We start from the raw sequence: 57,671 nt of genomic DNA, 5'->3' as shown, positions 1-57,671 counted from the left end.
CAAGAACGGCATCGGTCAGATGGTGGTGGTGCTTGCCATCATTGGTACCGCCGGCAGCGTGGCCAAGGAACATAGCCTTGGAACCATCAAGCTGCTGCTGATTCGTTCACAGACCCGTAGTAGCATTCTGGCCTCGAAGTACATCACGGTGCTGTTGTACACGCTGACGCTTTGCCTGTTTACTTTGGTATGCGGCTGGATTGGCGGCGGAATGGTGTTTGGTTTTGACCTTCAAGGCCACGCTTTTGGCGGATTTTTGGAGTTGATGCTCTATCTGTGGATTTATGCAGTGGTGTTCGCTACGCTCAGCTTCCTTGTTGGTATTCTTACCCGCTCGACCGGGGCTACCATCGGAATTGGCATGTTCCTGTTGATGATGGAATCGCTGGTAGTCACTTTGCTATCCAGATACGATATCGTCAAATATCTGATCTTCACGAATGCGGATTTATCGGTATACACAAGTGGCAATCCGCCATTTGAAGGCATGAACTTGGCCTTTTCGTCCACGGTGCTTGCTGCTTATCTGATCTTGTTTCTTGCAGCCGGATTTATTGTATTCCAGAAGAGGGATGTTGCGTAATGAAAAATGAAGCTGCTCTTAACTGCGGGTATATACCCGCTCGCAGTTCTGCGGCATACGGCGGAAAGGAGCACAAGGAATCATGAGCATTGAATTTGATAATAACTTGCCGATTTATTTGCAAATCATGAATTATTTAAAACGCGAAATCGTAACAGGCAAACTGAAGGCCGGAGATAAGATCCCTTCGGTACGTGAGCTTGCAGCAGATTTGCAAATTAATCCGAATACCGTGCAACGGACTTTTCAGGAATTGGAGCGTGAAGCTGTTGTGGAAACAAAACGTGGACTTGGCCGATATGTGACGAATGAGGAAGGAAAAATCATGAGTATCAAAAAGGAAATGGCGGGTGAACTGCTGGACCGTTTTATCGGTGGCATGCAGGAGCTTGGTTTTTCCAGTCAGGATATCGCTACGATTGTTAGTGAAGCCGTGAAAACGGAAGAACCGCAATAGAGAGGAGAACCCAAGCATGAATTCATTATTGGAAGTAGATAAAGTATCAAAGACATACGGAGGCAAAATAGCCCTCCATCAGGTTTCTTTCAACCTGAACCCAGGCAAGATTATTGGACTGCTCGGCACGAACGGTAGCGGGAAAAGCACACTGATGAAGGCGGTAGCTGGGCTGATTCATCCTACACAGGGACAAATTAAGGTTAATGGGACGCCAGTGGGCCTGGAGACGAAATCGCTGGTATCCTTTATGCCGGACCGCCCGTTGACGGAATCCTGGATGAAGGTGCGTGATGCTATCGGCTTCTATCGGGACTTCTACTCTGATTTTGACCAGCAGAAGGCTCGTACAATGCTCGACTTCATGGGACTTCGCGAAAGTGATCGAATCAGTGCCTTGTCCAAAGGAATGAATGAACGGTTGCAATTGACCCTGACGTTGTCGAGAAATGCCAGACTATATCTGCTCGATGAGCCGATTGGCGGCGTAGACCCTGTAGCCAGAGGGAAAATCCTTGATGCGATTGTGGAGTTCTATAATGAAGACGCAAGTCTTGTTGTCTCTACACATCTGGTACGCGACATTGAGCGGATCTTTGACGAGGTGATCTTTATCCGTGATGGAGAGATCGTGATGCAGGAGGAAGTGGAGAACCTGCGGATTAAATATGGCAAGAGCGTTGACGACATGTTCAAAGAGGTGTTTGCAGAATGATGAAGCTATTGAAATACGAATGGAAACGGAATGCCAATACCCTGCTTAGTGTATTCTTCGTACTCATTGTTGCCCAGATTGCAGTTGCGACTGTCGGTCATTATCGGAACTGGGTGGATGCTGCGATTGTAACGTTGACCATCCTGCTATATGTCGCGGCAGCGATGATTATGATTGTCACGGTCTCCAAGACATTTAGCTACAATATCAGGGCTTATCATCGGCGCTTGCTGCCGGTTCACTCGGTATGGACGATACTTTCACCCCTTTTGTTAAGCTGGATCGTACTTATCGTGCTCCTGGGAATCATCGCCATACATGGTGGACTGTACATTCAGTTCTTAGGATATCCTTTTGAGATACAAGAACTATTTCGCTCCATTCATCTTAGTGACTGGTTGTTGAATATCGGCCTCATTGTATGGGCCTATACGCTGTTAATTGTGATGATCTTTGTCTCCATGCTGATCGGAGCCAGCGTAAGCATTCGGGGCAAAGCGGGAACCTGGATGGGCATTCTTGCATTCATTATTATACAGTATGTCCTATTCTGGTTAGAGGACCTCTTTTTCAAAGACGCTGACACCTCAAACTTTATGTTCGGTGTGTTTGAATCAGAATCCGGATCAGTGACCGTTCAAGCTGGAGGCTTCAACTTTATGGCCTGGGGGCCCTTCCTCTTTGAACTCGTTGTCGCCGGTTTGTTGGTCTGGTTGATGAGCTATCTGCTGAAAAGACGAGCGGAAATTTAAATAGAGACGACAAAGCCCCGCAGGAGATGTGCTAGTAGGCGCATAAATCTCCTGCGGGGCTTTGTGATTAATTCTCGCTTAGATATGACGAGGCCGGAGGAGAATGAAGAAGATTTGTCCGACCAGGCCGATAGCAAAGATGATAAGACTGTCCCATGGCGATACGGTAAACGATGGCGTCACCCGGTTAAGTAGTGCCCCGATGAATATAACGGCAACGGCAATCCCGATGTAGAGGCCAAAGGAGCGGAGGTTAAAGCTGCGAGCAGAGGGATAGCGGGGCGTGCTGGCTGTAGCCGTAGTTCCCGCAACATCGGAGCCCCCTGACTGCTCTGTCCTGCCGGGATTAGCCAGGAACCGCGTAACCAATTCAATAAGCACGATGGACAGGCCAGCCATAATGAGGAGCGAAGAGCTGCTGATTACGGTGTATTCCATGCTGCCATCAAACCATTTGCTGAAGAAGCCGGTAATCATGTAGATAAAGAAGACCCAGGTCAAAGCGATCCAAGGAATCATCGTATAGTATCTAATCTTGGCTCCCAGCGTACGGGGCCTCCCCCTTTGCATATCATCGGTTAGTTGTTCACAGTAGACGCTCGGATCATCTCCAAACAGGTCTGCTGCGGAGACTCCTTTACCTTGGCTATAACCATCCGCCGAGCAAGATCAAGCAGTAACTTCTCACCTTTGACGGGGCTCAAGGGATTGGATTCGGAGTGGAAAAATTCGAGCATGCGGTTAAAATAGACCTGATTATCCGGATTCATTTGCCGATAGAGCGGCTTCAATTCACCGGTTAACTTCTGCGCATTCATGAATAAGGGGTCTCCTTCCGGTCTGATTATCCCTCGTAGTATACTGCAAGTTTTGCCTTGTCTGCAAGGAGCCGATTGACACCTGGCGGGCGGCAGTGATAAGATAAATCCATAAATCATATTAAACTTATCGGAATTAAGAGTATAAAGTTCCTGCCAAGGAACGGGACAGGGGGAAGCACCGGTATGGAAAGACAAATTATTATCAAGCACGGAAGCGAGGAAATTGCGGCCAGTATCCATTATCCTGCTCAGAGCAAGCAGGAGGGACGCTGCCATCGTGCTCCACTTACCATTATCTGCCACGGATTTGTAGGCAACCGTATTGGTGTAGATCGGTTATTTCTCAAGACGGCCCGGGAATTGGCTGCGGAGGGATACCTTGTACTGCGCTTTGATTATTTGGGCTGCGGAGAGAGTAGTGGTAACTATGGAGAGCATGGTGTAGAATCGCTGATTGCCCAGACCAGGGCTGTACTCGATTATGGCTTGGGGGCGTTTGATATTGATCCTACCCGGGTGTCCCTGATTGGGCATAGCCTGGGAGGAGCCATTGCCTTGCTGACGGGAATTCGTGATCGTCGGGTTAAGAATCTCGTTCTGTGGGCATCTGTGGGGTATCCGTACAGTGATATTGTGAAGATTACGGGTCGAGAGGTCTATGACCAGGCCGTAAAGCAAGGCCGTGCTGATTATTTAGGCTATGGGCTGACCAAAGCTTATTTTAATTCACTGGGAGAATTCCAGCCGTTCCAGGAGGCCTCTAAATTTACAGGAGATGTACTTGTCGTTCATGGCACCTCGGATGATGATATCCCGGCAGATTATGCTTTCTTGTATCAGAAGGTATTCTGGTTGCGCCCAGAAGGCCGCTGCGACAAGGAGATCATCTTCCAGGCAAATCATACATTCTCCACGGGAGAGCACCAGCAGCAATTAATCCGCAAGACCAAGGAGTGGTTGGGTGGTCTGGAGGCGGCCCAAGCCGAATGGCAGAACTGGATGATTTAGAAGAATCCCCTACCTACATCATATGAAAGTGGTAAAAAACTTTCTGAAAGGATACAATGGAGGTGTAACCATACTGGTGTAGGGAGGTTTGAGAGTGATGTCTCAGCCTGCATTGTTTATCGCACATGGATCACCTACTTTAGCTATTGAACAAAATGCTTATACGGAATTTCTCCGGCAATTGGGGCAGGAGACGCTGAAGCCACCCAGAGCCATCGTGGTGTTCACGGCTCATTGGGACTCACCGGTCCAATGGCTAACGTCGGATGCGCAGCATACGACGATGCATGATTATTACGGATTTCCGGATGAAATGTATACGATTGATTATCCCGCACCGGGCAGCCCGGAGCTGAGCGAAGAAGTGGGAGCCATATTTCAGGCCCACAATTTGCCTTACAAACGTTCAGAGGGAAGAGGACTTGATCACGGAGCCTGGGTTGTCTTGCGGCTGATGTTCCCGGAAGCGGGCATTCCAGTCATCGCCTTGTCCGTAGATGCCAAGCGGACGCCAGAGGAACAATATGCTATCGGTAAAATGCTATCCGAATTAAGGCACCGTAACATTCTGGTGATTGCCAGCGGCGGGCTGGTACACAATTTACGCATGCTCGACAGCACGGCAGAGGAGCCAGTCGATTGGGCAGTGGAATTCGACGATTGGGTTGGAGACCAACTGCAAAGCTGGAATTTGCATCAATTATTCGACTATGACCGGAAGGCCCCGCATGTGCGGATGGCGGTTCCCTCTTATGGGAAGGAGCATTTTGTACCCTTACTCTACGCCATGGGCGCAGCGGATGATGAACGCCGGGCAGTCAAGCTGTTCCAGGATTATCAATTTGGCAGCTTAAGTTTGAATTGCTGGCGGTTTGGTGGCGAATAATCGCTCCCTACAAGCTTGCTAAATAAGCGCAGAACCTGCATTAGCGGGCTCTGCGCTTTTGTGTTTTTATATGGAGGTCTGGTGAACCTCTGGGTCTTTGTCTTCCCTGATTTAGGTTATTCAACGTATACTATAGGTAGTTCAAAAAGTCATCTTTTGATTACGAAGCGGTTCACGAAGTGAATTCGACATCGAATCTTGAATTCAGCCGGGCTAAGCATAGGCTTCCGTAGTATGTTTCTTACAGAAACATTTCAGTTGCTCACGTACCCACTACGTACGCTCCGCTACTCAGCCCCTAGCTTCATCCAACCTTCTTGGTACTAAAAACCTAACTTTTTGAACACGCACTATAAACACTAATATTAGAAAATCCAGGGATAACGGAGGAATTGTATTTTGAAATTTTCGAAGGTTATTTCCATATTACTGATGTCCAGCTTGATCTTGTTATCTGCCTGTGGAGACGCAGGTCAAGCGGCTTCCCCTGCAGAGGGAATTACGCCCCCTCCGGTGATTGAAGCGGATGAATCTGAAGAAATTGTGGAGCCCCCGGCTCCTGCCTATATTGCCCCACTGACAGGCATGCCCTCAGAGGAACCGATCACCCGGAGACCGCTGGCCATTATGATCAACAATGCTCCGGCGGCCCGTCCACAATCAGGCTTAATCGACGCGGATGTAGTGTACGAGGTACTGGCTGAGGGAGGGGTGACCCGCCTGGTGTCCTTGTACCAAAGCAAAACCGACAACGCCAAGATCGGCCCCATTCGTAGCATTCGTCCTTATATGATCGACTTGGGCGAGAGCTATCATGCGGTGACGGTGCATGCGGGTGCAAGCAATGATGCCTATGCTATCCTGCAGGCCAAACGCAAGGATGATTTGGACGAAATTTCGAACGCGGGCTCTTACTTCTGGCGGGACAAGTCCCGGAAGGCTCCGCATAACCTGTACTCTAATGTGGAAACCTTGCTGGAAGGGACATCAAAACGTGGCTACGAGACCGAAGCGGAACGTACGTTAGGTTATGTTTTTTATCCGGAAAACGAAGGTCCCAGCACGCTAGAGAAAGCGAGCACGGTAGAAATTAAGTTCCAATTGGACAGCTACCGGGTCGGCTATGAATTTGACGCGGCTACCGGCGTGTATAAACGGTCAATTAACGAGAAGCCACATAATGATCTGGAAAGTGGAGAGCAGCTCACTGCCGCGAACGTAGTTGTGATGGGGGCGGATCATCGGGTGCTTGACGATATCGGACGTTTACAGGTGGGGCTGACCTTGGGAGGCGAGGCGGTACTGTTCCAGCAAGGACATGTGGTTCGCGCCCGGTGGATTCGGGAGGACAATGACATCATAAGGTTCGTTAAGGACAATCAGGAAGTGCCGATGGTTCCCGGACAAACCTATATCCATATCGTGCCGAATGCGCCGGATTTCGACAGTCATGTAAAGGCAGAGTAAACGAAAAAACAAGGAAAATGAGATTTTATGGATATAAAAGGATAACTATGGAATCCTGAAAGGGCTTTCCCTCGAATTTCGGTGAAATGTTTGCGACATTATTAACCATGTGTTAAAAGGTTGTGATAAGATAATCAGGGCTATGTAAAATTTCTTTCAGAAAATAGCCTATACCGAGAAAAGGGGGGATCCTGATGCGAGTAAGAAAGAAAGATATTTTCTTCCAAACGTTAGAGAACATGGCGGATGCCATCGTGCATTCGGCTGATTATTTTGCGCAGCAGGTAGCGGAATTCAAGGATGTTGAAGCCTTCGCCAAGCGAATGAAGGAATTCGAATCCCAGTGCGATGAGTATACCCATACGATCATCGTAGAATTGAACAAAACTTTCATCACACCGATTGAGCGCGATGACATCATGCATTTGATTACGGCGCTGGATGATGTGATTGACGGGCTTGAGGCCACGACGTCGCGGTTCTTCATGTATCATTTGACGGAACCGGATGAATATATTGCCCGTTTTGCTGAAATTTTGCGTACATCGGCTTATGAAATTCAGAAGGCCGTTCATTTGCTGTCCCAGAAGAAGCTGCTGGCGATCCGCGAGTATACGATTCGTTTGAACGACTTGGAGAATCAGGGCGATGAATTGTTGCGTATTTGCATCAAGGAATTGTTTATGAAGGTTACCGATCCGATTGAGCTGATCAAGAAGAAAGAAATCTATGAGCGGCTTGAAACGACGACGGACGCATGCGAGAAAGTGGCTAACATGCTGGAATCCATCATCATGCGTAATTCTTAAGAACTTTCATTACATTCGATTCCCGGGAGGTTGGAATTGCGCGGATTCACATAGAGAGATAGCCATCTGTGCAAAAAAGCTATGGATACGAGTTTACTGATTATTTTAATCGTTATCTTTTTGGCGCTGGCGTTTGACTTCATCAACGGCTTTCATGATACGGCAAATGCCATAGCGACCTCAGTGTCGACGCGTGCATTGAAGCCGCGAACAGCAATTATGATGGCGGCTGTCATGAACTTCTTGGGCGCGATTATGTTCACCGGCGTTGCCAAGACGATTGGTGGAAGCGTGGCTGACCCCGCGAAGCTGGATAACGGCCTGGAGATACTTGTCGCTACGTTGCTGTCGGCGATTATATGGAATCTGATTACCTGGTGGTTCGGGATTCCTTCATCTTCGTCACATGCCTTGATTGGCTCCCTGGCAGGTGCGGTGTATGTCGGTGCCGGATCTGAGAAGTTGAACTGGAGCGGATTCAAAACGATTATTGAAGGATTGATCTTCTCCCCACTGCTGGCCTTTGGACTTGGCTTCATCGTGATGATGATCCTGAAATGGATCTTCGCACGTCGTAGTCCCCATACGGTCAACAAGGGCTTCCGTTCGATGCAAATCCTGACGGCTGCCTTGCAGAGCTTCACGCATGGTACGAATGATGCGCAGAAGGCGATGGGAATTATCACGTTTGCTTTGGTTACGGCCGGATTCCAGGATCATATGGAAGTCCCGCTGTGGGTTAAGCTTTCGGCAGCTACGGCGATGGCGCTAGGAACGTCGATCGGCGGCTGGAAAATTATCAAGACAATGGGTACCAAGATATTCAAGATTGAACCGATTAACGGTTTTGCTTCGGATATCTCAGCGGCATCTGTTATCTTTGGAGCTACGCTGTTTCACTTGCCGGTCAGCACTACGCATGCGATTACATCGGCAATTCTGGGCGTCGGCTCTGCCAAACGCTTCTCCGCTGTACGTTGGTCAATGGCGGGGCGAATTGTCATTGCTTGGGTCATTACGATTCCAATTGTGTTCCTGATGGCCGGAGGAATTTATAAATTGTTGTTCTAGGGTAATGCAGCGTAGAAAGCCAATCTTTGGAGATTGGCTTTTTTGAATTGTCGGCAGACTTGTCTAAGGCCAAGCAGCAACGCCGCCGAATTAACGGCGGCGCTTGCCTGTTTTACTGGACTTGCCTGAGCCTGAGGACCCCTTCTTGCCGGATGTACTGCGCTTGCGGCTACCAGAGCCAGATCCGGAATTGCTCTTCTTACGCTTGCCGGACTTGCGGCGCCGGGGTCTGTACTCTTCCAGACTACCGGCCGAGCCGCTCTTGCCGCCAGGCAGGAAGGCGGTGAACAGCTTCGCCATGGGAGCGAATTGCTGCACGGTTTGCATGACCTTCTGAACCTGACCTACCTTGTCTAGAATCCCGTCGATTCCCCCCAGGCGGTCCACCATTCCTTTCAAATCGCTCATGCTTGGGATGGATAGGCCGCCACCGGATGACGCCGGCTTGGGCGTGACGGGACTTACGGGTGTAGGTCCCTGTGACGGGGGAGAGAAGGGCATGAGCGATGAAGATTGGGCCTTGATCTCATAAGGGCCTAGCCCCGGGTAGTAATCGCTGTATGGATAAGACGGGGGCAGTTGGCTTTGCCGTGGATCGTAATGTTGTGGCATAATATCACTTTCCTTTTTTATAATTGGGCGATTCTATCACTATACTGTATGTGCCGGGCGGACTTGGCGTATGGACGAATGTCCCGGTTGTGGTGGGCGTTTGCGGATTTTGGGCGTTCTTTCTGTGATGCGTGAAACCGTTAATGCTTGAAAAGGTGTATGCCCCTCAGGTACAATGAGGATGGGGTTACAGTAATTGTAGGGGATGATTATGGAGTGCAACTGAAAAAATTAAACGACAAGTCGATCGATCAATTATTTGAGGCCATCTTAACGTTGAAGGACATCGAGGAATGCTATATCTTTTTTGACGATCTCTGCACGGTGAACGAAATTCAGTCTCTGTCCCAGCGTCTGGAGGTAGCGCGGATGCTTGGCAAGGGCAATACTTACAACCAGATTGAAGCGGAGACGGGAGCTAGTACGGCCACGATTTCGCGGGTGAAACGTTGCCTCAATTATGGCAACGATGGATACAAAATGGCACTGGACCGTCTGGGCCGTTAAGCGCGGTGACAGATATGGTGCCTGACAAGCCACATCTCAGGCCGGAAGAGGGAGATGTCTCTTCCGGCCTGGGTGTTCTTCGTAAGCCGGGCGTGTTGGTGATTAGCCACGGCTCAGCGGACGAGCATTGGGTGGCCCTTGTGGATGAAGCAGTAGAGGCTGCCATGGGTTATTTGCCTGCGAACCTTCCGACTTACAGTTCCTATCTGGAATTGGTTCCGGGGCGGCTTATTCAGGATGGAATCAACTGGCTGGAGGCGCAAGGGGTGACGGACATGATCGTCATACCTTTCTTTGTGTCCTCAGGCAGTACACATATTGATGAAATCGCCTATGCCCTTGGGTTGAAGGCGGCGCCGGAGAAGGACACCGAAATGAAGCGGCTTCGGGTTTCGGCTCGGGTGCTTTTTGGTGATCCTATAGATGATCATCCTCTGGTTGCAGAGATGGTGTGGGATAAGATCAAGGCATTATCGGTCAAGGCTGAACGGGAAGTGCTGCTCCTGGTGGGCCATGGCAGCCGTTATACCGAATTTTTGCGGCGCTGGGAGCTGGGAATGACCTCTCTGGCTGCACGGACCGGACAGCTTAGCGGCCTCGCGGCTACCGATGTAGCATTTCTGTCTCCCGACACGCTTGGCGAGAAGGTTCGTTACTGGACGGAGGAGCGGGACATGGAAGTGCTGGTGGCACCGCTGTTCCTGAGCACGGGTTATTTTACGAAGAGAACGATTCCGGGCAGGCTGGAAGGGCTTAAGGGATACCGCTATGTCGGGGAGTCCTTGTTGCCCCATCCATTGCTTGCTCGCTGGATGTCACAGCAAATATTGAATATAATGAAGTTGTTCACATTATGATAATCAGGTGGCGTTGACCTTATGAAGAGAGCTAGGCTGATCTATAATCCAACCTCGGGAAGAGAGGAAATTCGGCGTTTGCTGCCGGATGTGCTGGAGCGGCTGGACCGTCACGGCATCGAGACTTCGTGCCATGCAACGACCGGAGAGGGCGATGCGACGCGGGAAGCGGCCTGGGCCGTGGAGCGCGGCTACGACATCATCATCGCTGCCGGCGGAGACGGCACACTGAATGAGGTCGTCAACGGCATGGCGGGGCTTAATACCTTGCCTCCATTGGGCGTATTTCCTATGGGGACGACCAACGATTTTGCCCGCGCCATGGGGATATCCCGGCGTTGGGAGGATTATTGCGACCTGGTCATCGAGAATAAAACGAGACCCATTGACATCGGTAGGGTTAATGGCCGCCATTTCATTAATATTGCGGGTGGCGGTACGCTGACTGAATTGACGTACGAGGTGCCAAGCAAGCTGAAGACGTTGATTGGACAGTTGGCTTATTATGTGAAGGGCGTCGAGAAGATGGTGAGCCTGTCGCCAACGCAATTGATCATCGATGCGGAGGGCTACGATATCGTCGAGGGTGAGTTCATGCTGTTCCTGATCGCTAACAGCAATTCGGTGGGCGGCTTCGAGAAGCTGGCACCTGACGCGCGTATCGATGATGGGCTGCTCGATGTCATTGCCGTGAAGAAATGCAATCTGGCGGAGTTTATCCGCCTGGTGTCACTAGCCCTGCGCGGCGATCATCTGGATGATCCGCATGTGGCCTATTTCAAGACACCGCGGATGGCGGTGACCTCCCCTGGGCAAGTACAACTCAACCTGGACGGCGAGCTCGGCGGCGAGCTTCCCGGCGTGTTCGAGGTGCTGCCGCAGCATTTGCATATTTTTGCTTAGATGGTACGAGAAGTATCTACGCGTGAAGAGCCTTCCCATTGCTGTGCTTGCACGGGCCACGGGAAGGCTCTAAATGCGTGAGTGACCACTTAATTTAGATAAGTTGAACTAAAGAAAAGGCATAACAAGCAAGCGAGAAAAATGATTCTGAAGAAGCGGAGCGTTCGCCTTTGTGAATGAATTTCTACCTTTATAAGAATGTACTAAATAAAAGAAATTTGTGAGCAACAGCGATCGTAAGAACATTTTCTCGTCTGCTTCTTTGCGTTAAACATAAGTTCAACTTATATAGATAATAATGATTAACTAGAAGTTAAACTCGTTCTCCCAATTAAAGCTGGCAGACTGTTCAAGGCTTGTTGGCCAATGACTACACCACTTCGGAACAGTAGGAGTATCGACTTTGTCCAGACTTGGTGTATATGGTTTGATATCAAGAATTGGCGTTCCGTCGTTGGCATCCATATAAGGAATTTGAATAACTCCTTTTTCATAATCAATATTTATAATTTGTACTGCAGTCAGAGCAATTGGATTTGGGCGAATCGGCGATCTTGTAGCAAATATGCCCATAACGGCAGGAGCTTGTTTATACGGTTGTGGCACTTCAAGAGTATTCCTCATCTCTTCCGTGTCAAAATCGCTAAACCACCAAATAACGTTCAAATGGCTAAATCCCTCTAATGCTTGCAGGGCTGGAATGTACTTCAAATCTAACTTAATAAGTACACTTTCTTCATTGACAGTGATTCTCCCAATCGGGGTAACTTGAAAATTTTGCATTGGCGTATCCTCCATCGCGTTTGTATTTTAGCTTCAAATGAAGCATAGCCCCTCACATCATGTGAGAGTCAACAGGATAGAGGAATACAACTATCTCTGACCTAGTGGTATTTGAATTTCAATTAAATACTTGTCAGGGCCTTCCTCATTCCATGGTCCCCGATGAACAATTTGCCTACTCTGCCCCAACATCTGATATTGATGATGCTCCTCCAACCACTTAGCAAAGGAAACATAGGCACTTGCAATATTCTCAAAAGACCCATAGACCATAGTACAGGCCATTATAGGGATAGGCTCAGTATGTCGGTAGACAAAACCATACATATTTTCCCCAGTCTGGGCTACAGGTGCACATATCTCCATATCAACATCTGTTTCTCTATAGTCCATATCGTGATATATGGTAAAAGGTTTATTCAAAATAGGAACCCCCTGTTGCTCCGCAAAGGCGGTCAATTCTCCCCACAGCTCCCCTTCTGCATAATAATTGGGGACTGTTCGTCTCAAGGAGAGCACATGATAACTGGGAACGGACTTGAGGGACACATTGTAGTTGATCTTGATTCTATTCAGTTCAATATCCTTTTTGGCTAATTCAATGTTAGCCAGCTTTGCTTGTTCTACCCTAATTGCATTTTCGATTTCCAGCTGTTTTTTTTCTAGTTGTTCTGTAATGAAACCATCATTCCATCGGCTGAGAGCAATGGTAATTTCAGATACATTAAAACCCAGATTGCGTAAAAAGATAATTTGATTCAAAACTGGAATTTGTTCCGTGGAATATAGTCTATATTTGGTGAACGGGTCTGTCTCTGCTGGCTTTAACAGACCTGTCTCATCGTAATATCTCAGCATGCGGATGGATACTTGTGTGAGTTTGGAGAACTCGCCTATTTTGAACATGCTCATCACCTCTATATAGGAGTATATTGCGGATAATTCCAAACTACAAATCAAAATGCGACAAGATGAGTTACTATATAATTAGGATAGGCTATAATGGTGAATGGCTTAGTGTAAGCTAGTTTAGTTAGTCTGGAGTAATTTAAATTTTGTACCAATCGAGTTTGATTGAACATAGAAGGAGCAAGTTATGAGGAAGCAGCAGAAAAGTGGACTCTCTGGTGGTAAGAGTGGAGTTGGTTCGATGAAGAACGGAAGAGGAAGAGAAGGTGGAAGAACCGGTCGAAGGGATCGTCGTGCGACAAATGATGAGGTGATTGCTGGCTTGCCTGTCTCTAAGAATGATGAAGTGGTCGTAGAGATGATCGGGATGAACCACGATGGAGAAGGCGTGGGCCGAGCCGAGGGGTACACCTTGTTCGTGCCGGGAGCTTTGCCGGGGGAAGCGGCCAAAGTGAAGGTCCTAAAGACCAAAAAGCAATATGGCTACGCCAAGTTGTTGGAGCTGCTTGAGCCAAGCGCGGACCGAGTGGACGCGCCCTGTGCGATTTACGATAAATGCGGGGGCTGCCAGTTGCAGCATTTAAGCTATGAAGCGCAGCTGACCTGGAAGCGGCAGCATGTGATTGATGCGCTGGAGCGGATCGGCAAGCTGCATGTAGCAGGTGGTAGTGGAGCGGCTGCTAGCTCGCAGGAAACAACGCCTGTTACGGTTCTGCCCACACTGGGGATGGCCGAGCCTTGGCGTTATCGCAATAAGGCACAGGTTCCTGTTGGGGAAGTGAACGGTGAATTCATCGGCGGCTTCTACGCTCGCGGCAGCCACCGCATCGTGGATATGGAGCAGTGCCTCATCCAGCACGAAAGCAATGATGAGATGGTGCGAACGGTGAAGGACATTGCGCGCCGATTGGGAATCAGCACTTATGATGAAGAAACGGGCCGGGGCCTGCTTCGTCATGTGGTGGTCCGAGTGGGCTTCCGTACGGACGAGATGATGATTGTTCTGGTGACCAACAGCAAGGATATTCCGCAGGAATCAGAATGGATCGCGTCGATTCGCCGGGAGTTGCCGCAAGTGGTGAGCATCTGTCAGAACATTAACACACGGCAGACGAATGTGATTTTCGGCGAGGTTACCCGTGTATTATGGGGCCGGGAGGTCATCTACGATTACATTGGTGATGTGAAATTTGCTATTTCCGCGCGATCTTTTTTTCAAGTGAATCCCGTTCAGACCGAAGTATTATATGGGAAAACGGTAGAATACGCCGGGCTCACGGGTCAAGAAACCGTCATTGACGCGTACTGCGGCATCGGGACGATCTCTCTCTTTCTGGCGCAGCATGCCAAACGCGTGTACGGCGTGGAAATCGTCAAAGAAGCCATCGAGGACGCCCGCGTCAACGCCGAGTTGAACGGGATGAGCCATGTGACCTTTGAAGTGGGAGCTTCAGAGGATGTCATCCCGGCCTGGAAGGAGCAAGGCATCACCGCCGACGTCATCGTCGTCGATCCCCCGCGCAAGGGCTGCGACCCACGCCTGCTGGACACCATTCTGGAGATGAAGCCCCAGCGCGTCGTGTACGTGAGCTGCAACCCGGCTACCCTGGCCCGGGACTTGCGCGTGCTGGAGGACGGCGGGTATACCACCGTCGAGGTGACTCCGGTGGATATGTTCCCGCATACGACGCACGTTGAGTGCATCGTATGGATGTCACGGGTAGAGAGTAAAAGCCTAAAAGCCTAAAAGCCTAAAAGCCTAAAAGCCTAAAAGCCTAAAAGCCTTCTAGGTAAGGGATTTTGTGGTTTACGGGCTGGAATCGGTGGCTCTGAAGTCCCTTTTTGTTACCCGCAGGAATATGTCCACTGGAGGATTGATCGGCGTACAGAGTGGATTAGATGTCATTGCTTGCTGACAGAGCACGTTCGTCGGGGACACTTCGATCCCATACAGATCGGAGAGAAGATCTTGAATGTCGCGGGTGCTTACACCCTTGGCGTACATGGCGATAATTTGGTCCTCGATGCCAGTTACGTTCGACTGATGCTTCACGATCATCGGTTCAAATTCACCGTTACGGTCGCGAGGAACACGAATCTCCTGCTCACCATACTCGCTGGTGATCGTCTTCTTGCTCTTCCCGTTGCGGCTGTTGGTGGTCTAATTATTCGATACATCGTGCTTCGCATAGCCAAGTTCATGGTCAAGCTCCGCCTCCAGCATCTCTTGCAACGTGTCAGCGAACAACTCTTTAAGGGCAGACTGAACATCCGCCAACGTTTTCAAATCGTTGTCATTGATTGGAGAGTTTACACAGTTTATTTTACAGACCCTTTTGGCTCAATATTTAGATTAGGATTGAATAGTTCAATAAAAACAACCCAGCGCTCCTCTTTCTTTTAACGCATTAAATCAAATTCTAAATGGCGGTTGAAAGTATATTCTCTATCATAATCCATTGCCATCTCACTCGACGTGTCAGAACGCAATAAGCATTGTACTTCCCTAATTTGTTACTAATTCCAACCTTCATCACGTCTTGAGTCATACCAAATTTGACTTTGGATCCTCGACAATAATAGTAATAGTAGACAACCCAATTAGATTGCTCCTTCGTTAAACACTTTAATATTTCGTTGTTTTAGCTCACGCCATTGTCGATGCAAAACTGACCAAGCTTAACCAATATTATTATTGGGTAACCGAAATTTTGGTACCAAAACTGAAAAATGAGGCATATATGCTTGAATAAAGTAATGATACAATTTTACTGGCGTCAATTACATTATTTATGAAAAAAATATAATAGGTGTGAATGGAAAATACTAATTTATAAGTAGGTGAACAAACTTGGAAACGATTACTTTCTAGAACTCAAAAAAAGAAAAAACCTCGAAGATTTTTTTAACAACCAGGATCTACTTATTTGACTATTGTTCTAAGGAGCCATTCCTGTAATGAAGTAATTTGCCCTTTGAAAACAAAAAGCGCCTCTTGTTATACTGGGAACCGTTCGAGCAAGAAGAAATCCCAAAACGAAAGAGGCGCTCACCATGAAGTATTAAGTTGAAACAAAAGCAAAATCAACGGATAACACGAATTACCAAATCGACACTGGTTGTCGGTCCCAGATATTTCGAAGAAGATTCACGTAGCTCGAGCAGTGGATTTGCGCGGTATCGAGCTTGGGAAGGATTGAGTATTCCATAACGATCAGGAAGGACTAACGAAACTGGAAACGTGGATGAAGGAGATCGGTCAAACTTATGACAAGACAGACATCGTGTTTGGCACCTAGCCTACCGGACAATACTGGTTCCTGTTAGCGGCATATCTATAAGAGCAAGGCATTCAGGTTGTTGTCGTGAATCCGCATCGTGTCAACAAGACCAAAGAGCTTGGGGATAATTCACCAAAGAAAAGCGACTACAAAGACGCTAAGGTCATCGCGGATCTCATTCGAAACGGAAAAGTACTCCGAGCCGGAACTGCCGACGAAGGAATACGCGGAGCTGCGCATCCTGATGTACCTGCGTGAAAAGTGTCGGATGGTCTGACGCAAGTAAAAGGTCGCTTTGGCAATTGGTTCGATCGGTTTTTCCCTGAGTACGCTAGCGTCTTCAAGGTCTGGGAGGCAAGGCATCGCTTAGACGATGCGAGCATTCGCGCAATCAGCTGACATCGTTGCCAAGGGGGCTAGAGACGTCCTAGCTCATTGGAAGACGGAGGTGAAGCGTGGTGTGGGAATCAAGCGGCGGAATCGCTTTGTGCCGCCGCTGCATTCTCCATCGGACTGACCGAAGGAGTGGAGGCGGCTCTAATAGAGTTGAATACGCTTCTAGGGCAATACGATCTGTTCAATGAGCAGTTGAAGACGATGAAAGTGATGGCGATCGTGGAAGGTATTCCGGGAGCAGCAGAAATACAGACTGTGCCGGGAGTTGGGGTGATCACCGTGGCCTGATTTTTGGCTGAAGTCGGAGATCTGAACAACTACGATCATGGTCAACAAATTATCCGTCTGGTCGGTCAGAATCTCAAAGAAAACAGTTCGGGCAAACGGAAGGGCGAGATGGGGATTAGCAAACGAGGGCGGTTGGTCTACGGGAGTTACTGTTCGGAGCGGTCATACCGATGGTGGCGAAGAACGAAGCGTTTGAGGCTTCTGCACAGGCATTACACGACGCGAAGCCAGAATCCGATTAAGAAGAAACAATTGATCATCGCTTTTATGTGGAAAACTGATTCGAGTCCTGCGTACGCTGAGGACAAAAACAGAGAGATTACAATGCAATCAATGTAATCGCCCCTTTCCCGCCTACGCTCTTACAGAAATCGTGGTGCAGAATACATTCTCCACCAGCATCTCTTAAACTGTCAAAGTTGAAATCTTGAGAATGGGCGAGAAAACAGGCGAAAACATTACTTTATAGTGGGAGCGAGTGCTATGGTGAACAATAATTCAGTATTAAACGACATTTCTAAGCTGACATATACACAGTTTATTTCTTTCATTAACCAATGGAACGTTCCACCAGGTTCCTATTCAACTTTATCTAAATGGGCATGTTTTTCTAAATTAACAAGCAAATCAAATTTATTAGAGGTAGCTTGTACAACAGGATTTTCAAGTAGAGAACTAGCTCAACTATCTAATTGTAAAGCGATTGGTTTTGATTTGTGTACAGAATCAGTTGAAGCTGCCAAGATGAATCATCAATTGTATGCACCAAATCTTCGTCTGGAATATCTGCAAGCTGACGGGTATGGATTTATTAGCAATGAAAAATTTACACACATTGTCTTAGGAGCTGCACTAGGCTTTTTTCCAGATCAAAAGAAAATGCTCGCTAAATGTTTGTCTCTTCTCGAAGATGAGGGATATATTCTTACTTCTCCGTTCTATGCAATTAATAATGTGCCAAATGAATTAATAGAAACTAGTAAAAAAGTCTTTGGCATTACTCCAACCGTAATACCATACCAAGAAGTTATGGAGACATATAGCGGACTAGAAGTTCTATATGAAGAAAGGAACCACCTATATCTTGAGGCTGAAGATGAGTTAAGACATTATTGTCACAGCACTATTGAGACAGCGTGTAAACTGAGAGGTATAGATAGTGACGAAGTATATAGTGAACTATATAATAGATTGTATGAAATAAGGAAAACAAGTAATAAACTGAGAAAATATCAAAACTATTCTGTATTAGTTTTTAGATATAGAAAAAATATATATCCTAAGCGCTTTGTAGAGTTGTTTTAGGTTGTAACCTCAAAGAAATCTAACTCTTTCTGGCTAGAAGATTTAAATAATTAATCTAAGGGGGAGGCAAATGATTTTAACAGGTAACGAAATTTTTGTTCAGTATACTGCAGGGAAAATTAAAATTGATCCATTTTACAGTGATAACATAACAACAAACTCATATGATCTTCACTTAGCTGAAGATATATTGGTTTATACTTCGGAAATCTTAGATCCTAAAAAGAAACCTGAATATAAATATACTAAAATTCCTGATGAAGGACTCGACTTGAATCAAGGGGATTTTTTATTAGCAGCTACTCGTGAAAAAATTGGGGGAGATCATTTTGTACCCATTATTCATAATAAATCAGGTATTGCTAGAATGGGACTTTTTGTACATATCACTGCAGATCTAATTGATATCGGTTCATACGGTCAATCAACACTTCAATTATATGCCACCCTTCCGGTAAAGATATATAAAGGTATGCAAATTGCACAGGTTAGTTTTTGGGTTCCAAAAGGAGAAATAACGCACTTGTATAAAGGAAAGTACACAGGTGGAATGAGTCCTCTTCCCTCTAAAACATATCTTGACTACATTCAACAGGATATCTAGGAGGTGATTTCATGATATTAACTGGTAATGAAATAAAGAATGAGATTGAGCAAGGTGAAATATATATTTCTCCGTTTAATCCTTCTCAGTTAAATCCAAATAGTTACAATTATAGACTTGGTTCAGAGTTAAAATGTTATTTAGGTAGTAATAATGGTAACCATATATTCGAAAATATTAAATTTGAAAAAGATGGTATTGTAATTCAACCGGGAAAAATGTGTTTAGGCCATACTCTTGAAGTGATTGGCAGTAAAAAATATGCCATGTCGTTGATTGGAAGAAGTTCGATGGGAAGACTAGGTTTGTTTTTACAGTTATCTGCTAATTTAGGGCATACAACATCACAACATCAGTGGACTTTAGAGATCCTTGCTACTAAGCCTATACGTCTTTATCCCGGAATGATAATCGGACAAGTTTCTTTTTGGCAAAATTATGGGGAAATAGATCCGTATAAAGGGTATTATGCAAGGCATAATGAACCTACACAATCTTTGCATACTCTACAAATGGCCTGAGGAAAAGGATTGTAAGTAAATCTCTAAAAAAGATTATGATCTTGTGCACACAAGGGAGAATAAGAGAAGTTGGCAAATTCGAATTGCTTCATTACTCGTTTAAGTTATGATACTGTCAAGTATAATAATCATGGAAAAATAAGATACATTCATCAATCGCCTTTATCAGAATATTGGGTACTGGAACTAAATTAGATGATTGAATTTTATCAAAGAATTGGGTGATTTGAGGTGTTAGATTCTTCTTTTAGAACATGGATAGAAGTTGATTTAGATAAACTAATTGATAACTATAGGCATTTAAGAGAAATGATGGATGAAAGCACCAAAATTACCTGTGTTATTAAGAGTAACGCTTATGGACTGGGAGCTGCACAAATTGCACAAAAATTACAAGAAGATGGTGCTACAAGTTTTGCAGTTAGTCATCTTGAAGAGGGAATAGGGCTGAGAAAATTAGGAATAGAAGGTGAAATATTAGTATTAGGTGTAGTATTTGAAGAGAGCGAAATTGTAGCTGCTATAGATAATAAAATTAGTCTAACTGTCACATCAATTAACCAATCGAAAAAAATAAATGATCTTGCAAAAGTAAAATTTCAAACAATTGACATACATGTCAAAATTGATACTGGTCTGCATAGATTCGGATTCCTACCGAATAAGGATTCTATAGAAGAGATCATGAAAATAAGTAACTTTTCAAATGTAAAAGTAAAGAGTATCTATTCTCATTTAAGTTTTACCAGTAGATCTAAAGATGCAGCACAAAATGAATTGTTGATGATGGTATATAACTCCTTGAAGAAATTAGGGGGTTATATCCCCGAAGTACACTTATGTGACTCAATAGGGCTGTTGAAATATCCCCAATGGAGATATAACAGAGTAAGAGTCGGCGCATTGATATATGGGAACTGGCCATTGGAAAGTACTTTCAGGGGCCAAGAAACTTTATGTTTAAAAACAAGAATAGTTCAAATTCAAAACATAAGAAAGGGAGAAAGTGTAGGGTACGACTCAGTCTATACTGTAACACGTCATTCACGCATTGCTACACTGCCTGTAGGGTATGGGGACGGATATCCTTCTAAATACTCAAGCGAAGCTAAAGTGCTGCTAAAAGGTCAAGAGGTAACTATAGCTGGACTTGTATGTATGGATTTTATGATGATTGATGTGACAGATATTGATAGTGTTGAAATTGGCGACCAAGTTACATTACTAGGTGAGAGTATATCTTTATTGAGGTTTTCTCAATGGTTTAATACTAATCGTAACATAATTCTAACATCTTTGAGTTATCGATTACCTCGTGTTTATACAAGAAGTGGTAGAGTAATTGCAATTGACAATGCACAATGTCCATCTAACCAAGAGGTGATACAATGAACTTTCAAGAATTGACCTCGGTTAGAAAATCAATTATTGACGATTATATTCAGTTCTATTCTAACAAAGGGTATTTCGTTGAGAAAGAACTGCCGGTAAGGATTAAGTTTGATCCCACTTTATCATTTACCACTTGTACGATTTGTATTTTCAAAAAAAAAATAATATTAAAAGAGCCACTAATTGATTATTGCACTGTTCAGAAAAGCTTAAGAACGAACTCGTTCCTTGAAAGTCACAATGAAAAGTATTTAAAATTCACGAGTTCTTTGTATATGTTAGGTGGATTCAAGAAAACAAGCTTTAAATGTTTGGAAATAGATTACAATAATAGCTTACAACTTCAAGGTTCTTTTTTGAGAAGATGGATACCTGCATCTATACATATTATCGTTACTATACCAAGTATATTATCCGCTATGAATATCATTGATAGTTCAACATTACATTTTTTAGAGAATCAGAATATATCTATTAAACCAACTGAATTAGATGATAAATTCTATATATGGAAATATGGTCTATCAGGCCTCAGGGCAATTGGAACATATTGGGAAATATTGGGAGAGACTCGATGTAATTTTGGTAACGTTAGTTTTATTTATGATACTCAGACAAATAACCCGATTGGTCTAGAATTTGGCGGATCTCTTGAAGTTTTGATTCAAGCGATATATGGATTTAGTAATAAAGTATATTCTTCTTTCTATTGTAATGATTTCATTAGGCAGTTTATTAATGAAAATAACGATACTATTAAACTTATAGATAGCATGGTTACTATCATTGAAATTATTCATGAAACAAATCTAGAGAACCTAACTATAAATATAAAAACTGCACTTAATAATTATATTGTTGCACTGAAATGCTTGATATTTCTGTCCGATATTAGTGAGACTTTATTTAAAGAGTTGCTTAAAGAATTATTAAGCACAAATGATATGTGGGATAAGGATAAAATTACTGATATTATTTTTGACTTTTTAAAATCTTCCCTCTGGTCACTAAAGTTCCTGAGAAATTACGAAATCAAAAGCAAGAAGAAAAAAAAATACTATTTCAGTTTACTAGCCCAAAAAACCATAGAGAAAAGTATCTTGTGTAACGAGTCTGCAATCTGGTTCGAGAAATAAGTTATATCTATCACGGTTTCATAGTTCGTGAGGGTTTATTTTTTGTGTACTCGTTATCTATAAAGACAACCTCAAGTATCTTTTTCAAATAATGAAATATTAGCCACTATATTTTAATATGTTATATATGGTAAAAGTAATTAACAAATATTAACTTGGAGGGAATAATAATGACAATTAATAATAATGCATCTTTCGATGATTCAACTTCTGAAGTTTCTATTAGACTTGGAAAATTGGAGAGTCTTAAACATGAAGGTAAAAAGCCCTTTGAATCATCGTTTCAGAGAACAGTACTCTTAAAAGAAGCGATCCAGTTAAATGAAGGTGAGAAAGCATCAATATGTGGACGTATTGTAGCAAAACGTAATTTCGGCAAGCTAACTTTCATGCAACTTCAGGATGTTGAGGGTAAAATGCAAGTAAGTTTTTTATTAACCGATTTAGGGGAAGAAGAGTTTGATTTTCTAAAAAAATACATAGATGTTGCTGATTTTATTGGGGTGAAGGGGGAAGTTTATTATACTAAAACAAAAGAGAAAACCATTAGAGTTAAAACATTCAAATTACTAAGTAAAGCTATTAGACCTCTTCCTGAAAAATGGCATGGTCTCGAGAATGTTGAGGCAAGATTTAGACAAAGATATCTTGATTTGATTTCTAATGAAGATGCAAGGAATACTTTTATTTCACGATCGAAAATAATTTCTTTTATTCGTCAATATTTAAATAAGCATAGTTTTATTGAAGTCGAAACACCTATCTTACAATCGGTGGCTTCAGGTGCTGTTGCAAAACCGTTTGTAACTAAACACAATACATTAGATAAAGAATTTTACTTGAGGATAGCTCCTGAATTATTCTTAAAACAGATAATTGCAGCCGGATTTGACAGAGTGTTTGAAATAGGGAAAAACTTCAGAAATGAGGGTATGGATGCTTCCCATTTACAAGAGTTTACCATGTTAGAATGGTATGCTGCTTATTGGGACTACAAAGATAACATAGAGTTTACAACTTCTCTGTTAAAGGAATTATTTAATACTTTGGGCCAAGAACAAATGGTTTATAAAGGAAATGTAATTAATATTCAAGGTGATTGGGATAAATTAGATTTTTGTGAAGAGTTGAATAAAGTACTTGGGGAAGATATTTTGAATTTTACTGATTATAAAGAATTAAGACAAGTTATCTGTAAATATGAATTATTGGAAGTTGAAGACTTAAACAAAGTCAACTCAGTTCCAGCCTTGATAGATCTTTTATATAAACGTAAGATTAGACCGCATCTGATTCAACCTACTATTTTATATAATTATCCAGCTAGTTTAATTCCACTTGCTAGAAGAAATGATTTAAACAATGACATTATTGATATGTTCCAGATTGTAGTTGCCGGTTGGGAAATAGTGAAATCCTACTCTGAATTAGTAGATCCTATCATTCAAAGAGATACTTTTCTTGAACAAGCGCAAAACCGAATCCAAGGTGACGATGAGGCGATGGTCACCGACGAAACTTTTTTAACTTCTATGGAACATGGTATGCCACCAATGTCAGGAGTGGGATTAGGCATTGATAGGTTAGTTGCTATTATGACTAATCAACCTACGCTAAGAGATGTAGTGTTTTTTCCACAGTTAAGATAGAGCCTTAAGTAGTGTGAATTAGCCCACTCCTGTTCAAGTGACATGTCAAAGGGAGTTTCTATGTTCACAGCAACAGCAAAAGATCATTCAGCCACATGAAATTTTCGGGTCATCAAGATGCGGAGCTGTTTGAGGGTATGCTCTTTGTCTTGATGACGCTGCACTGAATCCGCGTAGGTAGTGCAGTCTAAATAGGGGGAAATGGTCCCTTGTGCTCGATCACCCAAGAAAACATCAAGCATTAGCCATTATTTTTACAATCCATGGCTTCATATCTTTAAAACTACTAAGGAGGTAGAGTAAATGATAAGTATTATTATCCCATATTATAATAAATTTGATGTTCTGAAGTATACTCTAAGGTCATTGGAAAGACAGGAATATAAAGATTTTGAAGTTGTAATTGTGAATGATGGTTCCATTGATATTGCTGACCAGCTATATGGAAAATATAATTTAAATATTAATTATATATATTTAGAAAGAACAGATTTATCTGGTAGATCATATGCGAGAAATAATGGCATAAAGCAGGCAAAAGGCGATATATTAGTATTTCTTGATTGCGATCAAATTGTTGATAGTGATTTCACGAAAATGCATATGTTATTTTTTGAATTAGCTAGAGAAGAGGGAAATGAAATTATCCAATTTGGAACGAGAAAGTATTTAGTTGAAAAAATTAAAGAGGATATTGATGAAGTTAAAACAATGAAATATGAAGAAGATTCACGACATGGCGTATTTCAGAAATATAATTATGAAACTAAAAAATTGGAGGGTATTTGGCATTTAGTATACTCACATAATATATCTGTACTTAAAAAAACTATAATGGAGTTTGGGGGATTTGATGAAGATTTTAAGGGTTGGGGATTAGAAGATTGTGAATTAGCATATAGATTGAAGAAGAATGGAGTTAAAATTCTTTACAACCCCTATATAGAAACTTATGATCAATACGAGGATGTAATTCTAGATGAAGAAAAAAGATACAAGGAATGGCTTTATAATTATAATGTGTTTGTTGAAAAATACAATGATGCTGAAGTAAACCTTTTAGACATTTTCACGAATTTCTTTAATGCTAAGATAAGGGAGAAGCTTTATAACTCTGGTATGAGAAGTATCTGGCATTTTTGTTATATGAGATTTGAAGAAAATATAAAAGTAATGCAATCAAATTTACATAAATATAGAGATCCATGGAACTATGATGAAGTTGCTGATATTATGCACCAACACATAAAGAGTCCGGTAGATGCATTTAAGATGCAGATTTGAAGAATTATTGGAAATGCACCCAGAAGCTTGAATTTTTGAACACTCCTCATACTCCCTGCCAGAACTTACAAAGCTCCAAAAGCCAGTTTACAGGAAAAGAAAATTGAAAATATGTACCCTACAATTACGATGAACTGCTTGAAGCGATGCCTTGCCTCCCTCTGTAGCAAGAAAAACTCAAAAAGTAAACTGGTTACAAAGCCAATATATTGATGGATACGGATATTCAGTATTTGTTAAGCGGGGTACTGAGTTCGGCCGATTATGCTTGGCATACAATCTAATTAAACTCGATTTTAGTTTAGAAAATGTAATGTTTTCTGAAACAATTGATAATGGGGGAATGGAAATGGTAAACATAACAAAGGGACATGATATGTTTGTAGTACCAACTCATAGAGAGTGTAATAAGTCTGTAAATTCGATTATTAAAGAAATGTTTGAATTTATAGAGGCAACAGGGAAGTCGGTATTTTTAGTAGTAATTGATAATTCAAGAGAAGATATTTTTATTAAAAATCATACCTACTTAGTCCAGTTGCGGAAACAATTTGAATTTGAAATATATCATTTAGGATTAGAAGATTTAAATCGTCTTGTATATAAATTGGCGGAAAATTCCGGTATTAATTACAATAAACTTCACGAATTATTAATGCCGGTTAAAATAGATTACGGTAAATTATTTAATTGGATTTTTATTGTTGGAATAATGTTTGAAGTGGAAGCAATTCATAGACGAGACTCGGATTGTTTTTTAGGTAGCATAGAAAATCGATATTATCCTGTACATCAAGAAATTAAGTTTTTAGGTGAACCAATTAATAGTGTTCTTAATGATATTGAAGTTCTTGAAAAAGATACTTTTCAAAATGATGAAACTATATGTATAGTTGGTGGTGATTATGCAGGAAACTGGAATTTAGATTTACATAGATTGAAAGAAGATGATCCCGAAGTTGTGCGAAAAATACTTAGATTAAGTAACATACCTGAAGAAGATATTAATGAACAATTAAAATATGATTATAATGAAATTGATTATATAACTCCTCAAGGAGGTCCAGTTCTAAAAAATACATTTAAATTTCACTATAACACTATGCCAGAATGCGGAAATGTAAGTATGCAGGAAATATATAAATATGTTCCTAACTTTATAGGCGAGAATGGAATAGGTTATGACTACTTTACTTATTTCATAGCCTATTTATGCAAGGTTCCTATTATATTTCATAAGAGTAAAATTATGCACGTTCATGATGATAGTAGATATGAAGTTATGAAGTTGGTAGAGTATTGGAAGGGAATGTTGAAAAACATAGAGTTAGACTTGCTATATGGAACATTTATGAAGAATTCCAGTATTCAGAGATTATGTGATGGCGAAAAGGGAATTAAAGTGCTTGAAAAAAGAGGAGGAACAACTTTACCTGATTTGCTAGAGGAAACAATTATGCAAATTAAATATAAAAATAGAATCAGTACAATAGATTCTCTTTGTAATGATATATTAAGGAAATCGAAGTTGCCAATATATCAGCAAATTGGAGAAATATTATGGAGTAATCGAGAAAATATTATTGAAGATGTAAATAATGATTTCTCCTTAAGTATAGAGTTGCTTAGGAAGTGGAAGGACATTGTAAGTTCGGCTGCAAAAATAGATATATCAAATGTATTGTGATTTTGTTAAATGAATTCCTAAATCAATAATGTAATTATGCCCATTTTATGAACAATATGCAAATATATGCATCAGTTGCTGTAAACGCTCCCGTTATACAGGGAAGCCTTGAATTCTTCAGGAACTTAGTCATCCGGCGATCCCCAAAGTATGGGTGCTTCATGTAGATCTCATCGATCCGATGTATGAGCTGCACAATCTCTATTTGACTGCTTCTCACTTCCAGGCCGATACTTGCTCGTCCGGTTAACATAGAGCAGTGCGGCTTGCCGTTTAATGCTTAACTTCGGTTGATTCCGTCTGATCATGATTTTGCACTCTTCAAAGGGGCTCACTTGAGGCCAGATTTTCTTCGAGCCAGTCGAATTCAGCGGTGAGTTCAACCGACCATCAGCTCTATATATTCCTGTTTGCTTTTGTGAATCTTTTTCATTTTTTAAGATTCACCCGTCCATGGCTTTAGTATAACTCTTTAACACGCTCCTATCTCGACCTATGGGAGCCCTATATATTTCTGTAGAGAAGTAACGAGGGAAGGCCGAAGGTTAAAAATCCAATAACAAGTGAATAAACGCGAGAGAAAACTTTGATTTATTATGGGAGAGTATATTATGGAGCCAATTATTAAGTTTGAACATATAACGAAGGAATACAAAATATTAAACAAAAGAGAAGGGTTAGTAGGAAGCTTCAAGGATTTATTTTCTACTGATTACAAAATTGTAAAAGCTGTTGATGATATTACAATGGATATTTTACCCGGTGAAATTGTTGCTTACCTAGGACCAAATGGCGCGGGAAAGTCTACAACGATAAAAATGATGACTGGTGTTCTAAAACCAAGTAACGGGAACATTTTAATTAATGGAAAAATCCCATATAAAAATAGAGTTCAAATTGCACAGAATATTGGGGTGGTATTTGGGCAAAGATCACAGCTTTGGTGGTCGCTACCTTTAATTGAATCTTTTAAAATTTTCAAAGAAATATATCAGATTGATGATAAATCTTTTAGGGATAATCTAGTATATTTCGATTCACTTGTAGGTGTAGCAGAATTATATAATAAAACGGTACGGGAAATGTCCTTGGGACAGAGGACTCTAAGTGATATATTGGCGGCATTTTTACATAATCCTGATATAGTTTTTCTAGATGAACCAACAATTGGCTTAGATGTATATATGAAAGGGAAAATTCGTGAGTTAATACAGGCTATAAATCGTGAAAAAGGAACTACTGTAATATTAACTACTCATGATATGGGTGATGTAGATGCACTCTGCAAACGAACAGTAATTATTGATAAAGGTTCAGTTATATACGATAACGATATTGAAATGTTGAGAAAACATTTTGGTGATTATAGGATTATAAAATTAAAATTCAGCATGATTGACTATGAGCATGAAGAAGCTATGCTTAATGGTATAGCTACAGAGTTGACGAATATCTTAAAACTACATTTTCCTTCTGCATCATCTTTAGTAGTTAGTAAGAACCAGAAATGGGTTAATGTTCAACTAAAAGAAGATGAAGTCTCAATAATGGAGGTTGTCAATTGTGTTCAGAAAAATAGAACAATAGTAGATATGGCAATACAGGAGATTTCAACAGAGAGTGTTGTTAAAAAAATATATGAAGGAGGTATAAATTGAAAGCCAAGCGCTACTATTCATTCTCAAAGTATTTCGCTGTAACAAAAGGAAGTTTGATGGTCAGTTTAAACTTGCGTGCAAATGCAATGGTAACTTTTATTGGTAATTTAATTTATTTGATAATAATTTATCACTTGTGGAAGGCAATTTATGCATCTAATTCCGTTGATGTTATAAATGGAATGACATTCCATGAAACAATGATTTATTTAGTGCTTGCGGCAGCAATGTTTAATTTTTTAAATAGTGGTGTTGTATGGGAAATAGGATGTGATTATCAATCCGGACAAATTGTCAGAGATTTAATTAGACCAATAGACTACCAAACTTATACTTACTTTTATGCTTTAGGGAAAAGTGTTATAACATTTTTGATTACATTCGTACCTACCTTCTATGTTGTATGGTTAATTACAGATGACAGTCTGATAGTCCGTATTAATATACTCTATTTTTTGTTAAGTTTATTATTGGCTATGATTATAAATTTTTGCGTGGATTTTTTTGTGGGTACCATTTGTCTATATACGCAATCCATATGGGGTATAAATGTAATGAAAGAGGTAGTAGTATTATTTCTTTCAGGGGCAACTATTCCTTTAGCTTTTTTTCCAAAAGGTATAAGAGAAATACTAGATATATTTCCTTTTAAAGAGATATATGCGAGCCCTCTACAAATGTTGATTAACAAAAATTACGATATGTATGATTACATAAATATTTTAGGGAAACAGTTTTTGTGGGTTATTGTTATGATTGTTATTAGTAGATTTTTTTGGAGAAAATCGGAAAAATTGATTACTGTGAATGGAGGATAGGATAGAATTGATTAAGAGAATTGCAACTGCCCCAAGAGGCTTACGATTCTATTTAAATATATATAGGATAGCTTTAGTAATGGATTTAAAGAGAAAAATGAGTTTTCGTTCGGATTTTATTATTTCGACTATTGCTCATATATTTATTAATTTGTTCAATTTTCTAACATTTCAGATAATATTTCAAAATTTTTCTTATGTTATGGGTTGGTCATTTTATGAAATGACGTATTTATATGGATTTTCAATATTAGCACTTGCTCCTACCCAAACCCTTTTTATAAATAACTGGAATTTAAGGGATTCCTTGTTTAATGGTGATTTTATAAAATATTGTTTTAAACCAGTTAATATATTTTTTTATTTTATATCCGAAACGTTTGATATTAAAGGTTTATCCTATTTCTTTTTTGGTTTGGGAATTTTGGGTTATGCATGGTATAAGTTATCGATACCTTTCACGGCTATAAATATTTTTTTATTATTGATAGGTTGGCTTACAGCTTCTTTATTTATGATAGCAATAATGAATATTGCTGCAGCTTCTAGTTTTTGGTTAACATCCTCTTTTGTTATGACTTTTATGTTTAAGTTCTCTGATTACACCAAATACCCTATTACTATATACAGTTCTTTCTTTCGTTTTGTTTTTTCGTTTATTATTCCAATTGCATTTGGTGCATATTTTCCAAGTTTGTTTTTATTAAGGCCAAGTCAAATGCCACTAATGACATATTTATCACCACTATTAAGTATAATGTTCTTTAGCTTAAGTTATAAAATATGGATGAAAGGAGCAAGGGCATACTCTGGAACTGGATCATAAATCTTCGGATCTAAAATTCCCCATCACTTGGGAGTGAAGATCGTGCAATTTTTTAGTCTAGTTCTTTTAGTATTTAAAGGGTCGGACTATCTCGGGCCTTTTTGAACAAAATTGATGGAATGATTTGTTTCTAGCAACCCATTATAAGATATTTGGAAAGCAATAATGGCATACATGGCTGATATCTTTTATTTTTGATTAAAGCTTAATGGATTAACTCGGAGATACTATACTCAAAATAAGCTAGCATATAGCCTTTCCCACTTATCCGCGGCTTTTGGAGACAATTCTCGAAATGAAGCCTGAGCGAGTGGTGTACGTATCGTGCAACCCAGCGACTCTGGCCCCCGACCTACGCATCCTTGAGGACGGCGGGTATCGGACGGTCGAGGTCACACCGGTCGATATGTTCTCGCATACGACACATGTGGAGTGCGTGGTAGGACTATGTCGAACAGATACGTAGAAGTCTTCCGTTGCCAGCTTCCAGTGAAGTATATGTCCTTTACCAACAAGGGAAGGGACTACAGAAATAAGGAGAGCTAAAATAAGCAGCCCCTTTAATCCAGCCGTAGCGTGGACTGAAGGGGCTGCAAGTTATTAGTAGCGTGTGCTCACTTATCTCCAGAATGTAATTTGCTCACTGGTCATACGTGTCGCTTCATAACCTTTTTCCTGTGCTTTGCCAATAGACAAGACCATGACAGGGACATAGCGCTCTGCATCCAAGTCAAATGCAGTTACGATCTGATTTTGCTCGAAGCCACCCATAGGGTTAGTGTCATATCCATGTGCACGAGCAGCCAGCATAAGTTGCATGGAGAACAAGCTTGCGTCAATCTTCGCGACCTCAGTCTTTGTCTCTTTAGTGAGTTCGGAATACATGCTCATGATCTGAGGCACTTGCTTGTCCCGCACTTCTTGGGGGATTATTCCTTGCTGAACAGCAGTATCAAAGATTTCTTCTGCATTCAGGTAGCTTTGGGTATCACCCAAAATAATCAGCATCGCCGCGGAAGTATCATTTTGTAGTGTGTTGAACCGCATTAGAGGACGAAGCTTATTTTTGCCCTCCGGAGTCTGAACTACGACTACACGCCATGGTTGTAAATTGGCTGAAGAAGGAGCTAGGCTGGCCTCAGTTATGATTTCGTGTAACTCTTCATTTGAAATCTTAACGCTCTCATCATAATGACGTACGGATCGACGTCCCTTGATAATTTCGAAAAAATTATTATTCTGAATACGTTCAGACATGAAATCTCTCCTTTGGGATAATCCGAATTTTTTTGACATTTTTGAAGTCGTCGGATATCATAATTGCAATATAAACTATGAACCAAGGTTCATAGTAAGCAAGAATCAAAATTTATAAATATTATTATTGAATCTCTTTATAAGGAAAGGAATAATGATGAAAGCAAAGCAAGTGTCCAAATCTACAGGAGTACCTATCTCAACCTTACGGTTCTATGAACGCAAAAAGCTCATTCCTGCCCAGTTAATAACCAGAAATGATAATAACTACCGGGAATATCATGAGGAGATCATTAATTTTCTTGATGATTTGAAGACTTTATTATCAGTGGGCTTTACAGTTCAGGAATTGAGCTGGCTAGTGAATAAATGCCAAACTTCTTACGAGGAGCAGCGAGATATTGTGGAAGATAAAATTCAGCATATTCAAGAGCTTCAAGTGAAACTGGAAGCATCAAAGCTATTTCTGATGGACGTGTTAGAGGGAAGGGCGGGATTTCAAATGAAATGCGAACCGTTACATGATGAGTAAGTAACTCAACTTTCGTAGTTCAATAGTGAGGAACGGATCTAAATTGTTCTTTATGTTGCTGCACTGCGGGTACTAGCATCTCGTCATTGGGCGGTGCATATCGGATTCGTTAACCGTTGTATCCGTGTGAAATTTACGATCGATGCTTCAGCACGTGAGCTTCATCCAGGTTTTGTAGGAGCAGTTCCTTGAGTTGCTCTACCTATTTGTCGCCATAACGTTTGCGAGCTTTGAGCAAGGTTGTAAAATCTGTTTTTTGTAAATGGGAATCTGGCAAAAGCGACGCCACGTCAGGCTGTCTTCTTGAACGAGTGTTTCATAACCAAAGTTATAACGACGTTTCAAATACATGAGAAGCAAGAAGGCTTCAATGTCTTTGGTAGTCCGACCTCCAGGAATTGATTACCACTTTGGCGAATGATTGGGAATGTTGTCGAATTCCTTATCAATCTCAAGGTGTTTATTTATATGTCTTTGCCTGATGCCCTGTACGGGATCTTCAACATAAACAGAAATCGTACCCAGAGATACGTTGCATCACATTATAAAAAATTACTTACAAGGCGATAAAGTTGGGAGAGAGGCATAACGATGTGGACGGAAATCGCGACATTTTTGAAGGCAAATACGACCGAGACATTCCTCATTTCGATTATTGGCACGGTACTGGTCTGGATGTACAAGCAATTCAAAGGTATGATTGATCACAGGCAGCAGAATGAATTGGCAAACGTACAGTTAAAGCAAAGTCTCTTTACAAAGCTGGAATTAAGCATTGCGAGCGTGCTTCATCTGGATAATGAATCGAGCAAACAGCACTTGTATGCGTTGTTGGGTGAATGCGGGCCATATATGACAAACACGCAGCTTACGATCGTACGGGATTATTACAAGCATTTTAATCCAATGCTACTTCATTCCTTGCAAGCTTTGACTGTGAATGAGGTGGACAAGCTTGGTCGACAATTGGATAAAATGAGGGAAACAGAAGATAACAGCGAGTGGTTGAGCTATATTCATAGGTTGTATGCTCCGATCTGGCCCATGTTAGGGTTTGCAATCGTTACAATGTATATCGTATTTTGTTTCTCTGCTGTAAAGCAGGGGACTACTTTGTGGATTCAGATTTGCATTTTGCTTCTGGGTGTGACACTTTTCCTCTCTGCTACATTACTCATCATTATAATCGGTTTCCTTGTCAAGCAAAATTTGGGCAAACAAGGAGTCAAACGTTGGATTGTTACTGCTGCGATTATCGTTGCGCCTGCTCTAGCTTTCGTTGTCAATCGAGTAGATATGTCCGTTATTGTGTTCTTAATTCAAATCATAGGATTTGTCATGATGTCACGCTTCAAGCGACCTACAGAAATTGTTATGGTGTAGGCAAGCAAATTTTCCTCCTTTAGGTAAATTAGATTAGCTCTGCATGATCTCCGAAGGTGTCCACTATAGTTGCATAAAGATGAAGTTGATTGGTTATCATAATAATGATAAAATGATGTTATGAGGAGGGAATGCCTTGCCGCAAATTAGACCTGTATCCGATCTGCGAAATAATTTTGCCGAAATATCAAAGATTGTTCACGAGACACGTGAACCGGTATTTCTTACGAAAAATGGACACGGTGATATGGTTGTTATGAGTATTGAGCAGTATGAGAATATGCAGTACAACACCGAGATTTTTGCAAAGCTGCAAGAGGCTGAAAGCGAAGCCTATAACTCTGACGTTCGTTATAGTCATGACGAGGTGTTTAATCAGTTAAGACAGCGGATTCGTAAGGGAGATTAAGAATAATTAACAAACTGGGGGCGAATTGCCTTCAGTTTGTTTGATCTCCTTGACAACCAATTTGTACCATGATATATATTTAGGTATGGGTATACATATTTTTTTGTTCATTTTTTTTAGGTATGACAATACCTATATGGAGGTAGTGAAGTGAGCGACAGAAATGTTGAACTGAATAAATTGATTTGGATTTGCCTTGATGATTTAAGAGGTATTTACACCAGTGAACAATCTATTCGTATTTTATTGGTCGTAACATCCATTTACTATTTAAATAATCTTGAACAAGGCAACGGGCAAAATATGTATTGGTCCCTTGATTTTAAAGAAAACTCAAGTGTGGATTGGTTAAATGACAGAATGAAACAACTGGAGGATGAGAATGAAAAGTTTCAGGGTATTTTTACGGGACTGGTCTCTTCATTCCTTCATTTTTCAAATAACTCTACTAATCGAGCGTTGGAAACTGTATGGAAAAATTTGAATCACTTTCAATTCAACCACCAGGATGAAATGGTCCGACTTATTAACTTAATAGCTTTTAAATTTGGCGGCGATGAAGCGACCCATGAAACACCTGCATCAATTACGAGTCTGTCCCTTAATCTGGCTCGCATTGAACACATTCGGTCAATTGCCGATTACTGTTCTGGGATTTCTAGTGTTTATCTTGAAATTTTTCACCGATTAAAAGCTTCGGGAAGAGATAACCTCATATCATACTATGGGGAAGAGATGAATGTATCGTCCTATTTAATTTCCAAATTGTTGATGCTTATAAATCGGGTCCCCAATTTTGACATTGTTAATAAAGATGTATTAGACCTTGTAAGTAGAGAGGACCAGAGTCACACTTTTGATTTTATATTTTCAGATGCTCCTTTTGGCGCTGCTTGGAATCAAGAGAATGCGTGGAACGATGTCAGGTACGAGCATGGAATTCCTCCGAAATCATCGGCTGATTGGGCATTTTATCAAAATGTTTTGTACCATCTAAATCAAAATGGAAAAGCCATTGTAGTCGGCACAAAAGGAACTTTAGTTAGAAGTAGTGAAGTCCACATTAGAAAATCCATTATTGATAAGGATTTAATCGAAGCAATCATTACATTGCCAGAGAATCTTTACTCTAAAGCCAGCATCAGTACAGAATTGATCATATTTAATAAAAGGAAACCTGAAAATAGACAGGGCAAAGTATTATTCATAGATGCCAGAGAGTATTCATACAGAATAAATCGAAATCAACATGCGATCACTGAGGAAGGTCTTTCAAAAATCATTGACTCTTATTGGAATGGAATTGAGGAGGAGCGTTTTTGTAGACTAATTAACGTTGAAAAAATAAAATCCTATAACTTTAGCCTGAATTCAAAAGAATATTTAGACTTTGATATTTTGAAGCAATCTTTTCAGCATACAGTAAAGCTTGGTGATATTGCGGAAATCAGACGTGGTGTCCAATTATCGAAAGAAGAATATGAAGATCTCACGGTGTCTGCAACACATTACTTTCTAAATATTAAAGATATAGAGAATGGGAGAATTAATTATGATGAGGGGGCGAAAATTACCTATAAAAAGCAAGACTGGCTTGAGAAGTTTGCAATTCGACCAATGGATATCCTCATCACTTCCAAAGGTTCAATGATTAAGTTTGCTATAGTAGAAAATCCATTTCATGAGGCATTTATAAGTGGGAATTTATCAATTATTCGAGTAAATCCTAAACGATATAACGCTTACGTTTTGTATGAATTTTTACAGAGTGATACAGGACGTAGGATGATAGATGCTCTACAAACGGGCACAACCATTAAACTGATCACCCCTTCCAGATTGGAGCAACTTGAAATCCCTTCATTTTCGATTGAATTCATGAATGAAGTAGGAGAGAAGCTCAAACTGAATAAGCAAGAATACGAAGAAACTATAAAGGAAGCAGAAAAAAAGTTTGCATTGCAAAACAAAATATTGCTTAAACAATTAGGTATTAACAATACAGTTTAAAGGGGTCACAAAGTGGAGAAAAAGTATAGATTACGGTATCTTGCGGTGGCACAATCAGATTTGATAGATATTGTTCAGTATATTAATGAACAGTTTTTTGCACCAGAAGCTGCAATTCATCTTGTTGATAAGCTTGATAAGGCTATTTCCAATTTACAACAATTCCCTTTCTCGGGACATTATTATAGAGGTATGAGGAGGCTTAAGGACGATTATCGAATGCTTGTTGTTGAGAATTATCTCGTATTCTATGTTGTAATGGACAATATTGTAGAAGTTCGACGCGTTATTTATAGTAAACGTGATTATGAAAAATTGCTTTGATATTATCTGCCTAGGTCAGGGTTATGTTATCCCAAAAAATGATAATATGCTAACCATTCTTGGGATGTTGAATTCGGGAGAGAAATGGACTGCGAAGCAAATATCATAAAAGTTAGAGATCAACATAAGAAGCGTTTATCGCTATATTGATGCAATATGTACCAGTGGATTTGAGGTTATAGTTAATGGAGGGGATTGTATTGGAGAAGGATGCTAGCCACAGAACCAATATTATTGGTGCGGGTGAGGTGGGAGTGGCCATTTCGGTTGAACTGGACAAGGAAAAGGTTCATGCAACAAACGAGTCTTTCTGGGATACCCAAGGAAATGCGGTTATAGGAACAACGGCCCTTCCTTTCTATGGGGCCTTTATTTCAGAAGAGAAGTGTCAACTCTTCGGTGATTTAGCAGGAGCAAAAGTGCTGGAAATCGGTTGTGGTACCGGTCATTCTTTGCAGTATTTGGGGGAGCGCCAAGCCTCAGAATTATGGGGAATGGATATCTCAGCAGAACAAATCGGAAAGGCCGAGCAGCACTTGGCGGTACATGATCTTTCGGCAAAATTGATTTGCTCTCCGATGGAAGAGGAATGTGGGATACCAGCAAATTATTTCGATTATGTTTATTCAGTCTATGGCATAGGCTGGACTACCGATCTTGAGGGGACCGTTTCTCGGATTGCCTCTTACCTGAAAAAAGATGGTGTTTTTATTTTTAGTTGGTCCCATCCCATACATAAATGTGTCGCAGCAGAAAATGATTTGCTTCTTTTCAAGAAATCTTATTTTGATGAGTCATGGTACTCGGTATCTATTGGTGGAGGCGTACTATCTCTTTCAGACCGCAAACTATCCACTTATGTGAATGCGCTAGCAAAAGCAGGATTTATCATCGAGCAAATGGTTGAAGAGTCTGATCAGGGAATGATGGAATCCAATGATAGCGAATTTGCCCGGAAGGCTAGTATGCTTCCCGTAACTTTTGTCATCAAGGCAAGAAAGCGATAAGATCACTAATTAAGAGCACTCACGCTCAGGGGCCAGTCCCCGGGAACCTGTGGGTGCTTTTTGTGCTGTCGTTAAATCGTTTCCCGGAATCGGCGCACATCCCGAATTGGCGGCTGACCGAACAAACGGGCATACTCACGGTTGAACTGTGTAGCGCTCTCGTAGCCAACCTGATAAGCGACGCTGGTCGCATCGTTTGTGGTTGCGAAGAGGAGTTTCCGGGCTTCCGTGAGCCGTAGCCGTTTTTGGTACTGAAGGGGAGTCATGGCGGTCACTTCCTTGAAGCAGGCAAAAAAAGAAGATGTGCTCATCGCGGCTGCTTCCGCTAGCTTCTCTATCCGCATAGTTTTCGTATAGTGGCGATTCATCCATTCAATCACGTGGGCGATTCGCTGGGCGCGGCTACCCAAAAGAGCGAACTGCCGGATGGCATTCCCCTGTTCGGTCTGCAGCATCCGGTAAAGGATTTCGCGTACCGCATAAGGAGCCAGAACTGGCAGATCCTCCGGGGTATCGAGCAAACGAATCAGTCGCAGGATAGCTTCATGCAGCGGATCGCTCATTCGGCTGATGACCAGGGCACGCTGAGAAGTGAGGCCATTGTTTATATTCGAATCGGGTTGTTGAATCACATCCAGGATTTGCTCGATCTCAAATTGAAGCTGCAAGGACAAGTAAGGGGTCTGTGGTGAGGCTTCAATCACTTGTCCCGTAATCGGCAGATGTACAGAAGCAGCCAGGTAGCTGCCGGGTTGATAAGTATAGCTTTCTGATCCCAGCAGCACTTGCTTGGTACCTTGGGCAATCACGCATAAGGAAGGTTTATATACGACAGGAATCGGCTCGGATACTTCGGAAGAACGAACAAAGGAAAGAGCAGGATAGGCGGTAATGTAAGTTCCGTCTTGTACGGCAACACGTTCGATTTGTCTGGATAATTCGCTCAAGCCCTTTCCTCCAATCTAACCATTTTACAATTTACTTTATTGCATTTTGGAGAATTAGGCAATCCTATTGCAGCTTTCGGCTACCGCATAATTTGTAGTTACCACCATAATGGACATGTAACAAGCGGCATAATTCAATCAAACGATGAAGGAGCGATGTGCATGTCTGGATTAAAAGGCAAGGTAGTGCTTATTACCGGTGCCAGCAGCGGCATCGGCGAAGCAACCGCCAGATGGCTCGCTGAACGGGGAGCGCAGGTGGTGCTCGGTGCGAGACGGACGGATAGGTTAGAGAAGTTGGCAGAGGAGATTAGAAATGCAGGAGGAACAGCGGCATACCATTCCCTTGATGTAACGGATCTGGAACAGATGCAAGCGATTGTACAGTTCACCGTGAATCAATTCGGACGCCTTGATGCCCTCGTCAATAATGCAGGCGTGATGCCATTGTCATCACTTGATGCATTAAAGGTCGAGGAATGGAACCGCATGATTGATGTCAATATTCGCGGCGTGTTGCACGGGATCGGGGCTGCTATTCCCGTGATGAAGGAACAGAATTTTGGTCATATCATCAATGTTTCTTCGGTGGGGGGCTATATGGTCTTCCCGAAATCAGCGGTGTATTGCGCCACCAAGTTTGCAGTTCGGGCAATCACAGAGGGGTTGCGTCAGGAGATGGGTGCCATCATCCGTACGACGGTTATTTCTCCGGGAGTTACCGAATCTGAACTGGCAGATACCATTACGGATGAATCGGCACGCGAGATGATGAAATCTTTCCGAGATAACCCTTTGCCTGCTTCAGGCATAGCCCGGGCCATTGCATATGCTCTTGAACAGCCTGCGGAAGTGGATGTAAATGAATTGATTGTGCGTGCGACGGGACATCCGGCTTAAACTAATAGTACGACAAAATGAAGTACACCCCATGACATCATGTCATGGGGTGTGCTGTGTAGTGAAAACTACTACGCAAAATGCTAGGGTGTTACGTATTGCTTAACGCCATTCCGTCGTGCGGGCAACCGAGAGGCGATTCGATGGATGGCCAGCTTTGTCGGCTTTGCCAATCGAGATCAGCATCACTGGCAAGTGACGTTTTGAATCAAGTCCAAACGCTTCAGCGATTTGTTCTTTGTCGTACCCGCCGATCGGGTTAGTGTCATAACCATGGGCCCGAGCCACCAGCATAAACTGCATCGATACGAGCCCCGCATCAATCAAGACGGAGTCGCGTCTCTTCTCAACAGGCATACTGTTTAATAGCGGCAGGTATGAAGCGAGACGTTGATCCTTAACTTCTTGCGACATGTAGCCTAGCTTAACGGCATCGCTAAAGATCTCTTCGGCGTAGTCAGGAAAGTTCAAATCCCCGAATACGGCCACTACGGCGGAGGAAGTCTCAACCTGATTGGTATTAAATTTTGCCAGCGGAAGTAGCTTGGCTTTGGCCTCCGGACTTTCAATAACGACGAATCGCCACGGCTGCAAATTGACTGAAGAAGGAGCTAATGACGCTTCTTCTAGCATTTGTGTCATTTCCTCCCGACTGATTTTAACGGAGGAATCATAGTAACGGACAGATCGCCGACTTTTAAGGACTTCCTGAAAATCTTGAATTGTTTGTACACTGCTCATGGGAGACAGCTCCTTTTCTAAGAAAATGGTGTAGTTACATTAAAGGGTCTCGGCGTTGTGATGCATCCGTTCCAGCATATCCGCTAAAACTTTACGTTCCTCGGCATCGAAGCCTTCCAGTAGTCCCTCAACCAGGCGGGAGTTTTCCTCTACGAAACTCTGGATATGTTCTCGCCCCCGCTCATTAAGCTGGACGAGAGTAACCCGGTTATCGTCGGGGCTGTTGCGTCGGTTAACAAAGTCTAACGCCTCAAGTTGCTTCAAATGACGAGTAATGGCAGCACCGTCAATTCCAAGCGACTTCTGCAGCGCGGTCTGACTTATTTCTTCGGAAGCAAACAGTTCTTGCAGCAACCGGAAGCGGGAGGCACTAAGACCGGTACACCCGGAATAAGCAGCCCCAATTCGATTATTTAACAGTTGCAGCCTCTCCATAATGGACGTTTCGGGTGTAACGGGACACATTTGCAATCCCCCTTTTCCGCTATTGTTTGATGACTCAATGATTGACATGTCAATTAATATAGTCTATATACTGAAAAAAAGCAAGTCATTAAAAAGAAAATCTTCAAATGAAACTAGGTCTTTCATCCTATTGGAATTATTTGCATGTTAATATATCATCTGAATTGTAATAATATGTTTATCCTGCTAGAATTATAAATTTAATTAAAAAATTTGTAAAAAATTAAGACATTTTGACGAAAATTTTGGTTGAAGGTGAAGACTATGTCAACCTATGTCGAACCTTGGATGATTGTTATCGTGCTTATTCATATGCATTGAAATAGTACGGTTTCAACCTGTGATAGGCCTATAGGCTTGTTGCAGATTAATAAAAACAAGGAGGTTTGAAAATGAAAAGCAAGAAGTTCTCTTTTAAAGGCATCTCTCTGTTGGTGGTTTTAGCGATATTCCTATCTACGTTTGGGGCTATTCCACCATCTGCCAGTGCGGCAGCAAGAGGAGCATGGGCTCCAAATACGGCCTATGCCGTAAATGATACGGTAACTTACAGTGGCAGCACGTACACTTGTCTTCAGTCCCATACTTCCCTGGTAGGTTGGGAGCCATCTAATGTTCCTGCTCTATGGCAACAAGGTGGTGGGAGCGGTGGCGGCGGAACTACACCTCCACCTCCAGCTACAAATGGAGCGATCTTCTATGCAGATATCAACTATGGCGGGAAAGCTGTAACCCTTGGGGTAGGCAATTATACGCTATCTCAGTTGAACGCAAATGGAATTCCAAATGATTGGATGTCGTCGCTTAAAGTTCCAAGCGGTTGGACGGTGGAAGTTTACGAGAATGACAACTTTGGAGGCACCAAATGGACCTTTACGGCAAGCTCCTCCTGGGTTGGCAGTGCGATCAATGACAAAATGTCCTCGGTTAAGATTTTCACCGGTTCACCTTCTACGGTAACCAAGCCTGGTGAAGTTCCAAGTCACATCTGGAACTATGTGATGAATGTGGACAATAAGTTTGGTAAAGGTGGAGATTTTGCGTTATTGCTGAGTGCTGTAATCAAGAAGGAAAGCAGCTTTGGAGCAGGCTTGCCAGGCAGCCCGTCGGCCGGCGATGGATTGATGCAGGTAGAGCCTAACACACGTAATGCTTATTTATCACAGTTTAGCTCAAGATTTGGCCGTGCATATAATCATGGTAGTGAACAAGATCAAGTATGCATGGGTGCATTAATTTTGGAAGAGAAGATTAATAGATTCGGCGGCATATATAATGGCTTACTGCGCTACAACGGCGGAGACAACTGGTATCCGGGAGCTACAGACTCCTACGGTCGCCCTATTTTGGCTGATCAGTATGCCAATTCTGTGTATGCCACATACAAGAGTTATGGTGGTAGAAACTAGTATATAAGATTGGATAAATAAGCTACAGACCGCTTTCACCATCGAGTGAAGGCGGTTTTTTATTTGAGAGGGTATGACATCTTGGTTTATAATGACATCATTCTTACTCCTAAGGAAGTGATCCCTATGAATCTGCAATCGGTAATGCAAGAGCTTGAAGCACTTGGCAAGGAACGAATTAAGAAAAGATATGTTTCAAATGGTGCCCGAGAGCCTTTGTTTGGCGTAGCGACAGGCGAGATGAAGCCCATGTCCAAGATCATTAAGTATGATCAAGCCTTGGCAGATGAGCTTTACGCCACAGGCAACTATGATGCTATGTACTTTGCTGGCATTATTGCAGATCCACAGGCCATGACGGAAGCGGATTTTGAGCGATGGATACAGGGAGCTTATTTCTATATGCTATCCGATTATTTAGTTGCCGTAACCTTGTCGGAAGCGGAGATTGCTCAGAAGGTGGCCGATCAGTGGATTGCTAGCGGGGAAGAATTAAGAATGTCAGCAGGGTGGAGCTGTTATTGCTGGCTGCTGGGTAGTCGCCCGGACAGTGAATTTACGGGCAGTAAAATAGCCCATATGCTTGAAGTGGCACAAACAACGATTCATGATGCACCCGAACGTACAAAACATGCGATGAGCAACTTCATATCTACGGTGGCCATTTCTTTCAAACCACTGCATGAGCAGGCTGTTGAAGCAGCCAAGGAAGTCGGTCTGGTAGAAACTCGAAAGGATAAGGGGAATAGCAAATTTCTCAATCCATCGGAAGTCATTCAGAAGGCATTGGATCGAGGGCAGCTTGGATTCAAGCGAAGATATGTCAGATGCTAAAAATATACATCGATGCTGAACGTAGCAGGGAGGGGCATATACATGGATGTTAATTTTCGCAAGATCCATTTGAAAGATGCAGTTCATCTCATACCACCCGGCAGCTTGTATTTGCTGTCAGAAGATAGCGTTGGGGGAGCAGAGTATGAAGGAGATGCTTTGCTATATGAAGGTGACCTCAGGCTTGGGGAGCTTTCGCTGGATTATTTGGCTGTTGAAGAAGAGGACGTGCTGTTGTATATCATTACAGGAAATTTGATTGTGGATCATAGCGTATACAGTGAGATTACAGACGGAGCGATTTCGTTAGTTGTGCTTGGGGATATGCAGGCCAGAAGTCTGATTGTGGGCGGACAGGAAATTTATATTGGAGGCGATCTGACCGTAGAGGAGTTGCTCTGGGGAGATTATAATCATGGTCTGCTTACGGTAAAGGGTGCAGCGGCAGCTACAGTGTGTCTTCAAACGGAGGATTATGAAATCACCGTACATGGACCATCGACTTGGCAGTATCATCTGCAGGAATGGGAGGAGGCCAGTCTGAGGGAGGATCCGGATGGTCGCACGTTAGCTACCTGGTTTGATCCGGATTGTCTGTACGAGTATGAAGGCCAGCAACTATTGGATCGTACCCCGCTAATTGAGCGTTTGCGTGCCGGTAAACCATGCTTTCTGCCACCGGAGAATCGGGGCGTGTTGGAGTTTGAAGGGCTGGAGCAGCTTGTGTTTCCCAGTGTAGCTATAGCACCTGAAATTCTGGATATGGCAACGGCTCCCTCGCTGATGCCAGCAAGCCCGGAAGAACCGGAGGAGAACGAGAGTCAGACGATGATCTTTCACCGTGAATGGTGGGATACCTCTACTGATTTTTTCTATCGTTTAACCATCGGATTGGTCCCGGAAACCCGAGCATTAGCGTATCAGGGGGTATACATTCAGCAGGATGAACAGTTGGCTGTGATCATTGAGCTTCCTGCTCAAAGAAAGGGAAGTCCGGAAGGGACGCTGGGAATACAGTGGCGTAAGATGGATGTGAGTGATGCACCGTGGCAAAATTATGAAGCTAACAGAGACGTTGAACTGGCAGAACTTCTTCCGACATATTGGCAGTCTCTGCTGCGTGAGTTGTCTTTATTATGGAATACCGGGCAGTATGTTTCCGCTGATCGTATTTCGCAGTTACTTGCCCTGCCACTAGTTGAGCCTTATGACGATTATGAGGATGATGACCGCTGTGGCTTATGGCTTGGCAACTGGTATTTCGGATTTCGGCAGGCGAATGGCGAAAGTGAAGGCGAGCCGATGGAGGCGTTGCTTGAGATTGGTCGTGAGTACGTGGATGCATCCGCAGAAGAGGAGGACACCCGGACAGAACGCTTCTTCTATACGGTTAGAACCCGGCTCGACGGCAGGTCGTATGTGGAGATACAGCATGAACAGCATGAAGAAGCAGTGTTGGAGGACATCAGCCATACGAATGCGGCTTTGGTTCGTCGTGCGTTGCGCGTGCTGAATTTGGCCGAGCAGGAACTGCTCAATGCCAACCAAAGGTTGCTGGCAGGGGAGCCAGTTGGTGATGATAAATTTGCCCTTCGTTACTGGCGCAAGAAAGGATATTTACGTTAAAGTAGAATTGTAAGTTTTCAAAATATGGAAGGGAACGGAGTAAAGCATGATTAAATCTAAAACGTTGGCTTTCCTCATGACTTCTCTTGTTAGTGTATTGCTGGTTGTAAGCGGTTGTAGTCAGACTGAACGGCCTCTTTCAGGTAGTGCTTCCCTTGAAGGCGACATGAAGCAGCTTATAGAAAAGACGAGTAAGGATGGGACATTCCTTTTTGAAGGATTGCCCTGGTTAATATCCAAGCAGGACGTCATTGATCAACAGCAGCAAGCTGCTATTCAATCTGAGGAAACGGATAGACTTCTTGTGGAAGGCGCCCTCTCTTTGGATGCCAAGGTAAAGCAAATGCTCGTATATCATTTTACAGATGATCAATTCGTCTCCGGTGAGTATTTATTTATTACATCTGATGATCAGTATTTCATTGAAATGGGCAGAGAGTTGAAGGCCTTGACCAAGGAGTATCCTGAGCCTATGACTAACAACTTAGCAGTATTAGACCAGGCAGATGCTTCTTCACGACAAGTGGAACACATCACCTGGGAAGGTTCGGACCGCAGTAGCCTGCAAATAAATCTGCTAACAACGGAGCAGGGCGATTATTTGCTGCAAATTCATGTCATGTCCCCTCAGCCTGAACGGAAGACATTACAGTAAATAGTTCTATTTTTTAGATCAGCCTGGTGAGGCTGGTCTTTCTTTTGCAGTAATCCATGAATTGGGACTTGATTAGTGAACAGGGAACATGTTGATGAGGAACTGAAAAAAAGGAGAAACAGATATTTAGTCGAATTCAAGTTAAAGGATAACGATTATAGCTCGGAGGTCAATCATGAATGGATTTGAAAAAATCGTGGATAAAATAGAAGCATTTTTCTTTTCTAAGCAATCAAAACGGTTAATTGCCCTAGTGTTACTAATAGTAGGCATTGCTGGCTATACTAATAACTTCGGAGAAGAGACATTCTTACGTTATTTATATGTTGGTATGATAGGATTTTTTGGAGGGTACTTAATTCGAAACATGAAGTGGAAAGATGACGATAACGAAAAGAAATAAGATAACCAAGAGGCAAGTCGCTGAAAGGCGACTTATTTTGTTTTCTATTTGTAAAAGTATAAAAAAGGAGCCTTCTCATGAACCAATCACGGAAACCGAAACCCAAATGGATTAAATTCATATTATGGGCATGTTTGCTACTTGCGGTTGTCATAGGCGGCATGTTCATTTATTTAGATGCGAAGACTTATGAGCCCTCTGATGCAGCCAAGCTAGCGATGGAAAGTGATGAGCAGGTCCAAGTAATGCAGATCAAGAACGGCTATAAATTTGAACCGGTGAGCGCGGATGTGCTTGAGCCGAACGTTATTTTTTACCCCGGGGGCTTGGTGGAGCCGGAGAGCTATGCGCCGTTTGCCAGGCAGCTTGCCGGACTCGGGCATCGTGTATACTTGGCGAAGATGCCATTAAATCTGGCCATCTTCGGTCAGAACCGGGCGGAAGCTTTCTTGGCGGAGCACCAAGGCGAGTCCTATGTTATCGGCGGGCATTCCTTGGGTGGGGTGTTTGCAGCGAGATATGCGGCTGAGCATAGCGACAAGTTGGCTGGAGTGTTCTTCCTGGCTTCTTATGCAGATGCCGCGGGCTCGTTAGAGGATCTAAACCTTTCAGCCTTGCAAATTACGGCCAGTCAGGATGGCGTTCTGAACCAGGAAGCTTGGGCAGAGTCTAAAGTCAATTTGCCGGAGGATACGTTGTACATCAGTATAGAGGGGGGCAATCACGGGCAATTTGGCTCTTATGGAATGCAAAAGGGAGATCAGGTCCCTGCGCTTCACGAGGAAGAGCAGCTAGAGCAGGTGATTATTGCCATGGAGGATTGGATGCAAGGACTGAATCCATAAGATAAATAAAGGAGTACCCGTAGAGAACATCATCTATGTTCTACAGGTACTCCTGTTTAATGCCATTTTAGTTATGCGGTTTTCGTACCCGGCAGGAATTTGTTCAGCAAGATCGCGGCCAGAGCAGCAGCCAGGATCGGCGAGCCCAACAGGTATTGTACAAACGTAGGCAAGGAATACAAGTAATCTTTTGGAATAAGCACCAAAGCCAGAGTGAGAATCATCGGAATGGCGATGGTGTACATCTCTTTTTCCCCGATTTGTTGCTTCTTCATGACCTGAATCCCATTAATCGCAATAATTCCGCAAACGATGCAGAAGACGCCACCGATGACAGCCGTCGGGATAGAAGCGATTAGAGCGGCCAGCTTGCTTGAACAGCCGAAGATAACGAACCATCCACCTACAGCCAGAAAGACCCGACGACTGGCAATCCCGGTGATAGAAATAATGCCAGCATTAGTGGAATAGCCTGTTACCGGGGTCGAACCCAGCACGGAAGCAATCAGACAACCGATCCCCTCACCAATCACCCCTCGATTAATATGCTTATCTGTTAGAGGTTTGTCGATGACATTGCTGACAGCGAACCAGGTACCTGTGGTCTCCGCCAACAGCACCAGATAGATGATCAGCATAGTAATGATCGCCGAGAAGTTAAAGGAGAAGCCGAAGTCGGCAAAAGGAATTTGCGGCATGCTGAACCATTTGGCTTGAGCGACGGCCGAGAAATCAAGCACACCCATGACATTAGCGGCTATACATCCGGCAACAAGCGCAAGCATGACGGACATAATGCGGAATAGCGAGCCCTTGCTTCCCAGTAACGCGCCTAGCACGACAAAGAATAGCAGTACACCGGCAGAGATTAGCGCCAAGGAAACATTTTGATTGATCGACGCATCGGCTGCTTCGTAGATGTTATCCCGGATAGCTACCGGCAACAAAGACAGGCCCACGATAAATATAATCGTACCTCCGACGATGGGCGGGATGAAGGACTTGACGATTTTGTTGAAGACACCGGTCATGCCCAGCAGAATGACAAGGACCGCCCCAATCAAGCTGGCCCCCAGCACAGAGTTCCAACCAAGCTGTCCACCGCCGCTGGCGGCATAAATACCTACAATGGCGCCAAGTGGAACATAGGAAGGACCTTGAGCAATGGGCAACTTCATGCAGAAATAGCTTTGGACAATCGTAGCCAGACCTGCGGCGATGAATGTGGACTGAATCAATGCGCCGGACTGGTCTGCTTGCAAGCCGATCAGCATGGCAATCAGGAAAGGAACGACATACACGTCCATGGCCAATACATGCTGTAAGCCCAGGATCGCGGACTTGCCAAACGATATTTTCTGATCGGGCAATACGGTGAGTTGCTGTGATGTTGCGGATGAGGAATTGACGGCTTCTGTTTTCACTGTGGTGCACACCTCTGATTTTCTATTTTTTTAGTTTACTGCCGGGAATGAACTTTCTCGCCCTGAACCCATACTTCGCGGATATTCTCAGGTCTAGCCAGATACATGATCTTCTCAAAAATTCCGTGTAAGTCCTCGTTCTCATCAAAAATAGGGAGTTTGGCGGGAGGTAGCTTCGTATCGACAATCTGCACATCCCATGCATAGTTCGGCTGAATACGGACAATGGGCAAACTCAGGCTTTCGCCGCCCCCGGCTGTAGCCAGATAGAAGGCCTCATCAATCGTTATTCGCGATAGGGGTAAGCCGCGTTCATGAGCAGGCAAGGAAGGGTTGACCCCATCCTCCAGCATTCTTGACGACATCACGGCTTGCCTTACATTATCGAACAGGCTGGGCGAGAAGCCCCCGGAAACATCCGTACCGAGGCCGATATCAACGCCTTTGTTCTGGAAGTGAGCGACCGGAATAACACTATTGGCGAAATAGGCATTGGAGATTGGACAATGAGCAATCGCCGTTCCGGTCTCTGCAAAGAGCTCTACATCAGGCTCTTCCAGAAAGTTGCAATGGGCCATGACCGACTTCTCTCGTAACAGGCCATAATCATGCAGTGCGAAGGCATCATTCTTATGGCAACGATCCTTCACATATCCGTGAGCCCAATCACTCTCGCTACAATGAGATTGCACGTGGACATCGTATTTGGCCGCAAGCTGACCCAGGCCTTGCAGGGCCTCATCGGTACAGCTAGGAATGAAGCGAGGGGTGACGACAGGGTAGACGCCTTGCTTCACCGTCTTGGCCAGCTCCTGGACGGCGACAATGAATTCCTCTGTATCCGCCAGCGCGGCCTGGGTACTCCCATCGCGGTAATAATCCGGTGTTTGTGCCGGGTCGTCCATCACGACCTTGCCCACCAGACCACGTTGTCCTTGTCTCGCACAGATTTCGGCCAGCAATATGCTGGCCTGTTGATGGACCGTAGCAAAATACAGAACCGTGGTTGTCCCGTTCGCCAGTAAAGTGCTGACCAGGTCTTCGTAGACGAGACGGGCAAAATCCAAATCCGCAAATTTGGACTCCAGCGGGAAGGTGTACGTATTCAACCATTCGTAGAGGGGAATGTCCAGAGCCGTACCCGACTGCGCCCATTGCGGGGCATGTACGTGCAAGTCGATGAATCCGGGTAACAAATATTGGCCATCAGCCAAGCGATGAAAATTGCTTTTGCCTTCATAAGCCTTCAATAAAGGCTGGTATTCCTCGTCCTCTGGAGCTACTACCTTCGCGATCATTCCGTCGGCGTTCACCGCAAACAAGTAATCTCTTAAAATTTGAATTTGTTTGGGAGATTGACTGGAAAAAGCAGTTCCTTGAAATAATTGCATATATTGTTCCATCTCTACCGCCTTAACGTTCGTATTTAAAAGGGTTGTTTGCTATTATAATCCGCAAAAAGTGATTAGTCTATAGGTAAAGACGAATGTCGACAATAGTGATACAAAAATTTACAGTAAATTTACTGTTATTTATGTAATTTATTAGCATTATATGATATATTATGGACAGGAGCCGATTCTACTAAAAATTAACAGAAACGCTCCTCTACTATTAAATCCAGGAGGTGAGTAGAAGCTTTGGGTCAGACACCTTTACTCAGAAAGGAGTAGTCAACTGTTATGGGTAAAAGATTCAAGAAAAGAAGCGTGTTGGTTCTCAGTATTTTGTTAGCGCTTACATCTATGAATTTTGGGACAAGTTCTACCTTGGCTTCTACTTCATCGCCTTCTTCGGCTTCCGATTACAATTATGCGGAGGCTCTGCAAAAATCTATTTATTTCTATGAGGCGCAGCGTTCAGGAGTATTACCGCAGGATAACCGGGTGGAATGGCGCGGGAATTCAGGGCTTCAGGATGGTGCAGACGTAGGTATTGATCTTACGGGCGGTTGGTACGATGCCGGGGATCATGTTAAATTTGGCTTCCCGATGGCCGCCACCGCGACCATGCTCGCCTGGTCGGTGTATGAGTATCGCGAGGGCTATGAAGAAGCGGGTCAGCTAGATGAAATTCTGGATAACATCCGCTGGGCTACGGATTATTTCATCAAAGCCCATACGGCACCGAACGAGCTATGGGGACAGGTAGGCAATGGCACAGCAGACCATAACTGGTGGGGACCGGCAGAGGTTATGCCGATGGCTCGGCCAGCCTACAAGATCGATGCTGCGAATCCGGGCTCCGATCTTGCCGGGGAGACGGCTGCCGCGCTGGCTGCTTCCTCGATTATTTTCAAGGACAGCGATCCAAGCTATTCTGCCTTGCTGCTTCAGCACGCGAAGGAACTGTATCAGTTCGCGGACCAGTACCGGGGCAAATACTCAGATAGCATTACGGATGCCAGAGCCTTCTACCAATCCTGGAGCGGGTATGCCGATGAATTAAGCTGGGCGGCTGTGTGGCTCTATCTGGCTACCGAAGATTCAGATTATTTGGATCAGGCGATTGCGGCTAGTGATGAGTGGGGAACCAATCAGCAGGGCGACTGGGACTATAAGTGGACCCATGCCTGGGATGACAAGCATTATGGAGCCCAACTGCTATTGGCGCGGATTACCAATGATCCTCGCTTTGTCCAATCGACCGAGAAGAGCATGCAGTTCTGGACAACCGGGGTGAGCGGGACTGGCGAACGCGTCAATTACACACCTGGTGGACTGGCTCACCTGGATCAATGGGGTGCGCTAAGATATGCTGCCAATCAGGCATTTCTGGCCTTTGTTTACTCCGATTGGGTCAGTGATCCTGTGAGCAAGCAGACAACTCGTTCATTTGCAGAACAACAAATTTTATATATGCTGGGCGATAATCCGAGACAAAGCAGCTATGTGATCGGCTACGGCAACAATAGCCCACAGCATCCGCATCACCGTACCTCTCACGGCTCCTGGAGCGACAGCCAGAATGAGCCGGCTAACCATCGTCATATTCTCTATGGAGCGTTGGTGGGAGGCCCGTCCGTTACGGATGCCTATACAGACTCCATTAGCGACTATGTCTCCAATGAGGTAGCTACTGATTACAACGGTGGATTTACCGGAGCATTGGCCAAAATGATGCTTCTGCATGGTGAAGGTGATCAGCCGCTGGCTTCGTTCCCGGCACCTGAGGTCCGTGAAGACGAGATGTTTGTTGAGGCTTCGGTCAACGCCAGCGGGAACAATTTCATTGAGATTCGGGCTTTGCTCAACAATCGTTCAGCTTGGCCGGCGCGTGCCAGCAGCGATATGTCCTTCCGCTATTATCTTGACCTGGAGGAAGTAATTGCAGCGGGGTATGGCCCGCAAGATGTAACCGTCACGGCTGGTGGTTACAATCAAGGAGCTACTGTATCGCAGTTGCTGCCCTTTGATGAGGATAACCATATCTATTATACCGAGGTTGATTTTACGGGAACCTCGATTTATCCAGGCGGACAATCCGCATTTCGGAAGGAAGTACAGTTCCGGATTGCAGCTCCGCTGAATACCACCTTCTGGGACAACAGTAATGACTTCTCTTATCAAGGCTTATCCACGATTGGCTCATCGCCAGTCAAGACGCCTTATATTCCGGTGTTTGATGCAGGAGTTCAAGTGTTTGGCGAGCTTCCATCTGTCGGAGGAACTCCAGGCCCGTCCGTACCGGCGGCTCCCCGGGGATTGTCGGCAACGGCGGGAGACGGATTTGTCCAATTGACATGGAATGCGGTAAGTCGTGCGGATGAGTATGTGGTCAAACGTTCACAAACGAGCGGCGGCCCCTATACCGAAGTTGAAGTGACTTCCAGTACATCGTTCACCGATACCGGTCTGACTAACGATGTAACTTACTACTATGTTGTTGCAGCGAGAAATGAGGTAGGCGAAGGCTCTCCTTCGAGCCAGGTCAGTGCCAAGCCGCGAGAGGTTCCTGCTCCGGTGGAAGGTGATCTTGGACTAGAGTATCGCACCAGCGATACCCAGGCCGGAGATAATCAAATTCGGGCGCAATTCCGCATTCAAAATCATGGGGATGAAGCCATCCCCCTCAATCAAGTGAAGCTGCGTTACTATTACACGATTGATGGAGAGCAGGCCCAGCAATTCCATTGTGATTATGCTGCGGTTGGCAGCGGCAATGTGACGGGGACCTTTGTCAGCTTGCCTGTTCCGGCGACCGGTGCTGATCACTACGTCGAAGTTGGCTTCAGCACAGCTGCAGGTACCTTGGCGCCGGGCGCAAGCACAGGCGACATCCAAATTCGCATCAATAAGAGCGATTGGACCAACTACAATGAACTGGATGATTACTCGTACGATGGTAGCAAGCAAAGCTATGCTGCCTGGGACCAAGTAACCCTCTACCAGAACGGCTCTCTAGTGTGGGGAATTGAACCTTAATCTATTTGAGAGGATGATTGCAGTGATACTGTCCAGGGTTTTCAGGAAACCAGCTTCATTCCTGTTATCGACGGCATTGACATTCACACTTATTACAGGAGGAATGTTCGGCTCGGCTACGCAGGCTCAGGCGGCTTCGCCTGAGGAGACTCGCTTTCTGCAGTTGTACACCCAGTTGAAGGACCCAAGCAACGGCTATTTCTCCCAAGAAGGCATACCTTATCATTCTATTGAGACCTTGATCAGTGAAGCACCGGATTATGGACATATGACGACCTCCGAGGCATACAGCTACTGGCTGTGGCTGGAGGTGCTGTATGGGCATTACACGGGAGATTGGGAGCCGCTTGAGTCGGCTTGGGATAACATGGAGAAATACATCATTCCGGTCAATGAAGGCGACGGCAAGGAAGAGCAGCCGACCATGAGCTACTATAATCCGAACAGCCCCGCTACTTATGCTGCGGAATATAGTCAGCCGGACCAATATCCGAGCCAGCTCAGCGGACAATATGCGGCGGGGAGAGACCCGTTAGACGCTGAACTCAAGGCCACGTACGGGAACAATCAGACGTATCTGATGCATTGGCTTGTCGACGTGGACGACTGGTATGAATACGGCAATCTGCTCAATCCAACTCATACGGCTACCTATGTGAATACCTTCCAGCGAGGGGAGCAGGAATCGGTATGGGAAGCCGTGCCGCATCCTTCGCAGGATGACAAGAGCTTTGGCAAGGCAGGAGAGGGCTTCATGTCCCTGTTCACCAAGGAGGCGAATGCTCCGGCAGCTCAATGGCGCTACACCAACGCTACCGATGCTGATGCGCGTGCAATTCAGGCCATCTATTGGGCCAAATCGCTTGGTTATGACAATGAGGTCTATTTTGAAAAAGCCAAAAAAATGGGCGATTATCTGCGCTACGGCATGTATGACAAGTATTTTCAGGAAATCGGCAGCGCTGCAGACGGAAGTCCCTCCGCAGGCAACGGCAAGAACGCCAGCCATTATCTGATGGCCTGGTACACCGCATGGGGCGGGGGCCTTGGCAATACAGGCAATTGGGCATGGCGTATTGGAGCCAGTCACGCGCATCAGGGCTATCAGAACGTGGTTGCCGCATATGCCCTCTCGGATCCTGACAGTGGCTTGATTCCGAATTCCCCAACAGCCGGTCAGGACTGGGCGACTTCACTCTCACGCCAGTTGGAATTCTATACGTGGTTGCAGTCTAACGAAGGAGCGATTGCCGGCGGAGCGACCAACAGCTATGATGGAGCCTACAAAGCTTATCCAGCCGGGACAAGCACCTTCTATGGCATGGCTTATGACGATGCGCCAGTATATCATGATCCTCCATCCAACAACTGGTTCGGTATGCAGGCCTGGGGTGTAGAACGTATTGCGGAGCTTTATTATATCCTGGCATCCGGTGGAGATACCACCTCGGAGAACTTCCAGATGGCCAAGCAAATCACGGAGAATTGGGTGGACTGGTCGATGGATTACGTCTTCACTGACAGCCGCCCCGTAACCGATAGCGATGGCTACTATCTGGATCAGCAAGGGAATCGCGTACTGGGGGGAGACGATCCGCAAATCGCTAACGTCTCGGCTCCGGGTGAATTCTGGATTCCTAGCAATCTGGAATGGTCCGGTAAGCCGGACAACTGGAATGGATTTAGCAATCACACCGGTAACGCTGATCTTCGTGTCGTCACGAAGAATCCAGGTCAAGATACCGGCGTGCTTGGCAGTTATATCAAGGCGCTTACCTTCTACGCAGCAGCTACCAAGGCTGAAGAGGGCAACTTCACAGCGCTTGGATCGCAGGCGGAAGGTCTGGCCAAGTCCTTGCTGGATACGGCATGGAACTACAATGACGGCATCGGCATTGTCACGACCGAAGAACGTGGCGATTACAACCGTTACTTCACGAAGGAGATTTATTTCCCTGATGGTTGGACGGGGACATTTGGTCAAGGGAATACCATTCCAGGCAACGCCACCGTACCATCCGATCCATCGAAAGGCGGCAATGGTGTCTATGCCAGCTACACGGACGTTCGTCCGAACATTGTCAATGATTCGCAGTGGGCATATCTGTTGGACAAATATACGAACTCATGGAATCCGCAAACCCAAACCTGGGACGACGGAGCTCCTGAATTCGTCTACCACCGCTTCTGGTCTCAAGTGGACATGGCCACAGCCTATGCTGAATATGCCCGCTTGATCCAAGGTGGAGGCGGAGGTCCCGTGGAGCCAGTGGCTCCCAAAGCTCCAGCCAATTTGAAGGCCGTCTCCGGGGATGCCCAGGTTGAACTGACTTGGAGCAAGTCGTCAGGGGCGGAAGAATATACAGTCAAGCGTGCCGAGGTGAGCGGCGGAGCCTACAGCCCAATCGCTACAGTAAGTACCAACGCCTACACGGACCTTGACGTAGTGAATGATACCACCTATTACTATGTGGTTAGCGCCTCTAATGCAGTAGGGAGCAGCCCGGATTCGGCCGAAGTCAGTGCCACGCCGAACTCCAAGCCAATTCCGACCGGCGAATTGAAGGTCCAGTACCGTACGGACGATACGGGAGAGAACGATAACCAGATTCGGGCACAATTCAAGGTGGTGAACAACGGAACCGAGACTGTATCGCTGAGTGATGTGAAGGTACGCTATTACTATACGATTGATGGGGACACCTCTCAGCAGTTCAATGTCGACTATGCAGTCTTGGGCAGCGGGAATGTAAGTGGCAGCTTCGTCAAGCTGGAGCCTGCGTTACCGGGAGCAGACTACTATTTTGAAATAGCCTTTGCTCCAAATGCCGGGACTCTGGCACCGGGGCAAGATTCCGGGGAGATCCAGATTCGCATCAATAAGTCGGATTGGTCCAATTATGCGGAAGCGGATGACTATTCGCGCGATGCGTCAAAGACCTCTTATGCAGATTGGGACAAGGTGACGGCTTATCTTGGCAGTAGCCTGGTGTGGGGCATAGAGCCCTAACCCATAGGTAGTAACGCTAGCACCTATTTAAGATAATAACAACGGCAGGTCCTAAAGCCGCATGTCACTATGCGCCGGGGCCTGCCGTTGCTTGTGTTTTTATTTGGACTGCCCGCTCAAATGGATATCTTCTAAACCCTGAGCAAGCCCCGGAAGCCTCTAGCCCCGTAGTAAGAATCTGCGCCATTATGATAAAGGAAGACTTGGCCGTAGCGGTAGTCTCCGAAGACGGCGCCACCGAGCTTGCGAATGTCATCAGGGGTTCTTAACCAGCTTGATGTTTTGGCATCAAACGGTCCGACCTGCTGCAGTTCCCGGTACTGCTTCTCATTTAACAGCTCAATACCGATTTCGGCAGCCATCTGCATGGCACTGTTTTCAGGTTTATTCTGCTTTCTGGCATTCAGCGCGTCGTGGTCATAGCATACGCTGCGACGGCCCTTTGGACTTTCGGCCGAGCAGTCGCAGTAGATATATTCACCTGATGCCTCATCGTAACCAATGACATCCGGTTCACCACCGGTATTTTCCATTTCATAAATGACTCGCAATTTATCGGAATTAGCCTCAAGCTTGGCCTGCACGGCCGACCAGTCCAGATCCGTGTGCCGCTTTATGTTGCTCTCAAACCGGGACTTTAACAGGCCCAGCAGCTCCGCAGTTTGCTCTGTAGATAATGCATCCTTCTTATTGGCCAATGTGAGTCCTCCTTTTGTGCTTCAAGCGATGGGTTCTTTAGCTCTGCTTGATAGAAGTTTACCCAAAAAACAGCACCTGTACAATCCCTGCTCCTCGGGTTGCCTATTGACAGCTTGAGATGAGATAATTATATTATAGACAGACAGTCGGTCGGTGAGATGGAAGAAGCATATATATAGGGCAAGGGGGACATCCGATGAGAGTTTCCAAAGAAGCAGAGGTTCGCAAGAACGAAATTTTAGATGCGGCGGATCAGTTGTTTGGGCAGAAGGGCTTTGATGGCACGAGCACCAATGATATTTTGCAGCAGGTTGGCATTGCACGGGGAACGCTGTACTATCATTTCAAATCCAAGGAGGATATTATGGACGCCCTGATCGAGCGATATAACCATCGTCTCTTTAGCGCGGCAAGGGAAGTTGCCTCCGATCAGAGTGTTGCCGTGTATGAGCGTATTACCCGTGTTGTTCTGGCGCTTAATTTAAGCGGCCCCAGCGACGAGCAGATTATGGAGCATATTCACAAGCCGCAAAATGCTCTGATGCACCAGAAAATACAGAAGGCCATTCTTCAGGGCCTTACCCCGATCCTGGCCGATCTCATCCGGGAGGGGATTCAGCAAGGGCTGTTCCGTACTCCTTTTCCTTATGAATGCATGGAGATGGTGGTGGCCTATGCCAACACTATCTTCGATGAGGATATGGTGGAGATGAACGAGGAAGAACGAGCTACGCGTGTTCAGGCGCTGGTGTTCAACCTGGAACGGCTGCTTGGTGCTGACAGCGGCAGCCTGGCCAACTTTGTGATGCGGATGTTCGAGAACGAAAGCGGTGGCTCATGATTTACCGAATGATTCAGAGCGATGTAATGAGGAGCAAATTCATCACGGTGACCACCACGATTTTCGTCGCTGTCGCTGCTATGCTGGTGTCGCTTGCGGCAATTTTGGCCGTTCATCTCTCCGGTGCCATCGATACGCTGATGACACAGGCGAAGACGCCCCATTTCCTGCAGATGCACTCGGGATCGTTGGATGTTGGGCGAATTACGACGTTTGCCGAGCAGAACAGCCAGGTGGATGAATTTCAGGTGCTGGAATTTCTGAACATGGAGGGTGCGCGGATTGTGATAGATGGCAAGTCGCTTGCCGGCAGCGTTCAGGACAACGGCTTTGTCACGCAGAGCAGCCAATTTGATTATCTGCTTGATTTGGAGGGGAGAATCATTCAGGCTGCGGACGGTGAGGTTTATGTTCCGATTGCTTATATGAAGGATGGAACGGCTGCACTCGGCGACCGAGTCGAGGTGTCGGGGAAGGTGTTCACCGTTGCCGGATTCCTGCGCGATTCACAGATGAATGCGATGTTGGCTTCCTCCAAGCGCTTCCTGATCAGTGCCAATGATTATGCAGCCATACAGAGGGACGGAAGTGTGGAATACTTGATTGAATTCAGATTAAAGGACTTGTCGGAGCTTGGGGCCTTTGAAGCAACCTATGCCTCAGCCGGGCTGGAAGCAGGCGGTCCTATGATTACCTATCCGTTATTCAGAATGCTCAATGCCATGTCCGATGGCTTGATGATTGCCGTTATTGTTCTGGTCAGCGCCTTGGTGACGGCAATTGCATTGATGTGTATCCGGTTCACGTTGCTCGCCAAGATGGAGGAAGATGTTCGGGAGATTGGAGTGATGAAGGCCATCGGCTTGCGCTTATCGGATATCAAGAATATGTATCTGGCTAAGTACGCCGCGATTGCGATTTCAGGCAGCCTGCTAGGGTACCTTCTCTCACTTATGTTCCAAGGCATGCTGCTGAAGAATATTCGGCTTTATATGGGGGACAGCGGAAATTCAATGTGGGCAGTTCTGGTCGGAATCATCGGTATTGTATGCCTGGTACTGGCTATCATCGCCTTTGTGAACGGGGTATTGCGACGCTTCCGAAGCATCTCCCCCGCAGCAGCCTTGCGCTTTGGTGCAGCAGCCTCCTCCTCCGGTGCGAAGGCGTTTAGCTTAAGTCGCAACAGATTACTTGGCACCAATGCATTCCTCGGAATTCAGGACGTATTCTCCAGAAAGAGGCTCTATGCCACTATGCTGTCCGTCCTTATTCTCTCTGCCTTTATCGTTCTTGTGCCGCAAAATCTGCACCATACCATCTCTTCGGAGGGATTTGCCACATATATGGGGATTGGGAACAGTGATCTGCGAATTGATATTCAGCAGAACGAGGATATTGCCGAACGAGCGGAGCAGATTGCCAAGATGTTAGACGAGGACAGTTCCATTGCCAGATACGTGGTGCTAACCACTCAAAGCTTCCAGGTTAGACGGGATGACGGGGCTGCGGAAATGCTGAAAATCGAGCTTGGCGATCATTCG

Annotated in this window: 53 protein-coding genes and 5 pseudogenes (2 of these 58 cut by a window edge); 44 read left to right on the top strand and 14 right to left on the bottom strand. The window is 44.3% G+C overall.

From position 1 onward, the window contains the following. From AC1VOR_RS18580 to AC1VOR_RS18565, 4 genes are all read left to right on the top strand, one after another. Positions 1–583: the 3' portion of an ABC transporter permease gene (locus AC1VOR_RS18580; RefSeq protein ID WP_482619992.1), read on the top strand. 179 nt of this gene lie to the left of the window's left edge; 583 of the gene's 762 nt are visible here — the last part of the coding sequence; its start codon lies beyond the left edge, outside the window; its stop codon occupies positions 581–583. 82 nt (positions 584–665) lie between these two features. After that, positions 666–1,040 (top strand): GntR family transcriptional regulator, encoded by a 375-nt coding sequence (locus AC1VOR_RS18575; protein ID WP_059050637.1) that lies wholly within the window; start codon positions 666–668, stop codon positions 1,038–1,040. 16 nt (positions 1,041–1,056) lie between these two features. Then, positions 1,057–1,755: an ABC transporter ATP-binding protein gene (locus tag AC1VOR_RS18570; protein ID WP_482619990.1), complete on the top strand. Its 699-nt coding sequence runs from the start codon at positions 1,057–1,059 to the stop codon at positions 1,753–1,755. Beyond that, positions 1,752–2,507 (top strand): hypothetical protein, encoded by a 756-nt coding sequence (locus tag AC1VOR_RS18565; RefSeq protein WP_482619988.1) that lies wholly within the window; start codon positions 1,752–1,754, stop codon positions 2,505–2,507. Before AC1VOR_RS18570 ends, AC1VOR_RS18565 begins: the two co-directional genes overlap by 4 nt. Before the next feature lie 78 nt (positions 2,508–2,585). Here AC1VOR_RS18565 and AC1VOR_RS18560 read toward each other — a convergent pair whose 3' ends face one another. Further along, positions 2,586–3,026, bottom strand: coding sequence for a hypothetical protein (locus AC1VOR_RS18560; protein ID WP_482619986.1), 441 nt, complete (start codon positions 3,024–3,026; stop codon positions 2,586–2,588). A 59-nt stretch (positions 3,027–3,085) separates the two neighbouring features. Continuing rightward, positions 3,086–3,325 carry a hypothetical protein gene (locus tag AC1VOR_RS18555; protein WP_482619985.1) on the bottom strand — a complete coding sequence of 80 codons (240 nt, stop codon included), beginning with the start codon at positions 3,323–3,325 and terminating at the stop codon, positions 3,086–3,088. A gap of 186 nt (positions 3,326–3,511) precedes the next feature. On the opposite strand from AC1VOR_RS18555, the gene AC1VOR_RS18550 reads away from it, so the two are divergent. The 5 genes from AC1VOR_RS18550 to AC1VOR_RS18530 all read left to right on the top strand — a co-directional run bounded on the left by AC1VOR_RS18550 (position 3,512) and on the right by AC1VOR_RS18530 (position 8,569). Beyond that, on the top strand, positions 3,512–4,336 hold the full coding sequence (locus AC1VOR_RS18550; RefSeq protein ID WP_482619983.1) for an alpha/beta hydrolase family protein: 825 nt from the start codon (positions 3,512–3,514) through the stop codon (positions 4,334–4,336). A gap of 97 nt (positions 4,337–4,433) precedes the next feature. Further along, a complete protein-coding gene (locus tag AC1VOR_RS18545) occupies positions 4,434–5,222 on the top strand; it encodes a DODA-type extradiol aromatic ring-opening family dioxygenase (RefSeq protein ID WP_482619982.1) in 789 nt (262 codons plus the stop codon). A gap of 399 nt (positions 5,223–5,621) precedes the next feature. After that, the gene (locus AC1VOR_RS18540; RefSeq protein ID WP_482619981.1) at positions 5,622–6,689 is read left to right on the top strand and encodes a DUF3048 domain-containing protein; all 1,068 of its coding nucleotides are present in this window, start codon (positions 5,622–5,624) and stop codon (positions 6,687–6,689) included. A 194-nt stretch (positions 6,690–6,883) separates the two neighbouring features. Further along, positions 6,884–7,498 carry a DUF47 domain-containing protein gene (locus AC1VOR_RS18535; protein ID WP_059050649.1) on the top strand — a complete coding sequence of 205 codons (615 nt, stop codon included), beginning with the start codon at positions 6,884–6,886 and terminating at the stop codon, positions 7,496–7,498. Between the two features lie 81 nt (positions 7,499–7,579). Then, positions 7,580–8,569, top strand: coding sequence for an inorganic phosphate transporter (locus AC1VOR_RS18530; protein WP_059050651.1), 990 nt, complete (start codon positions 7,580–7,582; stop codon positions 8,567–8,569). A 90-nt stretch (positions 8,570–8,659) separates the two neighbouring features. On the opposite strand, the gene AC1VOR_RS18525 is transcribed toward AC1VOR_RS18530, so the two are convergent. After that, a complete protein-coding gene (locus AC1VOR_RS18525) occupies positions 8,660–9,181 on the bottom strand; it encodes a hypothetical protein (protein ID WP_482619978.1) in 522 nt (173 codons plus the stop codon). Positions 9,182–9,397: 216 nt separating this feature from the next. Here AC1VOR_RS18525 and AC1VOR_RS18520 point away from each other — a divergent pair, with 216 nt between their 5' ends. The 3 genes from AC1VOR_RS18520 to AC1VOR_RS18510 are packed head-to-tail and all read left to right on the top strand — an operon-like array spanning position 9,398 to position 11,448. Continuing rightward, positions 9,398–9,688, top strand: a complete 291-nt coding sequence (locus tag AC1VOR_RS18520) for a YerC/YecD family TrpR-related protein (RefSeq protein WP_059051787.1) — start codon at positions 9,398–9,400, stop codon at positions 9,686–9,688. Positions 9,689–9,702: 14 nt separating this feature from the next. Further along, a complete protein-coding gene (locus AC1VOR_RS18515; protein WP_482620117.1) occupies positions 9,703–10,545 on the top strand; it encodes a sirohydrochlorin chelatase in 843 nt (280 codons plus the stop codon). Between the two features lie 21 nt (positions 10,546–10,566). Beyond that, positions 10,567–11,448 (top strand): diacylglycerol kinase, encoded by an 882-nt coding sequence (locus AC1VOR_RS18510; protein ID WP_482619976.1) that lies wholly within the window; start codon positions 10,567–10,569, stop codon positions 11,446–11,448. A 306-nt stretch (positions 11,449–11,754) separates the two neighbouring features. Here the strand turns inward: AC1VOR_RS18510 and AC1VOR_RS18505 are convergent, their stop codons facing one another. Together AC1VOR_RS18505 and AC1VOR_RS18500 are read right to left on the bottom strand one after the other, a co-directional pair. Then, a complete protein-coding gene (locus tag AC1VOR_RS18505) occupies positions 11,755–12,231 on the bottom strand; it encodes an SAM-dependent methyltransferase (RefSeq protein WP_482619974.1) in 477 nt (158 codons plus the stop codon). Between the two features lie 90 nt (positions 12,232–12,321). Next, positions 12,322–13,137 (bottom strand): MerR family transcriptional regulator, encoded by an 816-nt coding sequence (locus tag AC1VOR_RS18500; RefSeq protein ID WP_482619973.1) that lies wholly within the window; start codon positions 13,135–13,137, stop codon positions 12,322–12,324. A gap of 190 nt (positions 13,138–13,327) precedes the next feature. On the opposite strand from AC1VOR_RS18500, the gene rlmD reads away from it, so the two are divergent. Continuing rightward, positions 13,328–14,887, top strand: a complete 1,560-nt coding sequence (gene rlmD, locus AC1VOR_RS18495; RefSeq protein WP_482619971.1) for a 23S rRNA (uracil(1939)-C(5))-methyltransferase RlmD — start codon at positions 13,328–13,330, stop codon at positions 14,885–14,887. Positions 14,888–15,067: 180 nt separating this feature from the next. Here rlmD and AC1VOR_RS18490 read toward each other — a convergent pair. Further along, positions 15,068–15,463: pseudogene (locus AC1VOR_RS18490) on the bottom strand (transposase); the annotation flags it as partial. 738 nt (positions 15,464–16,201) lie between these two features. Here AC1VOR_RS18490 and AC1VOR_RS18485 point away from each other — a divergent pair. The 13 genes and pseudogenes from AC1VOR_RS18485 to AC1VOR_RS18425 form a co-directional block, all read left to right on the top strand. Beyond that, a pseudogene (locus AC1VOR_RS18485) lies at positions 16,202–17,536 on the top strand (IS110 family RNA-guided transposase). Positions 17,537–17,588: 52 nt separating this feature from the next. Next, positions 17,589–18,410, top strand: coding sequence for a class I SAM-dependent methyltransferase (locus AC1VOR_RS18480; RefSeq protein ID WP_482619969.1), 822 nt, complete (start codon positions 17,589–17,591; stop codon positions 18,408–18,410). Positions 18,411–18,480: 70 nt separating this feature from the next. After that, positions 18,481–19,014: a dCTP deaminase gene (gene dcd / locus AC1VOR_RS18475; protein WP_482619968.1), complete on the top strand. Its 534-nt coding sequence runs from the start codon at positions 18,481–18,483 to the stop codon at positions 19,012–19,014. Between the two features lie 11 nt (positions 19,015–19,025). Then, positions 19,026–19,535, top strand: coding sequence for a dCTP deaminase (locus AC1VOR_RS18470; protein ID WP_482619966.1), 510 nt, complete (start codon positions 19,026–19,028; stop codon positions 19,533–19,535). A 231-nt stretch (positions 19,536–19,766) separates the two neighbouring features. Then, a complete protein-coding gene (gene alr / locus AC1VOR_RS18465; protein ID WP_482619965.1) occupies positions 19,767–20,927 on the top strand; it encodes an alanine racemase in 1,161 nt (386 codons plus the stop codon). Then, positions 20,924–22,063 (top strand): hypothetical protein, encoded by a 1,140-nt coding sequence (locus AC1VOR_RS18460; protein WP_482619963.1) that lies wholly within the window; start codon positions 20,924–20,926, stop codon positions 22,061–22,063. Before alr ends, AC1VOR_RS18460 begins: the two co-directional genes overlap by 4 nt. Positions 22,064–22,233: 170 nt before the next feature. Continuing rightward, complete coding sequence (gene lysS / locus AC1VOR_RS18455) at positions 22,234–23,712, top strand: lysine--tRNA ligase (protein WP_482619961.1); 1,479 nt, start codon at positions 22,234–22,236, stop codon at positions 23,710–23,712. Positions 23,713–24,015: 303 nt separating this feature from the next. Beyond that, positions 24,016–24,996, top strand: a complete 981-nt coding sequence (locus AC1VOR_RS18450; RefSeq protein WP_482619959.1) for a glycosyltransferase family 2 protein — start codon at positions 24,016–24,018, stop codon at positions 24,994–24,996. A 151-nt stretch (positions 24,997–25,147) separates the two neighbouring features. Next, positions 25,148–26,683 carry a DUF6271 family protein gene (locus AC1VOR_RS18445; protein WP_482619957.1) on the top strand — a complete coding sequence of 512 codons (1,536 nt, stop codon included), beginning with the start codon at positions 25,148–25,150 and terminating at the stop codon, positions 26,681–26,683. Positions 26,684–27,294: 611 nt separating this feature from the next. Then, positions 27,295–28,341, top strand: coding sequence for an ABC transporter ATP-binding protein (locus tag AC1VOR_RS18440; protein WP_482619955.1), 1,047 nt, complete (start codon positions 27,295–27,297; stop codon positions 28,339–28,341). Then, on the top strand, positions 28,338–29,159 hold the full coding sequence (locus tag AC1VOR_RS18435; protein ID WP_482619953.1) for an ABC transporter permease: 822 nt from the start codon (positions 28,338–28,340) through the stop codon (positions 29,157–29,159). Before AC1VOR_RS18440 ends, AC1VOR_RS18435 begins: the two co-directional genes overlap by 4 nt. Before the next feature lie 7 nt (positions 29,160–29,166). Next, positions 29,167–29,985 carry an ABC transporter permease gene (locus AC1VOR_RS18430; protein WP_482619952.1) on the top strand — a complete coding sequence of 273 codons (819 nt, stop codon included), beginning with the start codon at positions 29,167–29,169 and terminating at the stop codon, positions 29,983–29,985. Positions 29,986–30,253: 268 nt separating this feature from the next. Then, positions 30,254–30,451 (top strand): annotated as a pseudogene (locus AC1VOR_RS18425) (23S rRNA (uracil(1939)-C(5))-methyltransferase RlmD); the annotation flags it as partial. A 152-nt stretch (positions 30,452–30,603) separates the two neighbouring features. Here the strand turns inward: AC1VOR_RS18425 and AC1VOR_RS18420 are convergent. Further along, positions 30,604–31,242, bottom strand: coding sequence for a nitroreductase family protein (locus AC1VOR_RS18420; protein ID WP_482619950.1), 639 nt, complete (start codon positions 31,240–31,242; stop codon positions 30,604–30,606). A gap of 154 nt (positions 31,243–31,396) precedes the next feature. Here AC1VOR_RS18420 and AC1VOR_RS18415 point away from each other — a divergent pair, with 154 nt between their 5' ends. Next, complete coding sequence (locus AC1VOR_RS18415) at positions 31,397–31,774, top strand: MerR family transcriptional regulator (RefSeq protein ID WP_482619948.1); 378 nt, start codon at positions 31,397–31,399, stop codon at positions 31,772–31,774. Between the two features lie 87 nt (positions 31,775–31,861). On the opposite strand, the pseudogene AC1VOR_RS18410 reads toward AC1VOR_RS18415, so the two are convergent. Next, a pseudogene (locus tag AC1VOR_RS18410) lies at positions 31,862–32,164 on the bottom strand (ISNCY family transposase); the annotation flags it as partial. A 201-nt stretch (positions 32,165–32,365) separates the two neighbouring features. Here AC1VOR_RS18410 and AC1VOR_RS18405 point away from each other — a divergent pair. The 6 genes and pseudogenes from AC1VOR_RS18405 (at position 32,366) to AC1VOR_RS18380 (ending at position 36,907) form a co-directional block, all read left to right on the top strand. After that, positions 32,366–33,157, top strand: coding sequence for a hypothetical protein (locus AC1VOR_RS18405; protein ID WP_482619947.1), 792 nt, complete (start codon positions 32,366–32,368; stop codon positions 33,155–33,157). Positions 33,158–33,293: 136 nt separating this feature from the next. Then, complete coding sequence (locus AC1VOR_RS18400; RefSeq protein WP_482619945.1) at positions 33,294–33,566, top strand: type II toxin-antitoxin system Phd/YefM family antitoxin; 273 nt, start codon at positions 33,294–33,296, stop codon at positions 33,564–33,566. 150 nt (positions 33,567–33,716) lie between these two features. Next, positions 33,717–35,576 (top strand): N-6 DNA methylase, encoded by a 1,860-nt coding sequence (locus AC1VOR_RS18395; RefSeq protein ID WP_482619943.1) that lies wholly within the window; start codon positions 33,717–33,719, stop codon positions 35,574–35,576. Positions 35,577–35,588: 12 nt separating this feature from the next. Then, positions 35,589–35,900 (top strand): type II toxin-antitoxin system RelE/ParE family toxin, encoded by a 312-nt coding sequence (locus tag AC1VOR_RS18390; RefSeq protein ID WP_482619941.1) that lies wholly within the window; start codon positions 35,589–35,591, stop codon positions 35,898–35,900. A gap of 28 nt (positions 35,901–35,928) precedes the next feature. Continuing rightward, positions 35,929–36,093 (top strand): annotated as a pseudogene (locus AC1VOR_RS18385) (HTH domain-containing protein); the annotation flags it as partial. 7 nt (positions 36,094–36,100) lie between these two features. Further along, complete coding sequence (locus AC1VOR_RS18380) at positions 36,101–36,907, top strand: class I SAM-dependent methyltransferase (RefSeq protein WP_482619939.1); 807 nt, start codon at positions 36,101–36,103, stop codon at positions 36,905–36,907. Positions 36,908–36,978: 71 nt separating this feature from the next. Here the strand turns inward: AC1VOR_RS18380 and AC1VOR_RS18375 are convergent, their stop codons facing one another. Beyond that, positions 36,979–37,854: an AraC family transcriptional regulator gene (locus AC1VOR_RS18375; RefSeq protein ID WP_482619937.1), complete on the bottom strand. Its 876-nt coding sequence runs from the start codon at positions 37,852–37,854 to the stop codon at positions 36,979–36,981. A gap of 162 nt (positions 37,855–38,016) precedes the next feature. Between AC1VOR_RS18375 and AC1VOR_RS18370 the strand changes: the two genes are divergently transcribed. Next, positions 38,017–38,754 carry an SDR family oxidoreductase gene (locus AC1VOR_RS18370; RefSeq protein WP_482619935.1) on the top strand — a complete coding sequence of 246 codons (738 nt, stop codon included), beginning with the start codon at positions 38,017–38,019 and terminating at the stop codon, positions 38,752–38,754. A gap of 102 nt (positions 38,755–38,856) precedes the next feature. On the opposite strand, the gene AC1VOR_RS18365 is transcribed toward AC1VOR_RS18370, so the two are convergent. Next, a complete protein-coding gene (locus tag AC1VOR_RS18365; RefSeq protein WP_482619934.1) occupies positions 38,857–39,495 on the bottom strand; it encodes a nitroreductase family protein in 639 nt (212 codons plus the stop codon). A 39-nt stretch (positions 39,496–39,534) separates the two neighbouring features. Beyond that, positions 39,535–39,960 carry a MarR family winged helix-turn-helix transcriptional regulator gene (locus tag AC1VOR_RS18360; RefSeq protein WP_482619933.1) on the bottom strand — a complete coding sequence of 142 codons (426 nt, stop codon included), beginning with the start codon at positions 39,958–39,960 and terminating at the stop codon, positions 39,535–39,537. 392 nt (positions 39,961–40,352) lie between these two features. On the opposite strand from AC1VOR_RS18360, the gene AC1VOR_RS18355 reads away from it, so the two are divergent. The 6 genes from AC1VOR_RS18355 to AC1VOR_RS18330 all read left to right on the top strand — a co-directional run bounded on the left by AC1VOR_RS18355 (position 40,353) and on the right by AC1VOR_RS18330 (position 45,732). Next, on the top strand, positions 40,353–41,369 hold the full coding sequence (locus AC1VOR_RS18355) for a carbohydrate-binding protein (protein WP_482619931.1): 1,017 nt from the start codon (positions 40,353–40,355) through the stop codon (positions 41,367–41,369). 126 nt (positions 41,370–41,495) lie between these two features. Further along, positions 41,496–42,203, top strand: a complete 708-nt coding sequence (locus AC1VOR_RS18350) for a DNA alkylation repair protein (protein ID WP_482619929.1) — start codon at positions 41,496–41,498, stop codon at positions 42,201–42,203. 42 nt (positions 42,204–42,245) lie between these two features. Beyond that, positions 42,246–43,829: a hypothetical protein gene (locus AC1VOR_RS18345; RefSeq protein ID WP_482619927.1), complete on the top strand. Its 1,584-nt coding sequence runs from the start codon at positions 42,246–42,248 to the stop codon at positions 43,827–43,829. Between the two features lie 46 nt (positions 43,830–43,875). After that, on the top strand, positions 43,876–44,484 hold the full coding sequence (locus AC1VOR_RS18340; protein WP_482619925.1) for a hypothetical protein: 609 nt from the start codon (positions 43,876–43,878) through the stop codon (positions 44,482–44,484). Between the two features lie 175 nt (positions 44,485–44,659). After that, entirely contained in the window at positions 44,660–44,887 is a 228-nt protein-coding gene (locus AC1VOR_RS18335; protein WP_482619923.1) for a hypothetical protein, read from the top strand. Positions 44,888–44,964: 77 nt separating this feature from the next. Further along, positions 44,965–45,732 (top strand): alpha/beta fold hydrolase, encoded by a 768-nt coding sequence (locus tag AC1VOR_RS18330; protein ID WP_482619922.1) that lies wholly within the window; start codon positions 44,965–44,967, stop codon positions 45,730–45,732. 71 nt (positions 45,733–45,803) lie between these two features. Here the strand turns inward: AC1VOR_RS18330 and AC1VOR_RS18325 are convergent, their stop codons facing one another. Next, complete coding sequence (locus tag AC1VOR_RS18325; protein ID WP_482619920.1) at positions 45,804–47,156, bottom strand: uracil-xanthine permease family protein; 1,353 nt, start codon at positions 47,154–47,156, stop codon at positions 45,804–45,806. Between the two features lie 35 nt (positions 47,157–47,191). After that, positions 47,192–48,559, bottom strand: a complete 1,368-nt coding sequence (gene guaD, locus AC1VOR_RS18320; RefSeq protein ID WP_482619918.1) for a guanine deaminase — start codon at positions 48,557–48,559, stop codon at positions 47,192–47,194. 279 nt (positions 48,560–48,838) lie between these two features. Between guaD and AC1VOR_RS18315 the strand changes: the two genes are divergently transcribed. Both AC1VOR_RS18315 and AC1VOR_RS18310 read left to right on the top strand, forming a co-directional pair. After that, positions 48,839–51,580, top strand: coding sequence for a glycoside hydrolase family 9 protein (locus AC1VOR_RS18315; protein WP_482619916.1), 2,742 nt, complete (start codon positions 48,839–48,841; stop codon positions 51,578–51,580). Between the two features lie 13 nt (positions 51,581–51,593). Then, complete coding sequence (locus AC1VOR_RS18310; RefSeq protein WP_482619914.1) at positions 51,594–54,590, top strand: glycoside hydrolase family 48 protein; 2,997 nt, start codon at positions 51,594–51,596, stop codon at positions 54,588–54,590. A gap of 131 nt (positions 54,591–54,721) precedes the next feature. Here AC1VOR_RS18310 and AC1VOR_RS18305 read toward each other — a convergent pair whose 3' ends face one another. Beyond that, a complete protein-coding gene (locus AC1VOR_RS18305; protein WP_482619912.1) occupies positions 54,722–55,288 on the bottom strand; it encodes a DUF4256 domain-containing protein in 567 nt (188 codons plus the stop codon). 197 nt (positions 55,289–55,485) lie between these two features. Here AC1VOR_RS18305 and AC1VOR_RS18300 point away from each other — a divergent pair, with 197 nt between their 5' ends. Further along, the gene (locus AC1VOR_RS18300) at positions 55,486–56,130 is read left to right on the top strand and encodes a TetR/AcrR family transcriptional regulator (RefSeq protein WP_482619910.1); all 645 of its coding nucleotides are present in this window, start codon (positions 55,486–55,488) and stop codon (positions 56,128–56,130) included. After that, positions 56,127–57,671: the 5' portion of an ABC transporter permease gene (locus AC1VOR_RS18295; RefSeq protein ID WP_482619908.1), read on the top strand. It continues 771 nt past the right edge of the window; only the first 1,545 of its 2,316 coding nucleotides appear in the window; its start codon is at positions 56,127–56,129; its stop codon lies beyond the right edge, outside the window. Before AC1VOR_RS18300 ends, AC1VOR_RS18295 begins: the two co-directional genes overlap by 4 nt.

Source organism: Paenibacillus sp. 1SOY10 (assembly GCF_056836745.1).
The sequence above is the reverse complement of the archived record's forward strand: the minus strand, read 5'-3'. Positions and strand labels throughout refer to the sequence as shown.

Coding starts and splice junctions, on each gene's coding strand:
- AC1VOR_RS18575 (WP_059050637.1), top strand. CDS start 666: ATGAGCATTGAATTTGATAATAACTTGCCGATTTATTTGCAAATCATG.
- AC1VOR_RS18570 (WP_482619990.1), top strand. CDS start 1,057: ATGAATTCATTATTGGAAGTAGATAAAGTATCAAAGACATACGGAGGC.
- AC1VOR_RS18565 (WP_482619988.1), top strand. CDS start 1,752: ATGATGAAGCTATTGAAATACGAATGGAAACGGAATGCCAATACCCTG.
- AC1VOR_RS18560 (WP_482619986.1), bottom strand. CDS start 3,026: ATGATTCCTTGGATCGCTTTGACCTGGGTCTTCTTTATCTACATGATT.
- AC1VOR_RS18555 (WP_482619985.1), bottom strand. CDS start 3,325: ATGAATGCGCAGAAGTTAACCGGTGAATTGAAGCCGCTCTATCGGCAA.
- AC1VOR_RS18550 (WP_482619983.1), top strand. CDS start 3,512: ATGGAAAGACAAATTATTATCAAGCACGGAAGCGAGGAAATTGCGGCC.
- AC1VOR_RS18545 (WP_482619982.1), top strand. CDS start 4,434: ATGTCTCAGCCTGCATTGTTTATCGCACATGGATCACCTACTTTAGCT.
- AC1VOR_RS18535 (WP_059050649.1), top strand. CDS start 6,884: ATGCGAGTAAGAAAGAAAGATATTTTCTTCCAAACGTTAGAGAACATG.
- AC1VOR_RS18530 (WP_059050651.1), top strand. CDS start 7,580: ATGGATACGAGTTTACTGATTATTTTAATCGTTATCTTTTTGGCGCTG.
- AC1VOR_RS18525 (WP_482619978.1), bottom strand. CDS start 9,181: ATGCCACAACATTACGATCCACGGCAAAGCCAACTGCCCCCGTCTTAT.
- AC1VOR_RS18515 (WP_482620117.1), top strand. CDS start 9,703: ATGGTGCCTGACAAGCCACATCTCAGGCCGGAAGAGGGAGATGTCTCT.
- AC1VOR_RS18510 (WP_482619976.1), top strand. CDS start 10,567: ATGAAGAGAGCTAGGCTGATCTATAATCCAACCTCGGGAAGAGAGGAA.
- AC1VOR_RS18505 (WP_482619974.1), bottom strand. CDS start 12,231: ATGCAAAATTTTCAAGTTACCCCGATTGGGAGAATCACTGTCAATGAA.
- AC1VOR_RS18500 (WP_482619973.1), bottom strand. CDS start 13,137: ATGTTCAAAATAGGCGAGTTCTCCAAACTCACACAAGTATCCATCCGC.
- rlmD (WP_482619971.1), top strand. CDS start 13,328: ATGAGGAAGCAGCAGAAAAGTGGACTCTCTGGTGGTAAGAGTGGAGTT.
- AC1VOR_RS18480 (WP_482619969.1), top strand. CDS start 17,589: ATGGTGAACAATAATTCAGTATTAAACGACATTTCTAAGCTGACATAT.
- dcd (WP_482619968.1), top strand. CDS start 18,481: ATGATTTTAACAGGTAACGAAATTTTTGTTCAGTATACTGCAGGGAAA.
- AC1VOR_RS18470 (WP_482619966.1), top strand. CDS start 19,026: ATGATATTAACTGGTAATGAAATAAAGAATGAGATTGAGCAAGGTGAA.
- AC1VOR_RS18460 (WP_482619963.1), top strand. CDS start 20,924: ATGAACTTTCAAGAATTGACCTCGGTTAGAAAATCAATTATTGACGAT.
- lysS (WP_482619961.1), top strand. CDS start 22,234: ATGACAATTAATAATAATGCATCTTTCGATGATTCAACTTCTGAAGTT.
- AC1VOR_RS18450 (WP_482619959.1), top strand. CDS start 24,016: ATGATAAGTATTATTATCCCATATTATAATAAATTTGATGTTCTGAAG.
- AC1VOR_RS18440 (WP_482619955.1), top strand. CDS start 27,295: ATGGAGCCAATTATTAAGTTTGAACATATAACGAAGGAATACAAAATA.
- AC1VOR_RS18420 (WP_482619950.1), bottom strand. CDS start 31,242: ATGTCTGAACGTATTCAGAATAATAATTTTTTCGAAATTATCAAGGGA.
- AC1VOR_RS18415 (WP_482619948.1), top strand. CDS start 31,397: ATGATGAAAGCAAAGCAAGTGTCCAAATCTACAGGAGTACCTATCTCA.
- AC1VOR_RS18405 (WP_482619947.1), top strand. CDS start 32,366: ATGTGGACGGAAATCGCGACATTTTTGAAGGCAAATACGACCGAGACA.
- AC1VOR_RS18370 (WP_482619935.1), top strand. CDS start 38,017: ATGTCTGGATTAAAAGGCAAGGTAGTGCTTATTACCGGTGCCAGCAGC.
- AC1VOR_RS18365 (WP_482619934.1), bottom strand. CDS start 39,495: ATGAGCAGTGTACAAACAATTCAAGATTTTCAGGAAGTCCTTAAAAGT.
- AC1VOR_RS18360 (WP_482619933.1), bottom strand. CDS start 39,960: ATGTGTCCCGTTACACCCGAAACGTCCATTATGGAGAGGCTGCAACTG.
- AC1VOR_RS18355 (WP_482619931.1), top strand. CDS start 40,353: ATGAAAAGCAAGAAGTTCTCTTTTAAAGGCATCTCTCTGTTGGTGGTT.
- AC1VOR_RS18350 (WP_482619929.1), top strand. CDS start 41,496: ATGAATCTGCAATCGGTAATGCAAGAGCTTGAAGCACTTGGCAAGGAA.
- AC1VOR_RS18345 (WP_482619927.1), top strand. CDS start 42,246: ATGGATGTTAATTTTCGCAAGATCCATTTGAAAGATGCAGTTCATCTC.
- AC1VOR_RS18340 (WP_482619925.1), top strand. CDS start 43,876: ATGATTAAATCTAAAACGTTGGCTTTCCTCATGACTTCTCTTGTTAGT.
- AC1VOR_RS18335 (WP_482619923.1), top strand. CDS start 44,660: ATGAATGGATTTGAAAAAATCGTGGATAAAATAGAAGCATTTTTCTTT.
- AC1VOR_RS18330 (WP_482619922.1), top strand. CDS start 44,965: ATGAACCAATCACGGAAACCGAAACCCAAATGGATTAAATTCATATTA.
- guaD (WP_482619918.1), bottom strand. CDS start 48,559: ATGGAACAATATATGCAATTATTTCAAGGAACTGCTTTTTCCAGTCAA.
- AC1VOR_RS18315 (WP_482619916.1), top strand. CDS start 48,839: ATGGGTAAAAGATTCAAGAAAAGAAGCGTGTTGGTTCTCAGTATTTTG.
- AC1VOR_RS18310 (WP_482619914.1), top strand. CDS start 51,594: ATGATTGCAGTGATACTGTCCAGGGTTTTCAGGAAACCAGCTTCATTC.
- AC1VOR_RS18300 (WP_482619910.1), top strand. CDS start 55,486: ATGAGAGTTTCCAAAGAAGCAGAGGTTCGCAAGAACGAAATTTTAGAT.